Below are 56,085 nucleotides of genomic sequence, written 5' to 3'. Positions count from 1 at the left end.
ACTGGCCGTCCTTGACGTTGCCGGGGATCCAGTTGATCTCCTGGTTCAGTTCGGACATCCGGTCCTTGAACTTGGTGACCTCGACGTACCAGGAGGACACTGCGCGGTAGATCAGGGGGTTGCGGCAGCGCCAGCAGTGCGGGTAGCTGTGCTCGTAGCTGGCCTGCCGAACCAGCCTTCCCTGCGCACGGAGCACCTGGGTGATGGGCTTGTTGGCCTCGAAGACCTGCAGGCCCGCGATGTCGTGGAGGGCGCCGTGCTTGAACAAGGGCAGGAACTTTGCGCCCTCGTCAACGGAGAGCACCACCGGGATGCCTGCCTCTTCGCAAACCTTCTGGTCGTCTTCGCCGTAGGCGGGAGCCTGGTGGACGATGCCGGTTCCGTCCGTGGTGGTCACGTAGTCGGCAACGACGAAACGCCAGGCGTTCTCCATGCCGTACTTCTCGTTGTCGGCGAAGTCGTCCCAGAGCCGCTGGTACTCCAGCCCCTCCAGTTCGGCCCCGGTGTGGGTGGACACGACGGCCGCTTCCGCATCCTCGAAGCTGTCGTAGCCGAGGTCCTTGGCGTAGCTGCCCAGCAGGTCCGCCGCGAGCAGGAAGCTGCCCGTGACCGGTGCGTCCGCGGAAGCCGCCTTGATGCCGTTGGGTCCAGCGGGCAGCACGGCGTAGGTGATGGAAGGCCCGACGGCGAGCGCAGCGTTCGTGGGCAGCGTCCAGGGGGTGGTGGTCCAGGCAAGCGCCTGCACGCCTGCAAGCTCCCTGGACAGCTCCGACTCCCCTGCGAGGATGGGGAACGTGACGGTGACGGTCTGGTCCTGGCGGTTTTTGTAGACGTCGTCGTCCATGCGCAGCTCATGGTTGGACAGCGGCGTCTCGTCCTTCCAGCAGTACGGGAGGACCCGGTAGCCGTTGTACGTCAGGCCCTTGTCGTGCAGCTGTTTGAACGCCCAGAGGACCGACTCCATGTACTCGACGTTGAGCGTCTTGTAGTCGTTGTCGAAGTCCACCCAGCGGGCCTGGCGGGTGACGTAGCTGCGCCATTCGTCGGCGTACTTCATCACGGAGGCGCGGCAGGCGTCATTGAACTTGTCGATGCCCATGGCTTCGATCTGGGTCTTGTCCGTCATCCCCAGCTGCTTCATGGCCTCAAGCTCGGCGGGCAGGCCGTGGGTGTCCCAGCCGAAACGGCGTTCCACGCGCTTGCCGCGCTGGGTCTGGTAGCGGCCCACGAGGTCCTTGGCGTAGCCGGTGAGGAGGTGGCCGTAGTGCGGCAGGCCGTTGGCGAAGGGCGGGCCGTCATAGAACACGAATTCGTTGCTGCCCGGCTCGCCGCCGGGAGCGTCGGCGCTGCGCTGGTCGATGCTGGCCTGGAAGGTGCCGTCCTGGTCCCAGTACTTCAGGATCCGCTCTTCGATCTCCGGAAACTTCACGGAGGCGGATACACCGGCGCTGGCGTTGGGAGAGGTACTGGAGGCTGAGGCCTTGGGGTAAAACGTCATTTTCGACATCCTGGGTTGAGCGCGGTGAAACCCCCGGCGCGGGCCGGACATTCCGTTCAGGATGCGAGGACGGCTGCCGTGCCGTCCCGAAGACTGCACGCCCACCGCGGTACCACCTCACTTACCGGCGCCGCGGGTTCCGTTGGAACGCCCGCTGCCCCGGCCTCTCATTACTGCTATGACGGGCTTACCCGTCCGGTTCTACTGACGCGGCCCGCCTTGCGATGCACAGCCGCGCGTTCTTCCGGAAGCTCACCGGTGATTGCCGGGTCAAAGCCACTGACAAGTCTACTATTGCCGCGGCGTCCATTGCCATTCGCGGCCGGGGCACCGACGGCGGTACTCCACCCTGTATGGCGGTAGACCGGATTAGGGAGTATCCCCGTACCACCCACGACTCCTGGGTCCAATAATGGGCAGATGCACGGGACCCCCGCTTCCGCAGCCCACGGGCGGGTCTGGCGGCTGCGCCGCGCCGGCTCGTGGGCATTCTGGTCCGTTGCTGCACTGCTTTGGCTACCTGGTGCGGCACTTACCGCCGTGCGCCTGTGGGCAGGAGGCTTTGGCACCCCCTGGGTTCAGCTGCTGTCCTTCTTTCCCGCCAGCCTGGTACCCAGCGTGGCAGCGCTGGCGGCGGCAGTGGCCGCCGTCTGCCTGGAACCACGCCCTGCCCGGACCGGCCTCGCGGCCCTCGCAACCGGAGTCCTGCTGGGCCAGCTGGTATTGGTGGCCCCGCGCCTCATCCCGGTATCCGGAACAGCGCGTCCACTCCCCGCAGCACCGGGTGCCGCTGCTGTAGCCGGCACCCATACTGTGGAAAGGCAGGTAACCGTCATGGCACTCAATGTCGGCGCCTCGGGCGTCGACGCCGCCATCCTGCTGGCAAAAACCAAACAGTGGGATGTGGACATCCTGGCCCTTCCTGAGCTGGCACCTGCAGGCCTGGAGGGCCTGGAAGCAGCACGCATAAACGCGGACTTCCCTTACCGGAGCGTCGACGTGGACGGGGCAGGCACGGGTAATGCGATCTTCTCCCGTTACCCCTTACAACCAATGCCACGTGTTCCCGGCACGTCCTTCTATCAGACCAGGGCCATTGCCGTCCTCCCCGGCACAGGTGGAGGTATCCAGCTGACTTCTGCCCACATAGATTCTCCCCGTCCCGGGCGTACGCCTGTCTGGCGCTCCGAAATAAACCAGCTGGCAGGCCTGCAGCATGGGCTTCCCGCCGGGCACGCCGTCCTGCTGGGCGACTTCAATGCCGGCGAGGACCACGCTGAGTTCCGGAACCTCCTCGCGACGGGGCTTTCGGACGCGGCGCAGTCCGTCGGGAAGGGGCTTGAGCCCACGTGGCCGACCAACGCCCCCGTGCCTCCGTTCACCGCAATCGACCACATCCTCGTCAGCCCGGGGATCAGCGTACTCGCCTTCAACACCGTTGGTTTTCCGCAAACGGACCATGCGGCCGTCGTAGCCACCCTGGCCGTCCCCTCCTGATCATCCGCTCCTACCGCCTACGCCAGTCTGGCCCAGGTACTGACGAGGATTGCCCGATTGCCTAGACTCGCCTCATGACAGCTTCCGGTCACCCCGCTTGGCGGAGGCGTGCGGCCGCGGCCTGCAGGTGGTTGTTTATTCCGCTTGCCATCCCGGTCGCAGCGGTGTCAGTCATTCGCGCTGTTCCTGCCAATTGGCCCCTGCTGGGGGTCCAGCTCGTGGCGTTCACACCGTGGGTCGCAGCACCGGCGGCCGCAGCCTTGCTTGTGGCATTCCTGGGCCGGAGGCGGTGGCAGCAGATGGCGGCCGTTTCCTTGCTGGCCTGCCAGGCGTTCTGGCTTTTCCCGGTGGATGTCCGGGAACCTGCTGCCGAGGTTGCCGGCCCGCGGGTGTCCCTGGTTGCCATGAGCATCAACGCGGAGTTGGGCGGCGCGGACGCCGCCGGCATCGTGGCCCTGGTCCGTGAAGAACGGGTGGACCTGCTGGCCGTTGAGGAGTACACGCCCGAACTGGCCCGGAAGCTTACGGCGGCAGGGCTGGACGGACTGTTTCCGCACCGGGTTGCGCACGCCAGGGATGGCGCCGGCGGCACAGCGATCTACTCCTCGTACAACCTGGCGGAGACCGGGGTACTCCCTAACACCCAGTTCACCATGCCTGTGGCCAGGCTCGACCTCGGAGATGGCAGTGGCAGCAGCCTTCGGGTAGTGGCGGTCCATGCCCTGGCACCGGTGGGCGATGGCCTCGATCAATGGCGTAAGGACCTGGCTACCGTGGCCAGGGCCGACAACGGCTCCGGTCCCCTGCTGCTGGCCGGGGACTTCAACGCGACCTACGACCACCGGGAATTCCGGGCGCTGCTGGCCGGAACAGGGGGCAGCCGGACGATGGTGGACGTGGCCGCCTCCCTGGGCAGCAGGCTGGTGCCCACCTGGCCGATGCGGGGCTACCGCCTGCCGGGGATTGCGCTGGACCACTTGGTGACCAGCCCGGACATCACGGGTTCCGGGTATTCGGTCCACCGCGTTGAGCGGACCGACCACGCAGCGGTGGTCGCCACCCTGACCATCCAGGTTCCCTAGCTTTTCCGGGTCGGCTCAGCCCTTCCGGATCAGCTTGTGGGTAGCGGCCTGCGCCACCGGCCGAATAACGATCTGGTCCAGGTTGACGTGGTGCGGGACACTGACGGCGTAGCGGACCACGTCGGCCACGTCCTCAGCGGTCAACGGCTTCTCGACGCCCTGGTATACCTTGCCGGCGGCCTGGGCGTCCCCCAGGCGGTTGAGCGCGAACTCTTCGGTCTGCACCAGTCCCGGCGCCACTTCAATGACGCGGACGTTGTGTTCGGCCTCCTCAAGGCGGAGCGCGTTGGTCAGGGCGTGCTGGCCGAACTTGGCGGCGTTGTAGCCACCGCCGCCCTCGTAGGCGTCAAGGCCCGCGGTGGAGGTCAGGTTCAGCACCGTTCCCTGGCCGGTGGCACGCAGCATCGGCAGGAACGCGCGCGTGAGCTTCATGGTACCCAGGACGTTGACGCGGTACATCCACTCCCAGTCAGCTGTGCTGGCATCACCCACCTTGTCGGCGCCGCGGGCACCACCGGCGATGTTGACCAGCGTGTCGATGCCGCCCGCCTCGGTGACCTTCGCGAGGAGCCGGGACACGTCGTCGTCCTCTGCAATGTCGGCAGGGATCGCGACGGCGCCCGTCTCGCCTTCCAAGGCGGCCAGGCGTTCGGCGCGGCGTGCCACGGCGAAGACCGTCCATCCGTCGGCGCGCAGGGCGCGGACCGCTGCCTCCCCGATTCCGCTGCTCGCGCCGGTCACCAGTGCTGCTTTGTTCTGCAAGTCCTCAGTCATGGCACCACCCTAACGGGCTCAGCCGGCAGGACGTCCGCGGAGGTAATCAAGCAGGACACGCGCGTTATTGGCTTCTGTGTTGCGGGCCGCGTACAGGAGGGTGATCCGCGGGCGTGCGCCGGCCAGTTCCAGCAGCGTCTCCACGGCCGGGTTGGAGTCCAGTTCGAGCCGGTAGCGTTCGCTGAATTCCGCAAACCGCTCGGGACGGTGGTTGAACTCCTTGCGCAGCTCAGCGGAGGGGGCTACGTCCCTGAGCCAGAGGTCGATCCCCGCTTGTTCCTTGGGCATCCCCCGCGGCCAAAGCCGGTCCACCAGCACCCGGCAGCCGTCGTCGTCCGCTGGTGGATCGTAGATGCGCTTCACGCCAAAGGTTCCCTGCAACTGCCCCATAGGCCGCATGCTACCCCTGTTGGCGCCTGACGGGCCTGGACGGGTTGGGTGGGATGGAAGCCGGCATGAAAGAATTGCCCAATGGCTGAAGACACGCAGGGTACAGACACGCCCACCACCGCCCCCATCAACGTTCCGGACAAGCCGGCCCTCGAGGGCCTCGAAACTGCGCTCACCCAGCGCTGGCTGGCCGAAGGAACCTACAAGTTCAACCCCGACACCACCCGGGAGCAGGTCTACTCGATCGACACTCCCCCGCCCACCGCGTCGGGATCCCTGCATGTGGGGCACATGTTCTCCTTCACCCAGACTGACGTCCAGGCGCGCTACATGCGCATGACCGGAAAAAACGTCTTCTACCCCATGGGCTGGGATGACAACGGGTTGCCCACGGAACGCCGCGTCCAGAACTACTACGGCGTCCGCTGCGACCCGGCCATCCCGTACAACGCCGGCTACCGGCCGCCCGCGCAGCCAGCCAAGAACCAGCGCGATTTCGACGTCGTCTCGCGGCAGAACTTCATTGAGCTCTGCGAGGAACTGGCTGTCGAGGACGAGAAGGTCTTCGAGAACCTGTTCCAGACCCTGGGCCTGTCAGTTGACTGGGACCTGACCTACCGCACCATCGACGACACCTCCCGCGCGGTCTCGCAACGCGCCTTCCTGGCCAACCTGGCCGCCGGGGACGCCTACATGGCCGAGGCGCCCACGCTGTGGGACGTCACGTTCCGCACGGCCGTTGCGCAGGCTGAGCTCGAGGACCGCGAAGTTCCGGGCGCCTACTACCGCTACCCCTTCTTCACGGAAGACGGCGACAGGATCTTCATCGAGACCACCCGCCCCGAGCTGCTGGCCGCCTGCGCAGCGCTGGTGGCCAACCCCGACGACGAGCGGTACCAGCCGCTGTTCGGCAAGACCGTCAAGTCCCCGCTGTTCGACGTCGAGCTTGAGGTCAAGGCCCACCCGCTGGCTAAGGCGGACAAGGGCTCGGGCATCGCCATGGTGTGTACTTTCGGTGACCTGACGGACGTCACGTGGTGGCGCGAACTGCAGCTTCCCACGCGTGCCATCATGGGCCGCGACGGCCGCATCATTGCCGAAACCCCGGAGTGGATCACCAGTGAGGCCGGCAAGGAGGCGTACGCCGCGATCGCCGGCAAGACCGCCTTCTCGGCCAAGGAAGCCGTGGTGGAACTGCTTAAGGAAGCCGGGCTGCTCGATGGCGAACCCAAGAAGATCACCCACCCGGTGAACTTCTTCGAAAAGGGCGACAAGCCCCTCGAGGTGGTGACGTCCCGCCAGTGGTACATCCGCAACGGCGGCCGCGACGAGGACCGCCGCGAACGCCTCATCGGACGCGGCAGGGAGATCGACTTCCACCCGTCCTTCATGCGCTCCCGCTACGAGAACTGGATCTCCGGCCTTAACGGTGACTGGCTGGTCTCGCGCCAGCGGTTCTTCGGTGTGCCCATCCCCGTCTGGTACCCGCTCGATGCCCAGGGCAACCCGGATTACGACAACCCCGTCCTGCCCTCCGACGCGATGCTTCCCGTGGACCCCGCGGCGGACGCCGCCCCTGGCTTCGACGAGGCGCAGCGCGACCAGCCCAACGGCTTCACGGGCGACGCCGACGTCCTGGACACGTGGGCCACATCCTCCCTCACCCCGCAGATCGTGGGTGGCTGGAGCCGGGACGAGGACCTGTTCGGCAAGGTGTACCCGTTTGACCTCCGCCCCCAGGGCCACGACATCATCCGCACCTGGCTGTTCTCCTCGGTGGTCCGCGCCGATGCCCTCCAGGATTGCGCTCCGTGGAAGCACGCGGCCATCTCCGGCTGGATCCTGGATCCGGACCGGAAGAAGATGTCCAAGTCCAAGGGCAACGTGGTGGTCCCCACGGACGTCCTGAATGAGTATGGCGCGGACGCCGTCCGCTACTGGGCTGCCTCGGCGCGGCTCGGCGCGGACACCGCCTATGAGATCGCGCAGATGAAGATCGGCCGCCGCCTCGCCATCAAGCTGCTGAATGCCTCCAAGTTCGTGCTGAACCTTGGCGCCACCGAGGACTCCGTCCTCACAGGTGACCTCAGCGTCCTGACAAACCCCTTGGACCGTGCGCTGCTGGCCCAGCTGGCCGACGTCGTGGTGCAGTCCACCAAGGCGTTCGACAACTATGACTACGCCCGCGCGCTGCAGCTCACGGAGTCATTCTTCTGGCAGTTCACGGACAACTATGTGGAACTGATCAAGGACCGCGCCTACGGGGCGGCCGGTGAAGCTGAGCAGGCCTCCGTGCTGGCTGCGCTGGCCACCACCCTGGACACCCTGCTTCGGCTTTTCGCCCCGTTCCTGCCCTTCGCCACGGAGGAAGTCTGGAGCTGGTGGCGCAACGGGTCCGTGCACCGCGCCGAATGGCCGGCCGCGCTGGAGATCCCCGGCGGGGACACCACCATGCTGGCGACCGTCGGCGTGGCCCTCAGCGGCGTCCGGAAGGCCAAGTCCGAGGCGAAGGTCAAGCAACGCACCGAGGTGCTGTCAGCAACGATCACCGCCCCGGAGGCCCTCTCGGCCCAACTGCAGGCAGGACTGGCCGATTTGAAGGCGGCATCCAACGCCCGCGATATCACTTTGGTGGTGGGAGAGGGCGAGCTCGCTGTCACTGACGTTGCCCTCGCGCAGAGCGACGAACCCGCCAAGGCCTAAAAGCCGGCCCGTTTCGGGGCGGCCCTGATTCAGGGCAAAGGGGAAGCCCCATCAGCGTGTTGCCGTTGGTGGGGCTTCGACTTTTTCGGCCATCCGGTGACGTGCGCTGATGGTCTGGCAGAATCCGCTGATATTCAGGTCTTACTACCCCGTCACTGGTAGCTTGCACTCAACTTTGCCAATGGCTGCGTCGACTTGCATATCACTGAATCTTTGGTTCCTGCGTCCCCTTCTTTCGAAGTGGTAAGAACCATTGTTCTCCCGCACCCGTTCACGTGCAAGGGCCCCGGGGAAACTACATATCGGTAGTTTCCCCGGGGCCCTTTGCAGGGTCATTCCGGTGCCGGCGGCCCGGCGCTTAGTCGAATTCCGGGCTCTCCGTGCGGCTGCGCTTCAACTCGAAGAAGTGCGGGTAGGCGGCGATCGCCGTGGTGGCGTCCCAGATCCTGCCAGCCTCCTCGCCGCGCGGAATGCGGGTCAGGACAGGCCCGAAGAATGCGGTCCCATTGAAGGCGACCACTGGCGTTCCGACGTCCTGGCCCACGAGCGAGATGCCTTCCTCGTGGCTGGCCCGGAGCTGCTGGTCGTAGGCGTCGGTGGTGGCGGCCTGGGCCAGGGAGGCGGGGAGGCCGCACTCGGCGAGGGCCTTGCTGATGACCTCAGCCCGGTCTTTTTCACCCTGGTGATGGATCAGCGTGCCCATGGCGTCGTAAAGCGGCTTGATGAACTGGGGGCCGTGCTCTTCCCGGGCCGCGATGATCACGCGGACCATGCCCCAGGCGTTGTCCATGGACTCGCGGTAGCCGGGCTCCAGGTCACGGCCTTCATTCAGGACGGCAAGGCTCATGATGTGCCACTCCGTATCGATGTCCCGGACGGCCTCCACCTCGCCGATCCAACGGGACGTGACCCATGCAAACGGGCACAGGGGGTCGAACCAGAAATCGGCTTTGTTCTTTGCAGCTGCAGTCACAGGGTCCTCTCGGTCAGGCAGATTTACGGCGTTTAGCCACGTGCGGAATCATGGTTGGTTCGGCGCCGCGCAGGACCACGTCCTCGGTGATAACCACGCTGGCAACATCCTCACGGCTTGGAAGATCGAACATCACCGGGAGCAGCACCTCTTCCAGGATGGCGCGGAGGCCACGGGCACCGGTGCCGCGTTCCAGGGCCTGGTCGGCGATGGCGTCCAGGGCGGCGTCATCAAACACCAACTCCACGCCGTCGATCTGGAACATCTTCTGGTACTGCTTCACCAACGCGTTCTTGGGGGTGGAGAGGATCTGGATCAGCGCCTCGCGGTCCAGGTTGGACACAGTGGTGATCACCGGGAGCCTGCCGATGAACTCGGGGATCAGGCCAAACTTCAGCAGGTCTTCCGGCATGACCTCGCCGTAGGAGTCCACCTTCTTGCTGGCTTCGTTGAGCGGGGCGCCGAAGCCGATGCCCTTGCGGCCCGAGCGGGAGCCGATGATTTCCTCCAGGCCTGCGAAGGCGCCGGCCACGATGAACAGGACATTCGTGGTGTCGATCTGGATGAATTCCTGGTGCGGGTGCTTCCGGCCACCCTGAGGCGGGACCGAGGCGACTGTTCCTTCCAGGATCTTCAACAGGGCCTGCTGCACTCCCTCGCCGGATACGTCACGGGTGATGGAGGGGTTCTCGCTCTTGCGGGAGATCTTGTCGATCTCGTCGATGTAGATGATGCCCTGTTCGGCCTTCTTGACGTCGTAGTCCGCGGCCTGGATGAGCTTGAGGAGGATGTTCTCCACGTCCTCGCCCACATACCCGGCCTCTGTCAGGGCCGTGGCGTCCGCGACTGCGAACGGAACGTTCAGGCGCCTGGCCAGCGTCTGGGCGAGGTAGGTCTTGCCGCAACCGGTGGGGCCGATGAGGAGGATGTTCGACTTGGCGATTTCAACGTCGTCGTGATGTCCCCCGTCCCCAAGGTTCCCGGACTTGGGCGCGTGACCCGCCTGGATGCGTTTGTAGTGGTTGTAAACCGCGACGGCGAGCGAACGCTTCGCGGGTTCCTGGCCAATGACATATTCCTGCAGGAAGTCGAAGATCTCACGCGGCTTGGGCAGTTCGAAGCTGCCGAGGTCCGCCACTTCCGCGAGCTCCTCTTCGATGATTTCGTTGCACAACTCGATGCATTCATCGCAGATGTAGACACCGGGCCCGGCAATGAGCTTGCGCACCTGCTTCTGGCTCTTTCCACAGAAAGAGCACTTCAGCAGATCCGTGCTCTCGCCAATCCGAGCCATATGTGAACCCCTTAGTATCCTGCTGCCAGGCAGCCCTGCACCATTGCTGAAATCTTTCCCGGGCCAGCATGGACCGGTTCGTGACACCATCCACTCTAGGTCACATTCGTCCCCAAGGGTGGAAAGAAAAGGCCGGTGCGGCCAAATGAACTGGGCCGCACCGGCTTTCCGTACTGCTACCTCGTGATCGCCTGGGGCTTGATCTTGCGTGAATCAAGCACCTGGTCGATGAGGCCGTATGCCTGGGCCTCGTCGGCGGTGAGGATCTTGTCGCGCTCGATGTCGTTGTTGACCTGCTCGGACGTCCGGCCGGAGTGCTGGGCCAGGGTGTCCTCCAGCCAGGAGCGCATGCGCATGACCTCTGCAGCCTGGATCTCCAGGTCTGAGGCCTGTCCGCCCTGGCCGCCGGACAGTGCAGGCTGGTGGATCAGGACGCGTGCGTTCGGCAGTGCCAGCCGCTTGCCGGGGGTACCGGCCGCCAGCAGGACGGCAGCCGCGCTGGCGGCCTGGCCCAAACAGACTGTCTGGATCTCGGGGCGGATGTACTGCATGGTGTCGTAGATCGCCGTCATGGCCGTGAATGAGCCGCCGGGCGAGTTGATGTAAAGGGTGATGTCGCGGTCCGGATCCGTGGACTCAAGGACCAGCAGCTGGGCCATGATGTCGTCAGCGGAAGCGTCGTCCACCTGAACGCCGAGGAAGATGATGCGGTCCTCGAAGAGCTTGGTGTACGGATCCTGGCGCTTGAAGCCGTAGGGGGTGCGTTCCTCGAACTGCGGCAGGACGTAGCGGCTGGACGGAAGATTGCCGGCTGACCACCCGAAGTTGTAGTTCATTGTGTTTGCTCCTGATCGAAGGGGTTCTGGATGCCGGTTAGCTCTGGGAGGCTGATTCGCCGGAGGAATCGTTGGACGTTCCGCCGCCGCCTGCCACGGAGCCGGCGTGCGCGGCAATCTTGTCGAAGAAGCCGTATTCGAGGGCCTCCGCGGCGGTGAACCACTTGTCGCGGTCGTTGTCCTTGAGGATGGTTTCGACGGTCTGGCCGGTCTGGTCTGCGGTCAGTTCCGCCATGACCTTCTTCATGTGCAGGATCAGTTCGGCCTGGATCTTGATGTCGGACGCGGTGCCGCCGATGCCGCCGGAAGGCTGGTGCATCAGCACACGGGCGTTGGGGGTAGCGTACCGCTTGCCCTTGGTGCCCGACGAGAGCAGGAACTGTCCCATGGACGCTGCGAGCCCGGTGGCGACGGTTACGACGTCGTTGGGGATGAACTGCATGGTGTCGTAGATGGCCATGCCTGCGGTGACGGAGCCGCCGGGTGAGTTGATGTAGAGGTAGATGTCCTTTTCCGGGTTCTCGGCCGAGAGCAGGAGCAGCTGCGAGCAGATCGCGTTGGCGTTGTCATCACGCACCTCCGAGCCCAGCCAGATGATCCGCTCCTTGAGAAGGCGGTTGTAAATGTAGTTGTCCTGGGCTGCAGGATCGACGGTCGCCATCCGGGGGGCCTCTGAGTGCTGTGACATGTTTACTTACCTCTCACTGGTGACGGTGACATCACTGAAAATCACTACTTGGACACTAACCGGTTTCACCGGTGTTTTGTTCGCGCACTGAGGGCTGTTCGCTGACGGCGCACGATCGCCGAATCGGCGGAGTTCTGTTTCGGGTCCAACGCGAACGGCCCCCGGATCGGAAGGATTCAGGGGCCGTTGCTGCGGGTCAGTTGGGACTAGGCCTTGGCGTCTGCCGTGGTGTCCTCAGCGTCGACAACTTCGGCTTCGGGAGCTTCGGTTGCGTCAGCGTCGACTGCCTCCGCGGCGGGTGCTTCCTCACCGGCGGGGCGGACGAAGTCGCTCAGGTCGACAGCGTTGCCCTCGGTGTCGGTCACTGCGGCCTGGCCCAGGACGACGGCCAGTGCCTTGCGGCGGCGGACCTCGGAAACCATCATGGGGACCTGGCCGCTCTGATCGATGATCTGGGCGAACTGGTTGGGGTCCATGCCGTACTGGCTGGCGGTGGTGACGATGTAGTCGATCAGCTCGCTCTGGCTGACGTTGACTTCTTCCTTTTCCGCGATGGCGTCAAGGATGATCTCGTTCTGGAAGGCACGGGCCGTGTTGGCGCGGACCTCTTCGCGGTGCTCCTCGGTGTCGTGCTCGCCCTCGCCGTGGCCGTTGCCCTCCTGGAAGTGGGCTTCGAGCTGCTCTTCGACGACCGAGTCGGGAACGGGAACCTCGACCAGTTCCACCAGCTTGTCCAGGACCTTGTCCCTGGCCTCCACGCCCTGCTCCACGATCTTGGATTCCGAGGCCTGCTTGGCCAGGTCCTCACGGAGTTCGGCGAGGGTGTCGAATTCGGAGGCGAGCTGGGCGAAGTCATCGTTCGCCTCGGGCAGTTCGCGTTCCTTGACGGCCTTCACCACAACCTTGACCTGGGCTGCTTCGCCGGCGTGGTCGCCGCCCACCAGGGTGGTGTCGAAGATCGCGTCTTCGTCGGCGCTGAGGCCGGTCACGGCCTCGTCCATGCCCTCGAGCATGGTGCCGGCGCCAACCTGGTAGGACAGGCCGGCAGCGGAGTCAACTTCTTCGCCGTCGATCGTGGCGGTGATGTCGATGGTGAGGAAGTCGCCGTCGGCTGCGGGACGGTCAACGGACTTCAGCGTGCCGAAGCGGCCGCGCAGTTCGTCCAGTGCCTTGTCCACGTCAGCGTCGGAGGATTCCGCAGCCGCGACCTGGACCTCGATGCCGGAGTAGTCCGGGAGTTCGATTTCGGGGCGGACGTCCACCTCGGCGGCGAACTTCAGGCCGCCGTCGGTTGCGGAGGGATCGGGCACCTCGGTGATTTCCACCTCGGGACGGCTCAGCGGGCGGATGCCGGATTCCTGCACGGCAGCCTGGTACCAGCCGTTGAGGCCGTCGTTGATGGCCGTCTCCAGGACGTAGCCGCGGCCGACGCGCTGGTCGATGAGCTTGGCGGGAACCTTGCCCTTGCGGAAACCTGGGACCTGGATCTGCGAGGCAACAGTCTTGTAGGCCGAGTCGATGCTGGGCTTCAGTTCCTCAAAGGGGACCTCAACATTGAGCTTGACCCGCGTGGGGGTGAGATTCTCGACAGCACTCTTCACGGTCTAAGTACTCCTGGGTTGTGGGATGGGTTTCTGCAAACGCAGTTTGTGTCCAGGCCTACTGGTCCTGGCCGCAGAGTCGGGGTGACAGGATTTGAACCTGCGACTTCCTGCTCCCAAAGCAGGCGCTCTAGCCAAGCTGAGCTACACCCCGTAAGTGCACAGGCAAGTCTACGGTGATACGCGTCGCGATTGCACATTTGACACGTAGGCCATGGATTAGGTTTAGTTGTATCCGGCTTCAACAGCCAGCCCGGAGTTTCCGCGAAAAACGGATCTTCCTTCGGGGACGTAGCTTAATGGTAAAGCCTCAGTCTTCCAAACTGATTACGCGGGTTCGATTCCCGTCGTCCCCTCCACAAAAGATCAGGAACACGAAAAAGCCCCTCAACTTGAGGGGCTTTTTTCGTATTGGGCGGTCCTATGCCTGCGGCTGCTGGCAGTAGGGACACCAGTAAAGGTTCCGGCCTGCCAAGTCCGCGATGAGCACGATGGTGCGGCACACCCGGCAGGGCAGCCCGTGCCGCTTGTAGACGAAATGAACATCATCGCGGTGCGGGAAGTGCGCGCTTTTGGGCGGCACAGGCGTCCCTGCCGCGGCTGCCTTGGCCGCCGTGGTGCCATCGAGGGTCCAGTATTTCGGCGGGGTGGTGATGATCCGTCCGTCAGCGACGCCGTCGGTCATGACGGCGACGATGTCGCGCCACAGCCTGCGGGCATCGCCGTCCACCAGGGCGGTCCCGGGCAACAACGGATCAAGCCGACGGCGGAACAACACTTCCGCGCGGTAGACGTTACCGACGCCGGCAATCACCTTCTGGTCCATGAGCAGCGCGGCCAGCGGGGCCTTGCGCGACCTGACATTGGCGGCGAACCGGCCGGCGTCGCCGCGGAGGTTACGCAGGGGATCCGGCCCCAGCCGGGCCAGTACTGCGTCCGCCTCCGCGGCAGTGATGGTCTCGCAGGTGGTGGCCCCGCGAAGATCGGCCCAGCCATGGCTGCCGGCGAGCCTGACCCGCACGGCCCCCACGGGCGCCGGCGGACCTGCGTAAGGCGCGCCGCCGTCGTCGTCCCCGTCAGCGAAGGCTTCCCGTTCCCCTACCCGCCGCGGGGCCCCGATGCTGGAGGCGCCCGTGAAGGTACTGTCGCCGCCGAAGCTCCAGGCGCCGTAGAGGCCGAGGTGGACGTGGAGCACCAGCGAGTTGCCGAAGTGCAGGAACAGGTGCTTGCCGTGAGCTTCCGCGGCGAGCAGGGTATGCCCGTCGAGCAGGGCCGCTCCCCCGCTGAACCGCCCCTGGGGGCTGGAGACAGCGAGAGCCTGGCCGGCGAAGACATCGCCGAACTGCCGGGCAAGCCTGCGCACGGAATGGCCCTCAGGCACTACTCGATGACCTCGCCGGTTGCCTCGTAGACGGCAATCTTTTCGATCCTGCGGATGTGGCGCTCATCGTTGCTGAACGGCTCCGCCAGGAACGCTTCGACCAGTTCGGTGGCTTCTTCAAACGTGTGCTGGCGGCCGCCCAGGGCCACGACATTCGCGTCATTGTGCTCGCGGGCCAGGGTGGCCGTGGAGATGTTCCACGCGAGGGCCGCGCGGATGCCCCTGACCTTGTTGGCCGCGATCTGCTCACCGTTGCCGGAGCCGCCCAGCACGATGCCCAGGGCGTAGATTCCTGCCTGCCGGTCGGCCACCACGGCAAGGGCGGCGTTGATGCAGAACGACGGGTAGTCGTCCTGGGCGTCATAGACCTTGGGTCCGTGGTCCACCACGTCGTACCCCTTGCCGGTCAGGTGGGACACCAGATGGGCGCTGAGCTCCATGCCTGCGTGGTCGGTGGCGATATGGATCCGCGGGGAGGCAGGGGAAGTGGTCACGTGCAAAGTCCGTTCATTTGTGGGGCTGGCGGGCCGCCGGGTGGAGGCCGGAACGACAGGGATAAGGATACTAGGACACCCCGGCGTCAGGTTGCCCGTCGCCGGACGCGGGCGGAACTCCGCCCCGCCGGGCCCTGGCAGCCACCCGCGTGAGGACGTCGGCAAGGCGCGCGGCGGAGGCCTGGCTCCCGCCGCTGACGGCCAGGCGCTGGCCGTCAGTCTTGCTGACGAAGACGGCCGGGCCGCTGCTGACGAGCATGGCGGCGGTTCCGCGGTGGTGGCGGTAGCCCCACCCGCCGAAGTCCGCCGCCCTGACATCAGCAGCGCTGGCATCCGAGATGGCACCGGCGGGCACGTCCATGACCGGCACCACCCCGGCCAGCAAAACCTTCAGTCCGCGCCGGTCCGCGCTGATGCGGGCGAAGAGGAACGCGGCGCCGATGAGGGCCAGGACCACGAGCAGGATCCCCAGCCACGGGACCACCACGGCAACGAGGGCGGCCGGGAACAGGGAGGCGATGGCGATCATGACGAAGACGGAGCTCCTGGCGTGGACCCAGAGCCTGATGCTGTCGCGGGCAAGGTCGGGGTCCAGTTCCCTGGCGATGGCAACCTGGAGCGCCCGGTCGTCATCGGGTGACCACTGCCGGTCGGCTTTGTACACCATGGCCATGGCGACGCCAAGCGAGACTGCCGCGCCGCTGCCCAGGGCAAGGACGGTCATGTCCACCCGTGACTGCCGGGCGTCGGCCAGTCCGGTCTGGCCGATGAGGCCTGCGGCAAGGGCAGAGGTGATGAAGAGGCTGAGGAAGAGCCCGGCACCCATCATGATCCTGCGCATCAGCACGGGCCTGCCGAGGGGCACGGCCTGCAGCAGGACCAGCCACCCTGCAACGACAATCCCGGCGGCGCCCACCCCCACGTAGGCGCCGAAGGGCGCGAAGGCTGCACCGCCGTCGTCCGTCCAGCGGATGGCGAGCGGCTCCGGAAGGTCCGGGCGCAGCAGCGACGCGCAATAGACGAAGGCGGCGGCCAGGACGACGGGGAACCCGACGGCGAAGCGCAGGGCCCTGGTATCCACCGAATCCAGCAGCTTTCCCATGCAATTAACGCTACCCCTGCGGCGGCCCCGCCAGCCCCCATGCCCGGGACGCAGCAGGCTGTGAGCTGCGCAACTTGCCAAGGACGCCAAGGATGAAAGAATGCATCACAGTGCCGGAACCGGGACCACCGGCCGGCAACCGCAACTTCTCTGGAGGCCCTCTTTTGCCAGGTATGAACCTGACGCGCGCCGAAGCCCGTGAGCGCGCCGAACTGATCACCGTCGAGTCCTACGATGTCAGCCTGGACCTGACCCGCGGCGGAGAGGTCTTTGGCAGCTCCACCACCGTGAAATTCACCGCGGTACCGGGGTCCACCAGCTTCATCGACGCCGTCACCCGCACCGTGCACAGCGTGACCCTGAACGGGCGCAGCCTTGATCCCGCCGCGGTGTCCGACGGCGTGCGGATCCAGCTGCCGGACCTGGCGCAACACAACGAGCTGACCGTCGTGGCTGACATGCCCTACATGAACACCGGTGAAGGCCTGCACCGGTTCGTGGACCCGGTGGACAACGAGGTCTACCTGTATACGCAGTTCGAGGTTCCCGACTCCCGCAGGATGTTCACCGTCTTCGAGCAGCCGGACCTGAAGGCAACCTTCGCCTTCACTGTTACGGCGCCGGCGCACTGGGACGTCATCTCCAACTCCCCCACCCCCGAACCGGCGCAGGCAGGGGACGGTACCGCCAGCTCAGTGTGGACCTTCGCGCCGACGCCCCGGCTGTCCTCCTACGTCACCGCCCTGATCGCCGGTCCCTACGAGTCTGTCCGCAGCGAAGTGACCGGCTCGGACGGTCGCGTCATCCCGCTCGGGGTCTTTGCGCGGAAGTCGCTGATGCAGTACCTGGACGCGGAGAACATCTTCGAACTCACGCGGCAGGGCTTCGGTTTCTTCGAGGCGCAGTTCGGCTGCCCTTACCCGTTCGAGAAATACGACCAGTTGTTCGTTCCGGAGTTCAACGCCGGCGCCATGGAGAACGCGGGTGCGGTGACCATCCTGGAGGGCTACGTCTTCCGCAGCAAGGTCACCGGGGCGCAGATTGAGCGGCGCGCCATAACGGTGCTCCACGAACTGGCGCACATGTGGTTCGGCGACCTTGTAACCATGCGGTGGTGGAACGACCTGTGGCTTAACGAGTCCTTCGCGGAATACATGTCGCACCTGGCGGCGGTGGAGGCAACGTCCTTCACCAGCGCCTGGACGACGTTCGCCTCAGTGGAGAAGTCCTGGGCCTACCGCCAGGACCAGCTGCCCACCACGCACCCCATTTTTGCCGAGATCAACGACCTGCAGGATGTTGAGGTCAACTTCGACGGCATCACCTACGCAAAGGGCGCCTCTGTGCTGCGGCAGCTGGTGGCCTGGGTTGGGCCTGAGCAGTTCATGGCAGGTGTCCGGGAGTATTTCGCCAAGCACTCCTGGCAGAACACGGAGCTGCGCGACCTGCTGGTGGAGCTGGAAAAGGCCAGCGGGCGCGACCTGGACGACTGGGGCCGGCAGTGGCTGGAGACCGCCGGCGTCAACACGCTCAGCCCGGAGCTGGACGTTGACTCCGACGGGACGCTGCGGTCCTTTGCCATCCTGCAGTCCGCGGTTCCCGAGTGGCCCACGATCCGCCCGCACCGCCTTGCCGTGGGCTTCTACGACCTGGACTCCGCCGGAAAACTTGAGCGCGTGCACCGCGAGGAGTTGGATGTAGACGGCGAACGCACCGAGGTGCCGGCACTGGCCGGCCTGGCCCAGCCGGACCTGATCCTCATCAACGACGACGACCTGGCCTATGCCAAGGTACGGCTTGATCCGAAGTCGCTGGCCACCGCCACGGCGCACTTGAAGGATTTCGGCGCCAGCCTGCCGCGGACCCTCGTCTGGAACTCAGCGTGGGACGCTGCCCGGGACGGTGAGACTCCGGCCCGGAAGTACGTGGAGCTGATCCTTGCCAACGTCGCCGCGGAAACTGATTCCTCCGTGATCCTGGTCCAGCTCCGCCAGCTGGCCACTACCCTCAACTTCTATGTGGCCGAGGAGCACCGCGAGGCCACCACGGTTGCAGCCGTTGACCGGCTGTGGGATCTGGCCTCGGATGTTCCGGGCGGCTCCGATGCGCAGCTGCAGTTTGTCAAGTCCTTCGCGCTCCTCGCGCGAAGCGCGTCCCAGCTGGACCGGGTGGCCGGCATGCTGGACGGGTCGGTTGCCCTCGAGGGCCTAAGCGTGGACCAGGACCTCCGCTGGGAACTGCTGGCTTCGCTCGTGGCCGGGGACCGGGTGGGGCAGGACGGCATCGACGCAGAGCTGCAGCGGGACAACACGTCCAGCGGGCAGAACGCCGCGGCGCTGGCCAAGGCAGCCATCCCCACCGTCGAGGCGAAAGCCGCGGCGTGGGAATCCATTGTGGTCAAGGGAGAGCTTTCCAACGCACTGCAGGGATCGGCGGTGGCCGGCTTCACGCGGGTACTGGACCGCTCGCTGTTGGAGCCGTACTCCGAAAAGTACTTCGCGGCGGTGCCGGGCATCGTGGCAACCCGGACCCACGCACTCGCCCAGCAGATCGTCGTCGGCCTCTACCCGGCACTGCTGACCACGCAGGCCACCATCGACCGGACGGACGCGTTCCTGGCATCGCTGCCGGCGGAGAGCGCCGCACTGCGGCGGATGATGCTGGAGAACCGCGACGGCGTTGCCCGCGCCCTGCGTGCCCGTGCCGCCGACGTGCTCCCTGACGGACCGCAGTGAGCATCGGCGAACACAGGTATTCGCTGGCAGTCCAATGGACCGGCAACCTGGGTGGAGGCACCTCGTCCTACCGGAGCTACTCCAGGGACCATGACGTGCTCATTCCGGGCCTGCCGGTACTGAAGGGCTCTGCGGATCCGACATTCCACGGGGACCGGGCAAGGTACAACCCCGAGCAGCTCCTGCTGGCCGCGCTGGCCCAGTGCCACATGCTGTCCTATCTGCATGTGGCCGTGAAGCACGGGGTGGTGGTCACGGACTACCGGGACGAGGCCACCGGCCTGATGCGGCTGAACCGGGACGGCAGCGGCCAGTTCGAACAGGTGACCCTGCACCCCCATGTGACGGTAGCCGACGCCGCGCAGGCAGAACTGGCGGCCGGCCTGCACCACGAGGCGAACGAGGTGTGCTTCATTGCCAGGAGCGTGAATTTCCCGGTGGACCACGAGCCTGTGACGGTGGTGGGCTAGGCTCCACCTCCGGTGGAGAACACGTCCACGAGCCGGCTTTCCACGGAGGGCGGCAGGCCGGCGTTCCCGGGCCGGTCCAGCCCGCGGGCGCGTTCGTCGCCCGGTGTAGGCGGCCGGGCCCGCCCTGACCCAGTGCGCGCCCTGCGGCGGCTCAGCCGCTGCGCCGCGGGCCAGGCACGTTACGTCACGGCCCCGCGGCAAGGGCCTGCCCGGCAATTTCCTTGGAGAGGAAGGCTTGTCCGCCCAGGATGAGGATGCGCATTGCTCCACGCGACGGCGCTAGGGTTGAAGGAGAAAAGAGCAATATCTCAAGGAGCTACTTCCCCCTATGGTCAGCATGTTGTCCATCCTTCCCCCTGCCGCAAGCCAACCCAACGGGATCAGCTTCCCGGGCATCGTTATCAGCCTCGGCGTCGGCGTCGCCGTCTGGCTTGTGGCCACGTTTATCATTTCCCGCATCACCAAGCGGGTGGCGTCAGGCAGCAATTTCTTCAAGAAGCCCACGTTCAAGTGGGCAGCCCCGGCATTTCGCGCACTGGACCATGAACGGCGGGTGCAGCGAGCGGAGACCATCGGTTCGCTGCTTAGCAGCGTGGTCGGAGTGCTCGTGGTAATCATCACCGGCATGTACGTGCTGCAGAACCTGGACATCAACATTGCTCCGCTGCTGACCAGCGTGGGCATCCTGGGTGTGGCGATCGGCTTTGGCGCACAGCAGCTGATCCGCGACTTCCTGGCCGGAATCTTCATTACCATTGAAGACCAGTACGGAATCGGCGACGTGATCGAAACCAGCGAAGTGGTGGGCGTGGTGGAGTCCATGGGGCTGCGGATTACCCGTGTCCGCTCGGACGACGGCGCCATCTGGTACCTGCGCAACGGCGAGATCCTGCGCGTGGGCAACCGGTCGCAGGGACGGTACGTTCCTCTGCACGAATCCGGGGATGGAACCACGGACCAGGGCTCGGCACAGGTTGAGACCAAGAAGACTGACCAGAAAGCCGGGGACTAGCATGTCGCTTCCTATCGAACCGCGCCCTGCCGAAGGTGGACCTGCCCAGCCGCAGCAGCGGCCCCAGCTGATGCAGAACGATCCCTTCAGCAAGCCGGCTTACACCGACAGCTTCTACGACGCAGTGGGCGGCCATGACACCTTCGTGAAGCTCATCGATGTCTTTTATGACGGCGTCGCCACCGATCCCCTGCTGCGCCCTATGTACCCGGAGGAGGACCTGGCCCCCGCGAAGCGCCGGTTCCTGATGTTCCTTGAGCAGTACTGGGGCGGTCCCACAACTTACGGTGAGGAGCGTGGCCACCCACGGCTTCGCATGCGGCACGTGCCCTTCAAGGTCACGCCCGAGGCGAAGGACCGTTGGTTGTTCCATATGCGCGCCGCGGTGGACGCCCTGGAACTGCCTGCCCTCTACGAGGGAACCCTGTGGGACTACATGGACCGGGCGGCGCTGTCCATGGTGAACAGTCCTTCCGAGGGCTGACACCGGCATCCTCGTCTGCCGGATGCCCGCAGGGCCGGCCCGGAGTTTACAGAAGGCCGCTTCCGGTCCGCGCCAGGACGTGGCCGCGAGGACCGGTAAGCCGGAACCAGCGCCCGGCACGGTACAGCTTCTGGTCGCCGTCTGCCAGGAAACCCAGCGCGAGGGCTGCGAAAGCAGCACCGGCGGGCAGGCCGGAGCTGTCCAGTTCCCGCCCCCAAACGGCCGCCCGGGCGTTGTTGACAATGAGGGCGCCCGGCTTGTCGGGCACGATGCCCGCCACTTCGGCGATGCCCGCTTCGGCGGCCGCGCGGAGGTGGGCGTCGCTTACCGCCCCCAGCAGTTCCCATCCGCCCCGTGGGGCGCCTACGCCAGTCCAGGATTCGGTGACCGTTGTGGGCGGGACGGGCAGTTCGACGTCGTGCTCCCCCGCGCGTGCCAGCCGGTCCAGGACAGCCGACAGCGACACCGTGACGTCCGTTCCCGACGGTTCCGCCAGCGCAGTGGTGCGCAAGCCCAGGATGGTGGGCGTCGATTCGCCCAGCAGTCTGGGCCGCAGGACGCACACGTAGGCGGCCAGGACGGAACCAGCGGCCTGCAGGCGGATGGCGCCGTCGTCGATGGCCTTGGCGCGCGTGGCGAACGTCTTCAGGTCGGCGAGATCCCGGGGATCGGCGAAACGGAAGGATGAGGTGAGAAGATCAGACACACCAAGAACACTACCGGCTGCACTCCGGTTGAGTGGTTCCCGCGGCGCCGTCTAGAGTCGGACCATGACTGAAGCCGAAGCCGGACTGCTGGCCCCGCCAAGCGGAGACCCCACCTCATCGCTGATCGAACTGCTGGACCTTGGCGAACTTGAGGGCGCACGGACGGACGAGGATATTTTCCTGGGCCCATCACAGCGGCAGCCGCACCACCGCGTGTTCGGTGGCCAGGTGCTTGCGCAGTCACTTGTCGCGTCCATCAGGACAGTGGATCCGGAACGGTTTGTCCACTCCATGCACGGCTACTTCCTGCGGCCCGGCGATGCCAACAAGCCCATCACCTTCGGTGTGCAGCGGCTCCGCGACGGCCGGTCGTTTTCCGCGCGGCGCGTCCACGCCTACCAGGACGGCGTGCCCATCCTGTCCATGATCGCGTCTTTCCAGGGTGAGGACGAAGGGGTGGACCACTCCTCGATGATGCCGGCCGGAATCCCGGACCCTGAATCCCTGCCCAGCACGGCAGACCTGCTGGGGAAGTTCGACCATCCGGTGGCACGGCATTGGGCCTACGAGCGTCCCTTCGACATCCGCCACATCGACGCGGCGCTGTACGTCTCCGCGGCCGGCCCGCGGGAGGCCCGCAACGCCGTCTGGATGAAGACGTTCGGGCCGATGCCGGACGACCCCAACCTGCACCGCGCCGCCCTGGCCTATGCCAGCGACTACACACTGCTCGAATCCATCCTTCGGCGGCATGGCCTGAGCTGGATCACCCCCGGCATGAATGTTGCCAGCCTGGACCACGCGATGTGGTGGCACCGTCCGGCCCGGGTGGACGAATGGCTGCTGTACGTCCAGGAGTCCCCCAGTGCGCACGGCGCGCGCGGGCTGGCCACCGGCAAGATTTTCAACCGCGAGGGCCAGCACGTGGCATCGGTTGCCCAGGAGGGGATGGTGCGCGTTCCCGCCGGCCAGGCATAGGGAGTATCAGCCCCTGGCATGAAGAAACAATGAGGAAGGCCGGCACCCGAAACTGAACGGGTGCCGGCCTTCCTTGTCATGCAAATACGCGCGTTGTTTCCGTGCGCCCCCAGACTAGTCGCGGGTCAGGCGCCGGTGGGTGACGCGGTGCGGCTTGGCGGCGTCCGGGCCCAGGCGCTCCACCTTGTTCTCCTCGTAGGATTCGAAGTTGCCCTCGAACCAGTACCACTTGGAGGGATTCTCATCGTCACCTTCGTAGGCCAGGATGTGGGTGGCCACCCGGTCCAGGAACCACCGGTCGTGCGAAACCACCACGGCGCAACCGGGGAACTCGAGCAGCGCGTTTTCCAGGCTGCTGAGGGTTTCGACGTCGAGGTCGTTGGTGGGCTCATCGAGGAGCAGCAGGTTTCCGCCCTGCTTCAGGGTCAGCGCCAGGTTCAGGCGGTTGCGTTCACCACCGGAGAGCACTCCTGCCTTCTTCTGCTGGTCCGGGCCCTTGAAACCGAATGCCGCGACGTAAGCGCGGGAAGGCATCTCCACGTTGCCCACCTGGATGAAGTCCAGACCATCGGAGACGACCTCCCACAGCGTCTTGTTCGGGTCGATGCCCCCGCGGCTCTGGTCAGCGTAGGAGATCTTGACCGAGTCACCGATCTTCAGTTCGCCGCCGTCGAGCGGTTCCAGGCCGACGATCGTCTTGAAAAGGGTGGACTTGCCCACACCGTTGGGACCGATAACGCCCACGATGCCGTTGCGGGGCAGGGTGAAGGACAACCCGTCGATCAGGACCCGCTCATCGAAGCCCTTCTGCAGGTTCTTGGCCTCCAGGACCAGGCCACCCAGGCGGGGTCCCGGTGGAATCTGGATCTCCTCGAAGTCAAGCTTGCGGGTGCGGTCCGCTTCCGCTGCCATTTCCTCGTAACGGGCCAGTCGGGCCTTCGATTTGGTCTGGCGGCCCTTGGCGTTGGACCGGACCCATTCGAGTTCCTCGGCGAGCCGCTTGGCCTGCTTGGCGTCCTTCTTGCCCTGGATCTCAAGGCGGGCGCGCTTCTTCTCCAGGTAGGTGGAGTAGTTGCCCTCGTAGGGGTAAAGGTGGCCGCGGTCCACTTCGGCGATCCATTCCGCAACGTGGTCCAGGAAGTACCGGTCGTGGGTGACGGCGAGGACGGCGCCGGGGTAGCTGGAGAGGTGCTGTTCCAGCCACAGCACGCTTTCGGCGTCCAGGTGGTTGGTGGGCTCGTCGAGGAGCAGAAGGTCAGGCTTCTGCAGGAGGAGCTTGCAGAGTGCTACCCGGCGGCGCTCACCGCCGGAAAGGTTGGTGACATCGGCATCCGCCGGTGGGCAGCGGAGGGCGTCCATGGCCTGCTCCAGCTGGGAATCCAGGTCCCAAGCGTCAGCGGCATCGATGGCTTCCTGCAGTTTGCCCATTTCCTCGAGGAGGGTGTCATAGTCGGCATCGGGGCTGGCCATTTCCTCGGAGATCTCATTGAACCGCTGGATCTTGCCGTAGATCTCGCCAACGCCTTCCTGGACGTTGCCCAGGACAGTCTTTTCCTCGTTGAGCGGCGGTTCCTGGAGCAGGATCCCCACGCTGTAGCCGGGGCTGAGCCTGGCTTCACCGTTGGAGGGCGTGTCCAGCCCGGCCATGATCTTGAGGATGGTGGACTTACCGGCACCGTTCGGGCCCACAACACCAATCTTGGCGCCCGGGAAGAAGGACATGCTTACGTCATCAAGAATGAGTTTTTCGCCAACGGCCTTGCGGGCCTTGGTCATTGTGTAGATAAATTCCGCCATGATCTCAAATCTAGTGGGTTGGCGGGCATATCTCACATTTGCGGCCGGGAGGCGGGCGCGTTCAGGAGCCCACGAAACACTTTCCGCTGGCCAGGACCGGGAGGACGGTGACGGTCACGGCACCTTCACGTATCTGGCCGATGACGCAGTCCTTGCCTTGCAGCACCGCCGCCTCGATGGCGTCCGCCTCCAGCCCGGTGGGCGTCCGGCTTTGCGAGACCTGTTGCACTGCCGGCGCGATGCCCGCTCCGGTCAGGGCCTCGCTGACCTGTGCCGTGGCCGGTTTAGGAGTTCCTGCCGCCAATTTGTCCAGCGCATCCGTCACGGTCCGTTTTACCGTTTCCGTGGCTGCGGCATCCGCTGGAGATGCTCCGGCCGATGTGTTGGCCAGCGGTTCCTCAGCGGGGCCGCTACCTTGCGGCGTTGGAGTTGCGGCCGGCTGTCCGTGCCCGGCAGGGGAAGCGGCGGCGGCCGGTGATGATGCCTGCCCGCCGTTGCCCTCAACTGCCGGCCGGCTGGAGGAAGGACCGGCAACGCACCCCGACAGCAATGCGGCCATGACAACGCTCGCCAGCGCTGCACCGGCCCGGTTGTTCTGCCGGTGGTAGGGGGTGTGCCGCATGGTGTCATTCTGCCACGGGTATCGGGGCCATCCGTTCACTATGGCCTCCCGTGAGCATCGGCCGCTCATGGGTTGGCCGGCGGCGGGAACTGGCGGACGGACGGAGGGCGGACGGGGGTGCCGCCGATCCGTCCGCCCGGGACTGGACGGGAACGCTGATACTGATACGTGTTTCCTAGACTTCGGCGAGTTCCCCCGTTTCCAGGTCAAGGGAGGCGAGGGCGCCGTCCCTGTCCTCGATGACGAGGGTGGCAGGGCCGTGGTCTTCGGAGTGTTCGTCCTCGCGGTCCTCGGGCTCGTCCGGAACCTGGTCCATCCCGGACTCGTCATCCGGGGCCGGCGGCTGCTCCACGAGGGAAAGCGCAGGCCTGGCGGCGGTGCGGATGAAGTTGGCCGAGCCAAACGTGAGGTCGTGCCCCACGGCTTCAGCGTCGATGACGGTGGAGTGATACACCCGCCCATCCTTTTCCCAAGAGCGGATCTTCAGCTTGCCCACGACGATGACGGGCTGGCCCTTCCTGATGCTGCAGCCCAGGGTTCCGGCAAGGTTGCGGTAGCCCTGGACGGTGAACCAGTTGGTATGCCCGTCACCCCATGTTTTGGATTCCCGGTCAAAGCGGCGGGAGGTGGAACCGAGCCGGAAGGAAGCTGTTGCAACTCCCCCTGGCGTGGTGGAACTGGTTATCTCGGTGGCCACGAAACCCCGAATGGTGATCGATTCGCTCATGTCTACGTCCTGTCTGGATAGTGGCGCCTTTTGCAGGCACCACCAGCATCGCGCCGGACCGCAGCGGGCAGGAGGCGCGGGTTCCCCTATGTGGATAAAGCCAGGCGGACAGCAGGTGTGGAGGAACAGTGGCCGCTGGCTGACACCGCCGGCACCCCGGGCAATGTAAACTTTTTGAGGCGCCGGCATCCAGGCCGGAAGCCAATGCCTCAGTAGCTCAGGGGATAGAGCAGCGGCCTTCTAATCCGCCGGTCGGGGGTTCGATTCCCTCCTGGGGCACCGTGGTGGATGGCGCCCCGGTCTTCGGACCGGGGCGTTTGCTCTGGCACCTAGGCGTGCAGCCGGTGCGGCGCCTCCACCAGGGACCGGATCACGCTGCCGGCCGCTCCCAACAGAGCACCTGGCTCCCCGACCGCAGACACGGTGACCTGCTCCGACGCATACTTGCCGGGCGCATACTTGTGCAGGCTGGCCATCAGCGGAGCACGCAGCCAGTGTTCCAGGACAGCGAAGTGGCCGCCAAGAACCACGGAGTGGATATTGACCACCCGCGCCGTGGACGCAAGCGCTATCCCCAGGCAGCCGCCCGCGCGTTCGACGGCGGCCATCGCCTTGGGCTCTCCGGCCTCCAGCGCCCGCAGGAGTGCTGACATGGCCTGGGACCGTGAACCGCCGTCCGCCGCAAGCCCGGCAGCAGTGAAGATCGCATCCTGGCCGGCCACCGTCTCCAGGCAACCCGTTCCCCCGCACGAACAGAGGCCGCCGTCGGGGTCCACCACGATGTGTCCCACCTCCCCGGCATGGCCCTCAGGGCCGGTGAAGAGTTCGGAGCCGATGACAATCCCGCCGCCGACGCCCACCTCGCCGGAGACGAAGAGGAAGTTCGATGCCCCGTGCGGCCGGTGCCGGAGTTCGGCCAGGGCCGCCGCATTGGCCTCGTTGAACAGCGCAATCCCCAATGGAACTTCGGGCAACAACGCGTCAAGGTCGAGGTCCACGTTGATCCAGCCCAGGTTGGGGGCGGTAAGCACGCGCACCCGGGCAGGGTCCACGAGTCCGGGAACGGCCAGCCCTCCGCCCAGGACCTGGATCCCCTGCTCCCCTGCCATGCTCCGCACTCTTGCTGCAAGGACCGCGAGTGCCGCCAGCACGGGCCCGTAAGGGCTGTTGCGGTTATCGCGTTCCTGCACCTCCCTGAGGAGTACAACACCGGCCAGGTCAACGACTGCAACAGAGATGTAGTCCACGTTGATTTCCATGCCCATGACCGCACGGCCTGGATTAAGCTCCAGCCCCACTCCCGGCCGGCCGCGCCCCTGCGGGTTCAGGCCGATTTCGCTGATGATCCCGGCATCCAGAAGATCCAGCACCAGGCTGGATACCGATGCTTTCGTCAGTCCGGTAGCGGCCGCCACCTGGGCGCGGCTGGGAAAGGAGCCGGGCGGGAACTCGGCGATTGCGCCCAAGACCAGCGCCAGGTTGCTGCGCCGGACGTCCCCCACGCTGCCTGGCGCCGCGCCTCCGGGTCCCGCCACTGCAGGCGCCGGCATCACCATCACAAAGCTCCTCGGTCAAAAAGGTCCGTCAATTTCCGGCTGTCACCCCGCTGGGCTATTGACCCCACCATACGTCCGCTCATATAGTTCAGGCAATGAACTAAAAGCTCTGCACATCCACGGAGCCCGATCGCAAGGACGCATCATGACTCTTTCCCCCACCCCCGCTGACAAGTTCACCTTTGGCCTCTGGACTGTCGGCTGGACCGGTGCCGATCCGTTCGGCGTGGCCACCCGCGCTGCCCTCGACCCGGTGGAAGCAGTCCACCGCCTGGCAGAGCTTGGCGCCTACGGCATCACCTTCCACGACAACGACCTGGTCCCGTTCGAGGCCTCCGCTTCGGAGCGGGAACTGATCCTGAAGAACTTCCGTGCCGCCCTGGCGGAGACCGGGCTGAAGGTTCCCATGGTCACCACCAACCTGTTCAGCCACCCGGTGTTCAAGGACGGCGGCTTCACCTCCAATGACCGCTCCATCCGCCGCTTCGCCCTGTCCAAGGTCCTGCACAACATCGACCTCGCCGCAGAACTTGGCGCCGAAACCTTCGTCATGTGGGGCGGGCGCGAAGGCAGCGAATATGACGGCTCCAAGGACCTCGCCGCCGCCCTGGACCGGATGAAGGAAGGCGTGGACACCGCCGCCGGCTACATCAAGGACAAGGGCTACAACCTGCGCATCGCGCTCGAACCCAAGCCCAACGAACCCCGTGGCGATATCTTCCTGCCGACCGTCGGCCACGGCCTGGCCTTCATCGCCCAGCTCGAACACGGCGACATCGTGGGCCTGAACCCCGAAACCGGCCACGAGCAGATGGCCGGGCTGAACTTCACCCACGGCATCGCCCAGGCCCTCTGGGCCGGCAAGCTCTTCCACATCGACCTCAACGGCCAACGCAGCATCAAGTACGACCAGGACCTCGTCTTCGGCCACGGCGACCTCACCAGCGCCTTCTTCACCGTGGACCTGCTTGAGAACGGCTTCCCCGGCGGCGGCCCGAAGTACGACGGCCCGCGGCACTTCGACTACAAGCCCTCCCGGACCGACGGCTACGACGGCGTCTGGGAATCCGCCAAAGCCAACATGGCCATGTACCTGCTCCTCAAGGAACGGGCCCTGGCCTTCCGCGCCGACCCGCAGGTGCAGGAAGCCCTCAAGACCTCCGGCGTCCTCGAACTCGGCGAACCCACCCTCAACGCCGGCGAAAGCACCTCCGACCTGCTCGCCGACACCAGCGCGTTCGAGGACTTCAATGCCGATAAGGCCGCAGAACGCTCCTTCGCGTTCGTCCGCCTCAACCAGCTCGCCATCGAACACCTCCTCGGCGCCCGCTAGGCCATGGTGCTCGTCGCAGGCATCGACAGCTCCACGCAGTCCTGCAAGGTGGTGGTCCGCGATGCGGACACCGGAGCCCTGGTCCGCCAGGGCCGGGCGGCGCACCCTGAGGGCACGGAGGTCCACCCGGACCACTGGTGGGCTGCCCTGCAGAAAGCGGTGGCGGACGCCGGCGGACTGGATGACGTCGGCGCCGTCTCCGTCGGCGGCCAGCAGCACGGCATGGTCTGCCTGGACAGCGACGGTGCGGTGGTCCGCCCCGCCCTGCTGTGGAACGACACCCGGAGTGCCGGCGCGGCGGCGGAGCTCATCAACAGTGCCGGCGGCGGCGATCCCGCCACCGGCGCCCAGTACTGGGCCCGCGCCACCGGAACAGTGCCCGTGGCGTCCCTGACCGTGACCAAGCTGCGCTGGCTGGCCGACAACGAACCGGAAAACGCGGCAAGTGTGGCCGCCGTGTGCCTCCCGCATGACTGGCTGACCTGGCGGCTTGCCGGCTTCGGTCCGGGCAGCGGCCGGGAAGGCCTGGAGGCGCTGGCCACAGACCGTTCCGACGCGTCAGGCACGGGATACTACTCGACGGCGGCGGGCCGGTATCTCGCTGACGTCGTGTCCGCGTCACTCGGCCATGTGCCGCTCCTTCCCAAGGTCCTGGGCCCCCTGGAAGCGGCGGGAAGGACTCCGGCGGGCACCCTCCTGGGCGCCGGTGCCGGCGACAACGCGGCCGCTGCACTCGGCGCAGGCGCCGCGCTGGGCGACGTGGTGATGTCGCTGGGAACGTCAGGCACGGTGTTTGCGGTCTCGGATACGCCGGCGGCAGATGCGTCGGGACTCGTGGCCGGGTTCGCGGACGCTGCCGGTCATTACCTGCCGTTGGTGTGCACCTTGAATGCCACGCGCGTCTTCGATGCCACGGCCGCCCTGCTGGACGTGGACCTGCCGGAGTTCAACCGGCTTGCCTTGTCCGCCGGGCCCGGCGCCGGAGGCCTCATCCTGGTCCCCTACTTCGACGGGGAGAGGACGCCCAACCTGCCGGACGCCACCGGTTCCCTGCACGGCATCACCCGGTCCAACTACACGCCGGCCAACCTGGCGCGCGCCGCCGTCGAAGGCGTGGTCTGTTCCCTGGCGGACGGCCTTGCCGCGCTGCAGGACCAGGGAGTGTCTGTCCGCCGGATCCTCCTGGTGGGCGGGGGCGCCCAGTCCCCAGCCGTGCAGGAAGTCGCAGCGGCCCTGCTGGGAACCGGAATCAGGGTTCCGCAGCCGGGTGAGTACGTCGCCGACGGTGCCGCCCGCCAGGCCGCGGCGGCGCTAACCGGACATTTTCCTGAGTGGGCGGCCGACGGCGTCGACCTTCCACAAGGAAAGGACGACGGCGGCGTGCTGGCGAGGTACCGCCGGTTCGCCTCGCTGTACACCTAAGGGAAACGCAGACAGAAGACCCGGACCGCCAGCGGTCCGGGTCTTCTGTAGGTGGGGCGCAGGCTCCTGCCGTGACGTAGCAGGAGCCCGCGGTCTTGAATCAGGAGTACGGCAGCACAAGCTCCGCATAGCGCTCCTGGACCGTGGCCAGGACGGTGTTGCCGTCCGTGTCCCAGATCTCCTGATTGAAAATTTCCACTTCGATGTCGCCGGAATACCCGGCATCGCGCACCCACCTGCCGATGGTGGCGAAGTCCACCACACCGTCGCCCATGTACCCGCGGGACAGCAGGGGGTCGGCGGCGATGGGCATGTTGAAGTCGCATACCTGGTAGGAGGCGATCCGGTTCTCCCGGCCAGCACGTTCAATCTGCCCCTTCAGCTCTGGATCCCACCAGACATGGAAGGTGTCGACGGCGACCCCCACTGTGGAGGCGTCGAACGGCGCCGCGAGGTCCAGGGCCTGCCCGAGGGTGGAGATAAGGGCACGGTCCGCGGCGTACATCGGGTGCAGCGGCTCCAGCACCAGCCGGACGCCGTTTTCCCGGGCAAACGGAACCAGGTCCGCGAGCCTGTCAGCCACGCGTTGCCGGGCTGCCACAATGTCCTTCTCCCCCGGCGCGAGGCCACCGACCACCAGGAACAGCTCCTTGGTGTCCAGCGCAACGGCCTCGAGGATGGCTGCACGGTTGTCGGCGAGCGCGGCAGTCTGCCCCTCGGCGTCGGCCGCGGTGAGGAACCCCCCGCGGCAAAGGGAGGAAACGCGCAGTCCGGCGTCTTTGATCAGGCGGGCTGCCTTGTCCAGGCCGGCCTCCGCCACCCGGTCCAGCCAGGGGCCGATGGCGGGGATGCCCGCGTTGACGCAGCCCTCGACGACCTGGGCCAGCGTCCACTTCTTGGTGGTGGCGCTGTTGATGGACAGCCGCGTGAAGTCGTTCATGCCCCCACCCCGTTGATCCGCAGGTAATCGGACATCCGGAACGCAGCCAGGGCGGGGTCTTTCAGCAGGCCGGCCTTGTCTGCCAGTTCGAAGGTCCTGGCGAGGTGGCAGACGGAGCGGCCGGAGTGCAGGCCGCCCACCATCTGGAATCCGGGCTGCTTGCCGTTGAGCCACGACATGAACGCGATCCCGGTCTTGTAGTAGAACGTGGGGGCATTGAAGATGTGCTCTCCCAGTTCCCGGGTGGTGTCAAGGATTTCGCGCGCCTTGGCGGGGTTGCCGGCGTCGTAGTTCTGCAGGGCCACCGAGGCGGCCGGGTAGATGGCAGCGAAGATGCCCAGCAGGGCATCCGAGTGGTGGCTGCCGTCGCCGTCGATCAGTTCGGGGTAGTTGAAATCGTCCCCGGTGTAGAGGCGGACCCCGTCGGGCAGGGCGGCGCGGAGGGCCACCTCGTGGCTGGCGTCCAGCAGGGAGACCTTGACGCCGTCCACCTTGGCCTCGTTGTCCCTGATGAGGCCAAGGAACGTGGCGGTGGCGGTGGCGACGTCGTCGGATCCCCAGTAGCCGGCGAGGGCGGGATCGAACATGGTGCCCAGCCAGTGCAGGATGACCGGTTGGTCCACTTCCTGCAGCAGGGCGGAGTACACCGTCACGTAGTCCTCGGGGCCACGGGCTACCCTGGCCAGGGCACGGGAGGCCATGATGATGACCTTGGGCCCGGCCTCGGCGATGAAGGCGATCTGCTCACGGTAGGCCTCGAGGACGGCCTTGATGCCCGCTTCGCCGGTGGGTAGTGCGTCGATGTCCAGCTGGTCGGTGCCGGCGCCGCAGGAGACAAGGTCCCGGACAGACTTTCCCGCGGTGGCCGGGGTGCCGGCGGAGACCACCGAGGCAGCTTCCACTCCCGTGCGCTTGATGAGCTGCTGCGTGGCGGCCCAGTCCAGGCCCATGCCGCGCTGGGCGGTGTCCATGGCATCAGCCACGCCCAGGCCGTAGGACCACAGCTCGTGGCGGTACGCCATGGTGGCGTCCCAGTCCAGGCGGGCAACGGCGCCGGGGGTGTTGTCGGCGAGGACTTCGGGGATGACATGTGCGGCGGCGTAGGCGCGCCGTGCCGTCAGCGGGGCTGTGGGACGGGCCCAGGTCGTGGCGCCCTGCAGCTTGTATTCCCGGGTGCCTCCGTCTTCGGAGGGAAGGATGAGCGAAGTCATTAGAGGGTGATCTCCGGGATGTCGATGGTGCGGCGTTCGTCGTTGGACTGCAGGCCCAGCTCGGCGAGTTGGACACCGCGGGCCGCGGAGAGCAGGCCGAAGCGGTGCCCGCGGCCGGCAACGACGTCGCGCAAAAACTCTTCCCACTGCAGCTTGAAGCCGTTGTCCAGCTCGGCGTTGGCCGGGACTTCCTGCCACTGGTCGCGGAAGGATTCCGTGACCGGCAGGTCCGGGTTCCAGACGGGCTTGGGGGTGTGGGCACGCTGCTGGACGACGCACTTGTTCAGGCCCGCCACGGCCGAACCGTGGGTGCCGTCAACCTGGAACTCCACCAGCTCGTCGCGGTAGACGCGGACGGCCCAGGAGGAGTTGATCTGGCCGATGACGTCGTCTCCGCCGGGGGTCTCCACTTCGAAGATGCCGTAGGAGGCGTCATCGGCGGTGGCCTGGTATTCCTTGCCGGCTTCGTCCCAGCGGGCGGGGATGTGGGTGGCGGTCTTGGCGTTGACGCTCTTGACCTTGCCGATGATGCCTTCGAGGACGTAGTTCCAGTGGCAGAACATGTCCGTGGTCATTCCCCCGCCGTCTTCCTTGCGGTAGTTCCAGGACGGGCGCTGCGCCGCCTGGATGTCACCTTCGAAGACCCAGTAGCCGAATTCGCCGCGGATGGAGAGGATGCGGCCGAAGAAGCCCTCGTCCACCAGCCGGCGGAGCTTGACCAGGCCCGGGAGGTACAGCTTGTCGTGGACAACGCCGGCGGTAATTCCGGCTTCCTTGCCGATCCGGGCCAGCTCAATGGCCTCCTCAAGGGTCTCGGCCGTGGGCTTCTCAGTGAAGATGTGCTTGCCGGCCTGCATGGCCTTCTTCAGCGTCGCGGCGCGCAGGCTGGTCATGGAGGCATCGAAGACGACGTCGACAGTGGGGTCGTTGATCACGGCGTCCAGGTCGGTGGTCCACTCGGCGACCTTGTGCTTCTCCGCCAGTTCGCGGATCCTGGCCTCGTTGCGGCCCACCAGGATGGGTTCAACCTGGACCCTGGTGCCGTCCTCGAGGGTGAAGCCGCCGGCGTCGCGGATGGGCAGGATGGAGCGCAGCAGGTGCTGGCGGTAGCCCATCCGGCCGGTGATGCCGTTCATGGCGATACGGATGGTTTTGGTTTCGAAGCCCATGTGTCCTCCACGGTGAGTGAGCAATGTACTCAAACTGGCTGGGAAAGCGCGTTCCCACTTCTTCCATGATGCACGGCGCGCTTGCGCTTGGCAAGCGCTTTCCGCGAGTACTTTTGACTGCCATAATGTCCTTAGCTTTCGAACCCGTCCGACAACCAGGAGATGCCGTGGCTGCAAGTACCCTTACCGAGGTTGCCCGCCTTGCCGGAGTCTCCCCCGCCACGGCCTCCCGCGTGCTGAACGGCTCGGCGCGGAAGCCGGGCAAGGACATTGCTGACCGTGTCCGGCAGGCAGCGGATTCACTGGGCTATGTCCCCAACGCCCAGGCGCAGGGCCTCGCGAAATCCAGCTCCGGCCTGATAGGCCTGATCGTCCACGACATCGCCGACCCCTACTTCGCCGCCATCGCCAGGGGCGTGCAGGAAGCCGCACGGGAGCAGCGCAGGATGGTGCTTCTTGCCACCACCGGTGGCGGGCCGGCGGAGGAGAAGGAAGCGGTGGCCGCCTTCGCGGCACGCCGCGCAGACTCCATCGTGATCGCCGGTTCCCGCTCCTGCCGGGATGAAGACCAGGACGGCAATGCCGAACTGGCCGCCGAACTTGACCGCTACTGCCGCAACGGCGGCCGGGTGGCAGTCGTGGGGCATCCCGTGGTGGGGGCAACGGCGTCGGAGGGATACCACGTGGTGGAAGTGCCCAACCAGGAGCTCGCCGGCCGGCTCGCCACGGAACTTGCGGCCGGCTGGGACGGGGACTTCGTCATTGTCGGCGGGCCAGAGGGGCTCCTAACCTCCGATGACCGTGTCCGCGGCTTCCAGGATGGACTGGAGCGGGTGGGGCGCCGGCCGGCGGAGGTGCTCCGGAGCGCGTTCAACCGCTCAGGAGGATATGAAGCCGGGCTTCAACTTGCCGCCAGGATCAAGGCGGCCCGGTCCGGGGAAACGGCAGCACCGCAGCTGTGTATTTTCGCCGTCAACGATGTGATGGCCATCGGGGCCGCTGCGGCGCTCCGGTCCGAGGGGCTCCGCATTCCCCGGGACGCCGCCATCGCCGGCTTTGACGACATCGAAACCCTCCGCGACTTCCGGCCGGCCCTTTCCACCGTCCGCCTGCCACTGGAGGACATCGGGCGTTTCGCCACCAGGGCCACCGGCCGGCAGCCGGACACCGGGAACGGCGAAGAGGGGGAAAGCGCCTCTCCCGGTGTCATCACCGGCGAGGTCACGCTGCGGCGCAGCACCGAAGCGGCAGCCTGATGACCCCTCGCGGACTTACCGCAGTTCCGGCGCGTTCCGTGGCTGTCGGCTCCCGTCCTGCCATCCTGGTCCTGCCGGGCGGCGGCTATGCCCGCCAGGCAGGCCACGAAGCGGAGCCGGTTGCCGAGTGGCTCGCCTCGCTGGGCATCCACGCTTTCGTGCTCCGGTACAGGGTGGCCCCGGACCGGCACCCGGCCCCTTTGGAGGACGCCAAGGCGGCCATGCTCCACATCCGGAAGGGGCAGCACGGGCTGGCCGTGGACGCGGAGCGCGTTGGCGTCCTGGGGTTCTCCGCCGGCGGCCACCTGGCGGCCATCCTGGGCACGGCAACCGGCACCGGGAACCTCGAGCTGGACATACCCGCCGCCGTCCCGGACCTTGCAGTGCTGTGCTACCCAGTGGCGTCCCTGACCCACGAAACACACCAGGGGTCGGTGGAGAACCTCCTTGGCGACGCGCCGCCGTCGGACCTCCTCACGGCGCTCTCAGCGGAGCTGAACGTCACCCCCCGGACACCGCCCGCGTTCATTTGGCACACAGCCGACGACGAGGCCGTCCCGGTGAGCAATAGCCTGAACTACGCCGCGGCGCTGATGGCCGCCGGCGTTCCGGCGGAGCTGCATGTCTTCCCGGAAGGACGGCACGGGCTGGGACTCGCCCACGGCGAACCCGGGCCCGGGCAATGGACGTCACTGTGTGCGGCGTGGCTGCAGCGTGCCGGATGGGCCGCCTCCCCCGCCTGAGGCCGCGCTTACCCGCCCAAAAACAGCAGGGCCCGCTGGGCTAGCCCAGGGCCCGGATGGTCCAGCTCGCCGAATGGGACCCGCCGGGCTGCAGGTGCACCAGGTCGGCGCCGGAATGCAGGGCGTCCGGCGGGCATGTCATGGGCTCCACGGCCAGGCCCAGCCGGTCCGGGCCAACGGGCTTGTCCCCGGTGTGCACCTGGACCCACGGCCATTCCGGCCCCCACCCCAGCTCCACCCCTGTTCCTGATGGGTCCAGTACCCGCACCCGGGCCAGGCCGGCATCATCCCGGGAGATGCCCGTGAACGCTTGGTCGATCTTCACCTGCCCTAGGCGGCGCGGGGAGCGGAAGTCGAAGGCGTCCCCGTCCACCTGCCGCATCCCCACGGGCAGCAGCCGGTCCGGGGTGACCTCAAGGTAGGCTTCGGCGGGAAGTTCCAGTGACCAGTCGTCCAAGGGGGACGGGCCGGCCACCAAATAGGGATGGGGGCAGACACCGTAAGGTGCGGCAACGGCACCGGCGTTGACCGCCCGGACCGTGCCGCGGAGCCCGTCGTCGGAAAGCCCGTATGTGACCGTGAGCTCCAGGTCCCCGGGGTAATCCGGGCCGGACGGAATGCGGCAGCCCAGAACGGCCCGGTCGGAACCCGCTTCCAGCACCTTCCAAGCCCGGTGGATGGCAAGGCCGTGCAGTGCAGCGCCCCGCTGCGGTTCATTGACCGCGGCGGCATAGGACCTGCCCGCGTAGGTGTAGGTGCCGTCGGCCAGTCGGTTGGGCCACGGCGCGCAGATGACGCCCCGGTAGTCGGGCACGGCACCTTCCGGACCAAAGCCCACCACCAAGTCCCTGTCCCCGTGCCGCAGTTCGCGGAGCGCCCCGCCCCTCAGGGTGACGACGGCGGCGTAGGGTCCGTGGGCGAGGTGGACTTCGGTTCCGGGCATGGTTCCCTTTAGGTCGTAAAGTGTTAGCGCTCACCAGCGTACCGCACCGGCCGTCCCGCCGGCTGGCTAAAGTTGCCCCATGGACACGGCCCCGGATCACGACCTCATCGCCGCCCTCAAGGGCGCGCTGAGGGAGCTCGCCGACCCGGCGCGTGCTGCCGGCGCCCAGGCCTACATGAAGTCCGCGCTGCCCTCACTGGGCGTACGGGTTCCCGGCGTACGGCGGATCTCCGCCTGGGCTGCCCGGGAGTTTCCGCCCGCGTCAGCCGCGCAGCTTCGTGCCACGGTGCTGGAACTGTGGCGTACCTCCACCTTCCGGGAGGAACGTTATGCGGCGATTGACCTGACCGGAAACCGGCTGCTGGCGGGTGACCTGGACATGCTGCCCGTGTACGAGGAAATCATCCGCACCGGCGCCTGGTGGGATTTTGCCGACGCCGTGTCCGGACGGATCAGTGGCCTGCTGCTGGCGCACCCCGGAACGATGTCCCAGGTACTGAGGCTGTGGAGCGGGGACCCGGACCTTTGGCTCCGGAGGGCCGCCATCACGTCGCAGCTTCGGGCGAAGGAGGCCACCAACACGGCACTGCTTGCCGCCGTGATTGAGCCGAACCTGGCGGACCGGGAGTTCTTCATCCGCAAGGCGATCGGCTGGGCCCTGCGGGAGTACGCCAAGACGTCACCGGAGTGGGTCGAAGCGTTCGTCACCCGGCACGGCGACGCCATGAGCCCGCTGTCACGGAAGGAGGCCTTGCGGCGGATTGCCGGTGGGACTGGGCAGCAGTAGCGGCTGCTGGATCACGGAACGCTAGATTACGGGACGCTCGACGACGGGCTCGTGAGTTTTGCGGAACAGCGTGCGGGTGCCGGGGTCCCAGAAGATCAGGTACAGCGCGAACAGGAGCGCGGTCAGCGCCGCCGCCACCCGGGCCAGGGCGAGGGCGAAGCCCAGGTCCTGGGTCTGGAGGTACGGAAAGACTTCCAGCTGGTCCGAAATCGCGTAGATCATGAAGAAGGACACCACGAAATACAACGCCTTGACCTGCCAGTCGTTGCGGATGCCCGTCACGGCGAAGAGCGGAATCAGCCAGACCACGTACCAGGACTGGATGATGGGGGCCAGCAGGACCACGGCGGCCAGGCCGAGCGTCAGGCGGCGCATCAGTCGGTCGTAGTCACCCTTGAAGATCTGCCAGGCGACGATGCCCACGGCAAGCAGCTTCCCGGCGTCGAACACCCAGCCCGCGGGCACCGACCCGTCCAGGCCGAACGCGCTGGCAAGGGATCCAACCACCATGCCGATCAATCCCACGGGGGCATACCAGATGGAGATGCTGCCGGGGGCGGAAAGCCCGTTGATCCATCCGAAACCGAACCCGTTGACCAGGCTCATCACGGCCAGGGCCGCCAGGCTGAGGCCACCCGTCAATGCCCAGAAAGCCACTTTGCGCAGCCATCCCGCATCCTTGCCTGCCCACAAGAGACCGATGAACGGCAGGAAGACAATGGTGATGGGCTTCACGGCGATGGACAGGGTCACCAGCACGATGCCGCGGACCTCGCGCCGGGTTGCAGAGCAGTACAACCCCGCCAGGGCCAGCCCGATCATGAGGGAGTCGTTATGGACGCTGGCGATGAAGTTGGTCAGGAAGAGGGGGTTGGCCACTGTCAGCCAGAGGGCCCGGTGGGGGTTGACGCCGTGCAGTTCGGCCAGCCGGGGCACGTAGATGACACACAGCACCACGCCGGCCGCTGACACCAGCCGGAAGAGCATGACGCAGGCCTCCGGCTGGACATTGGTGGCCCAGACAACGAACTGCTCGATCCACAGGAACAACTGGCCGTAGGGAACCGGGGCCTCGGTCCACATCCTGTCGGCGCCGAGCTGGAAGTAGTTGGACAGGGCAGAGATGCCGTTTTCGTACGGGTTGAAGCCTTCCACCATCAGGCGCCCCTGCCCGATGTAGGCATAAACGTCGCGGCTGAACAGCGGCACGCTGAACATCATCGGCAGTCCCCACGCCGCCACCGCGGCAAGGGTCGCCCTCCGGGCCTGCTCCCCCCACACCCGGACTTTCTGGCCAAGCCGGAGCCAGGCACGCACCAGCAGCATGCCCCCGACCGCCGCCAGGACAATGGACAGCGCCACGCCGGGAGCTTCGGTGCGCATCCAGATGAAAAGGGGCATCCGGCGCAGTTCCGAGACAGGGGCCAGCCAGCCCACACCGATGGAACCTACCAGCATGAACACGGAGCCCACGAAACCGGCAAGCAGGGGTGAGCGCGGATTGTCCACCTCGGCACTGCCCGTTCCGGCAATGCCGGTCGTCGCCATCTCCCCCGTTGCGGGCACAGGCGCCGTCATCTCAGGATCGTCCAATCTTTTTGCGTTTCCGCGGTTCGCCCGGCGGGCCGCGCGGAACACGATTAAGGGCGGAAGGTCCGACCCGCCGCGTACCCGAAATCCTAGCATCGGCAGGGTGCCCGGGAGTGTAACGGTAGGCTGGTCCGGTGCCTATATCTAACGAACGAATCGTCTGGATCGACTGCGAAATGACCGGCCTGGACATCAAGAACGACGCCCTTGTCGAGGTGGCGGCCCTGGTCACCGATTCAGAACTGAACATCCTGGGGGACGGTGTGGACGTGGTCATCAAACCCGACAACGCCGCCGTTGCCCAGATGTCCGATTTCGTCCGGGACATGCACACCAAGTCCGGCCTGCTGGAGGAACTGCCGCACGGCAAGACGATGGCAGAAGCAGAGGCCGCGGTGATGGAGTACATCTCCACCTGGGTTCCGGACCCGCGCAAGGCGCCGCTGGGCGGCAACTCGGTGGGAACCGACCGGGTATTCCTGTCCCGCGACATGCCTGCAATCGTGGAACACCTCCACTACCGCGTCATCGATGTCAGCACCATCAAGGAGCTGTCGCGCCGCTGGTACGCCCGGGCCTACTTCCAGTCACCCGCAAAAAAGGGTGGCCACCGCGCGCTGGGAGACATCAAGGACTCCATCGACGAACTCCGCTACTACCGTGAGGCCGTCTTCGTTCCAGCGCCCGGCCCCGACAGCGCCACGGCCCAGAAGATCGCCCGGAGAATCACCAGCAGTGACGCCGAAGGGCAGCCCCGCGAGTAATCTGCGCCACGTTTGCATGAAATTTCGCGCAAATCGCGGAAAGTGGACAAAGCACCCCTTCCGAGCAGGTAAGCTATTTGAGTTGCGTTTCCAGTGAGCCGCTAGGGCGGACCACTTGAGGCACATGGTGGGCTTAGCTCAGTTGGCAGAGCGCCTGGTTGTGGTCCAGGAGGTCGCGGGTTCAACCCCCGTAGCTCACCCTCACAGTAAGGAGGCCGTACCGGATATCCGGTGCGGCCTCCTTTGTTTTGCATCAATTGCTTCTGCACTGGATACCGCCGGAGGACCGCGAGATGACTGTTCAGCCAATCACCATCTGGGGCGAGCCCGTCCTGCACCGCCGCGCCGCCGAGGTTGAGGTGTTCGACGACGAACTGCGCACCTTGATTGCCGACATGTTCGAAACCAATGACGCCGCGAACGGGGTGGGTCTCGCTGCCCCGCAGATCGGCGTCGGCAAGCGGATATTCGTCTACAAGTACGCCAATGACGACGGCGCTCCCCCAACCGGCGTCGTGGTGAATCCGGTCCTGACCCTGTCCAAGGTCTCCGGCGCTGCCCCTGACCCGGACGAGGAGGAAGAGGGCTGCCTGTCCTTCCCGGGTGAGCAGTATCCGCTCAAGCGGGCAGACTGGGCACGGGTGGAGGGTTTTGACGGTTTCGGTGAACCGGTGAAGTTCGAGGCTACTGGCTGGTTTGCCAGGGTTATCCAGCACGAGTTCGACCACCTGGACGGCAAGCTGTACGTCAACCGGCTCATTGACCGCTATGCGCGCAAGGCCATGAAGCAGGCGAAGAAGAACGGGTGGGGCGTGCCCGGGCTGACATGGATGCCCGGTGTCGACCCTGATCCGTTCGGTCACTGACCCTTTCCGGGCGAGCCCCGGTCAGCGGGCCGTAATGGTCGCCTGATCCGGGCACGAAGCGAGGACGCCTTTCATGGCGTCCTTTTCAGCCGACGTCACCCACAAGCCGTAGGCTGCCTTGACGGAGATCTGGCGTGCCACGTAATGGCAGCGGATCGCGGTGTTTTTCGGCAGCCAGGTGGCGGCGTCGCCCGCGCTTTTTTGCTGGTTCGAGGCGCCGTCGGCAGCGATGAGGTTCAGGGGGTCGTTGGCGAGGCTCTGGCGTTCCTTCGGTCCCAGGCCCTGCGCTCCCTTTTGCCAGGCGTCACCCAGTGCCACTACATGGTCGATCTGGACCGCCCGGCTGCTGTCGGAACCGCGGCGGAAGTCAACGTCCTGGCCGGTGTAGGGTTCCCGGAAGTGCCCGGCCGTTACCTTGCAGGTGGAGCCTTCGGAGAACACAACATCGGCGAGGTCCCTGCGGAGAATGTCGTTGCGGGTATCGCAGCCGTTTCGGTCAACATCCAGCCATGCCTGGCCAAAGGCTTCGCGGCTGTAATCGGTGTTCGGTGCCCGTCCCTTCACGGCCAGGCCGTCGAGGGCTGCAAGGGCCCTGCCTGCCGGCACCGGGTTGGGCTCCTGGACCGGTTTCATCCAGGCGGCGTTAAAGACGGGCGCCTCCGTTGGCCCCTCCATCGCCGGCCCCGCTGCCGCGAACTGTCCGGCGGTGAAGAACCAGAACAGGCCGGCAATGATGGCTGCAGCAGCCGTAAAAAGAAGCACCCAGGCCTGGTGGGAACGGCGGCGTGCGCGGCGGTAGGCAGACCAGCTGATGGTCATGGGGTTGACGCTGGGAGGGGAAAATCAGGCACCCCAAGAGCCTAGGACAGAGGACGCCCCCGGGCGCAGATATCCACACTGTTGAGGAAGAGTGATGGATCACAGGGCCTTGCGGTCGCCGCCGGGCTACTGTTCCCTGGTAACCCTTCGAAGGTCCTCTTCCGCAATGGCCAGCAGGCTCTCGAGTTGGCGCACCCTGTCATCGCTGACATCGCCGTTTTTCTGGGCGGCACGCGCGCGGTCCAGCAGCCGCACTGCTTCCTTATGGTTGGCCTTGGCCACGTCCAGCGCGTGCTCGAGGGTGGTTTCGTGCTGGAGTGTCGATTCGTTGTCCATGCCACCAGTCTGGTCCCGTTTCCCGGCTGATTCCAGAGAACCAGCCGGGAATTCGCAGGACGTGGTGGAATCGGTCAGACGGCGATGGCAGCCAGGGCTGCAGCGCTTTCCTTCGCGGGGAACGACGGCGGGTTCACGCCGGCCATTTCCTCCATGACGCGCACCACCTGGCAGCTGTAGCCGAACTCGTTGTCGTACCAGACATAGAGGACCAGGTTCTTGTCCGTGGACACCGTGGCCAGGCCGTCCACGATGCCGGCGCGGCGGGAACCAACGAAGTCGGTGGAGACGACCTCGGGCGAGTCGATGTAGTCGATCTGCTTGCGCAGGTCCGAGTGCAGCGACATTTCGCGCAGGTAGTCGTTGACCTCGTCCTTGGTGGTGCCGTTTTCGAGGCTGAGGTTCAGGATGGCCAGCGATACGTCCGGGGTGGGGACGCGGATGGAACTGCCGGTCAGCTTGCCCAGGAGTTCGGGCAGGGCCTTGGCCACGGCCTTGGCGGCACCGGTTTCGGTGATGACCATATTCAGGGCCGCGGAGCGGCCGCGGCGGTCGCCCTTGTGGAAGTTGTCGATCAGGTTCTGGTCGTTGGTGAAGGAGTGGACGGTTTCCACATGGCCGTGCACCACGCCGAACTTGTCATTGATGGCCTTCAGGACCGGGGTGATGGCGTTGGTGGTGCAGGACGCAGCGGAGACGATCCGGTCCGCATCGGTGATGTCCTTGTGGTTGATGCCGTGGACGATGTTCTTCAGTTCGCCCTTGCCCGGAGCGGTCAGCAGGACCCGTGCCACGCCCTTGCTCTGCAGGTGCTGGGAGAGTCCTTCGGCGTCGCGCCAGCGGCCCGTGTTGTCCACTACCAGGGCGTCGTTGATCCCATAGTCCGTGTAGTCGATGGTGGCGGGATCGTTCGAGTAGATGACCTGGATCTGCACGCCGTTGGCCGTGATGGTGTTGGCGGCCTCGTCGATCCGGATGGTGCCTTCGAAGGAGCCGTGGACGGAGTCGCGGCGCAGGAGGCTGGCGCGCTTGGAGAGGTCGTTGTCGGAGCCGCGGCGCACCACGATGGCCCGCAGGCGCAGTCCGTGGCCGCCGCCGGCCTTCTCGATGAGGATCCGTGCCAGGAGGCGTCCGATGCGGCCAAAGCCATAGAGGACGACGTCGGTGCTGGTGCGGTCATCGCCGCCGCGCTTGCCCACGATCTCCCCGAGCTCGCTGCGGAGGAATTCCTCCAGGGTGGCGCCGTTGCCTTCTTCCTTGAACTTCTGGTTTAGGCGGGCGATGTCGATCGCGGCCGCACCGAGGTCCAGTCCGGCCAGCGTGTTCAGCAGGGGCGCCGTGTCTTCCAGGAGCAGTTCGTCCTTGCTCATCCGGCGCGCGAAGCGGTGCGCCTTGAGGATGTTCATGGTGGACTTGTTGATCAGGCTCCGGCCGTGGATGCTGGTGACCACGTTGTTTTCGCGGTACAGCCTGCCGATCACCGGGATCATGGCCTCGGCGAGGGCCTCCCGGCCCATCCACGTATCAAGACAAGAATCAGACGTCTGGCTCACAGAAATACCTTCCTCGGTTCAGCCGTGTACGTCGTCGTACACAGATGTAGGCCACCTGATGATGTCCAGGGGCACCGGCACCTGCAGGGATGGCCCCCAGGCGCCCGGATCGCGTGCAAAGAAAAACCGCCGGTTGCGGACGCAACTTTCGGCGGGAGAACTCCTGCGTCCGGGATCCATTCTAATTTGGCCCACCGCAGGGAACACGCTTGTACTGCGTGAAATCACTCACACAGCCGCGGTGCACCTCCCACGGCCAAACGCGGTTTGAAGGATGGGACAGCCGGTACGCCGGGTTCTGTTCCCCCCTGCCGTTACCGGAAAGGGAGCGACGGCCATCCATCTACGAGTACCGTTGCCGGCACCCTCCAGCGGCCTACCCGGACACTCGGGCGGGCAGCCCTCGAACGTGTCCTGTCTGGCCTTGCTCCGGGTGGGGTTTACCTAGCCTTCCCGGTCACCCGGGAAGCTGGTGGTCTCTTACACCACCGTTTCACCCTTACCTGCCCTTCACGGCCAAAACCGGAAATGCAGGCGGTCTGTTTTCTGTGGCACTGGCCTGCGGGTTGCCCCGAGTGGGCGTTACCCACCACCCTGCCCTGCGGAGCCCGGACGTTCCTCGAGCCACCTGCGTGGCGCGCGGCCGTCTGGCTGTCCCATCCGCGTCCAGTCTACCGGCGCTGCCGGCGCTTGTTGTCGCCGGTAGGATCGGACGGTGCTGATTCTGCTTCCCCCTTCCGAAGGCAAGACGCCCGCGCTCCGCGGGCCCGCCGTCGACTGGTCCGCCTTGAGCTTCCCGGAGCTTAATCCGTACCGCGCAAAGGTCCTTGAGGCACTGGGAACGGTCAGCGCGCACCAGGATGCGCTCGCCCTGCTGGGCGTTGGCGCATCGCTGCGTGACGACGTCGAGCGCAATACGCGCCTGCACGCCGAGCCGGCGGCGCCGGCGCACAGCATCTATTCGGGCGTTTTGTATGACGCCCTTGGGTACCGGAGCCTCACGCCGGGCCAGCGGCGCAAGGCAGACGCGTCCGTCCTGGTGGTATCAGCGCTGTGGGGGGCCCTTCGGTTTGGCGACAGCGTCCCGGCCTACCGGCTGTCCATGGGCACGGCGCTGCCCGACGTCGGCAGGCTGGCTCCGTTCTGGAAGGCGCAGCTTGGCGACACCCTTACAGGCGCGGGCCAGGGGCACCTGCTGGTCGACTGCCGGTCCAGCACTTATGCCGCGGCATGGACGCCGCCGCCGGAACAGACCGTCGCCGTCAACGTCTTCACCGAGGCCGGCGGAGTACGCAAGGTGGTGAGCCACTTCGCCAAGCACACCCGCGGCGAACTCGCGCGGCACCTGCTGGCGCGCCGCGGAAAAGCCCCGGCCGCGCCGTCGGACCTTTTGAAGGCTGCCCGCGAAAAGTGGGACGCCGAACTGGTGCCGGGCACCGGCCGCAAGCCGCACGCCCTGAACATCATCCTGCCGGGCTGATCTCCAGGCGGGTCAGGCCCATTCGTCGGAACGGACAAGGATGGCACCGGAGTCCGGGCAGAACACGATGTCGTCGGCGGCAGCCGCCTTGATCTCGGCGAGGTCGCCTGGACTCAGCTTCATGCCCGATGCTTCCGAGGTGCCGTGGAAGAGCCGCGCCGCACCAACACCGCGCTTGGCCAGCGTCTTTTCGTAGACCGCCACCATGGCAGAATCCAGGCCCGCGGCAAATCCGGTGCGCTGGGCACCAAGCCCCGCCGCTTCGGTTTCCACTTCGGCCAGGGCCGCATCAAGCTCAGCCCTGATGGTGCCGAAGGAACCCTGGATGTCATCAACAATCTGCTGCTGCGCCGCCTGCCGTTCCCGCAGCGAGTCCAGCCGTTCCATGACCTCCAGCTCCACGTCCTCAAGGTCGGAGCGCCGCTTGTTGAGCGAGGCGATGTCTTTCTGCAGTGCCACCAGGTCCTTGGAGAGGCCGGTGCCGCTGTTGAGGCGCGCTTCGTCGCGTTCGATGCGTGACGCTACCTGTTCGACGTCGGCCTCCGCCCGCTTCAGCGCGGCCTCGGCGTCGTGGACGGCCACTTTGGCGGCGCCCAGTTCGCCGTTGGCAACGGACAGGGCGGCCTCAAGATCCTTGATGCGGGGATCATTCTCCAGCGTGCGGCGGCGGTTGGTGAGGCCCTTCAGCCTGGCGTCGAGCCCCTGCAGTTCGAGCAACTTCAACTGTTCCGCCGGTGCTGCCTTGGCCACTGTTACCTCCGCTAGATCCCTTCCGGCCGTGGCCGGGCACCGAACCGGCGCTTCCTAGACTCTAGCGCCTGGCCTGTCCGTCCGCCTGTGGCCACGGCTCAGCCGGGAGTAAGGATAAAGTCCCAGGGATCCGTGTTGGTGGTGCTGACCCGGATCTCCACCGCATGGCCCTGGTCACCCAGGACGTTGCCCAAAGCCGCCGCCGCGGCAGGCAGCCAGAGCCACTCACTGGCAAAGTGCGAAACGTCCACCAGGTAGGGGCGTCCGTTCAGCGCGGCTTCCCGGGCTTCGGATGCGGGGTGGTGGCGAAGGTCCGCGGTGACATAGACGTCGGCGTTGCTGGCCCGCACTTCAGCGAACAGCGAGTCGCCGGCGCCGCCGCAGACCGCGATGCGCCGCACCAGTCCGTCCTTGTCTCCGGACACGCGCACTCCCCCGGCAACGGACGGAAGAATCCCGAACACCCGCGCCGCGAAGTCGCCCAGGGTCATGGCATCCGCCAGGTCGCCCACACGCCCGATGCCTTCCTCCGGCAGGCCGTTGGCCGCCACTGTGAGCGGGGCGACGTCCTGGAGCCCCAGGGCATCGGCCAGGACATCAGAGACGCCACCGACGGCGGAGTCCCCGTTGGTGTGCACGGTCAGCAGTGCCGTCCCCGACTCGATAAGCCGGTGGACCGCCCGGCCCTTTGCCGACGTGGCAGCAACGGACGTGACGCCCTTCAACAGCAGGGGGTGGTGGGTGATGAGCAGCTCGGCCCCCCACTCAACGGCTTCCTCGATGACCTCCGATGTGGGGTCCACGGCAAATATCACCTTCGTGACGGAGGCGGACGGATGGCCTGCCACGAGGCCCACCTCGTCCCAGTTCTCCGCCAGGGATTCCGGCCACAGCTCCTCAACGGCAAGGAGCAGTTCCGCCAGGGTGGGGGCGTCAGCGGAAGCGGCCGGTTCCGGCGAGCCGGAGGAGGCTTCGCCCTGGTGATCTGCCTTGCCGGTAACGTCGGTGTCCACAGGTTGCATAGTCTTAGTTTTACCCCATCGGCTTACTGCCGCCGCAGTTTGGGCACCGCGCCCGGGGCGCCGGGGAATCATCCGGCGCTGTCAACCATTGAAGAGGTCATGAAAACTTTTGTTCTTGGCGGAGGCTGCTTCTGGTGCCTTGACGCCGTTTACCGGAAGACCCGGAGCGTGACCTCGGTGGTATCGGGCTACACCGGCGGCCACGACCCCCATCCGGACTACTACTCGGTCTGCAGTGGAACCACCGGCCACGCCGAAGTTGTAGCGGTGACCTTCGATGAGGAGGTCATCCCGGCTGAGGTTGTCCTGGATATGTTCTTCGCCCTGCATGACCCCACCACACTGAACCGACAGGGATACGACGTGGGAACCCAGTACCGTTCCTCGATGTTCTACGAGACCACCGAGGAAAAAATCCTGTTCGAGGAAGCGATCGAACGCAACCAGGCGCTGTGGCCGCATCCCATCGTCACCGAGGTCAGCCGGCTGCCGCGTTTCCACGTGGCGGAGGAATTCCACCAGGACTACTACGCCAAGTACCCGGAGCAGGGGTACTGCCAGGTGATCATCAACCCTAAGCTGGCCAAGGCCCGGAAATATTACTCTGCATGGCTTAACGCTTAGCCACCGTTACGCGGCCTCGTTAGGCTGACCTCAGTATTCACCCCTTAGAGATAGGCGTATGTACATGGCACGGATCTATGACGATGTGACGCAGTTGGTCGGCGGGACCCCGCTGGTCCGGTTGAACCGGCTCAGCGAGGGGCTGGACGCCACCGTTGCCGTGAAGCTGGAGTTCTACAACCCGGCCAACAGCGTCAAGGACCGCATCGGTGTTGCCATTATCGACGCCGCCGAAAAGTCGGGCGCCCTGAAGCCCGGCGGCACGATCGTCGAAGGCACCTCAGGCAACACGGGCATCGCCCTGGCCATGGTGGGTGCAGCCCGCGGGTACAAGGTCATCCTGACCATGCCGGAGACCATGTCCACCGAACGCCGGGTCATGCTGCGCGCCTTCGGTGCCGAGATTGTACTGACCCCCGGTTCTGAGGGCATGCGCGGCGCGGTGGAAAAGGCCCAGGAAATCGTGGCCAACACCGAGAACTCCATCTGGGCGCAGCAGTTCGCCAACGAAGCCAATCCGGAAATCCACCGCAAGACCACCGCTGAAGAAGTCTGGGCCGATACCGACGGCGCCGTGGACATCTTCGTGGCAGGCATCGGCACCGGCGGTACCATCACCGGCGTCGGACAGGTCCTGAAGGAGCGCAAGCCCGGCGTCCAGATCGTGGCCGTCGAGCCCAAGGACTCCGCCATCCTGAACGGCGGCGCCCCCGGCCCGCACAAGATCCAGGGCCTGGGCGCCAACTTCATCCCGGAGCTGCTGGACACCAACGTCTACGACGAGGTCTTGGATGCCACCCTCGAGGATTCGGTCCGCGTGGCCCGCGAACTCGGCATCAAGGAGGGCATCCTGGGCGGAATCTCCTCGGGCGCCATCGTCTGGGGTGCCTTGGAACTGGCCAAGCGCCCGGAAAACGCGGGCAAGCTGATCGTCGCCGTCGTCTGCGACTTTGGCGAGCGTTACATCTCCACCGTCCTCTATGACGACATCCGCGGCTGATCGATCCGCTGTCCGCCCGTTTCCTGTAGAAAGAACTTTGTGGGCTTTTTCGCAAGACTGAAGGAAGACCTCGACGCCGCCCGGTCCCACGACCCGGCGGCTCGAGGTTCTTTTGAGAACTTTTTCGCCTATTCCGGCCTGCATGCCATCTGGATCCACCGGCTGACGCACCGCATGTGGCAGAACCCGGCGCTCCGTTTTCCGGCGCGCCTCCTGTCCCAGCTGGGCCGGTCCTGGACCGGTATTGAGATCCATCCGGGTGCCACGATCGGCCGGCGCTTCTTCATTGACCACGGCATGGGGGTGGTGATTGGCGAGACGGCCGAGATCGGCGAGGACGTGATGATCTACCACGGCGTGACGCTGGGTGGCCGTTCCCTGGCCAGGATCAAGCGGCACCCCACCATCGGGGACCGGGTCACCATCGGTGCGGGGGCGAAGGTCCTGGGCCCGATCACGATCGGCAGGGACAGTGCCGTGGGCGCCAACGCCGTGGTGGTCAAGGATGCGCCGCCCGAGTCGATTGTCACCGGGGTGCCCGCAAAGTGGCGCCACCGGGATGCGCAGCGGGAAACCAAGCCCGCGGTGGATCCGGCCGAATACGACATCGAGTACCGGATCTGACCACTGCCGCAGGCGTGGCCTGGCAGGCGCGGCAGTAAATCAGCAGGTATGGCAAGAGGAGGGCAGTTCCCCGGGTGACCGGGGAACTGCCCTCCTCTTTATCGTGCCGCAGCAGGTGCTAGTGCGTGTCCACCGCTTCAACTTCGGACTTGTCCTCGCCCCACAGCGTGTGGAAAGTACCGTCGGTGTCGATGCGGCCATAGGTGTGTGCGCCGAAGAGGTCGCGCTGGCCCTGGATCAGGGCGGCGGCTACGCGCTTGCGGCGCAGGCCGTCGTAGTAGGCCAGCGATGAAGAGAACACGGGCACCGGGATGCCAAGCTGGACGGCTGTGGCTACAACGCGGCGCCATGCCGGCAGGGCATCGGCGATGGCCTTGGTGAACGCCGGGGCGAACAGCAGGTTTGCCGGCTTCTCGTCAGCGGCGTAGGCCTTGGTGATGTCCTTGAGCAGCTCGGCGCGGATGATGCAGCCTGCGCGCCACAGGGAGGCGATCTCGTCCAGTTTCAGGTCCCAGCCGTATTCCTTGGCAGCGGAGGTCAGCATGTCCAGGCCCTGGGCGTAGGAAACCAGCTTGGAGGCGTAGAGTGCCTGGCGGACGTCCTCAACGAACGTCTCCGGGATTTCGACGGTGGCCTCGTTGCCCGCCAGCAGCTCCTGGCCCAGCTTGCGCTGCGCGGCCTGGGAAGACAGGGCGCGGGCGAACACGGATTCGGCGATGCCGGACACCGGCGAGCCCAGTTCCAGGGCAGAGATGACGGTCCAGCGGCCCGTGCCCTTCTGTCCGGCGGCGTCCACCACGACGTCGACGAACGGCTTGCCGGTCTTGGCGTCAACGTGGCCAAGGACCTCGGCGGAGATCTCGATCAGGAAGGACGACAGGTCGCCCTTGTTCCACTCAGAGAAGATTTTTGCCTGCTCGGCAGGTTCGATGCCGGCGCCGGAACGGAGCAGGTCGAAAGCCTCGCCGATGACCTGCATGTCGGCGTATTCAATGCCGTTGTGGACCATCTTGACGAAGTGCCCCGCACCGTCGGTGCCGATCCAGGCGCAGCAGGGCTCGCCGTCGACCTTTGCGGAGATCTTTTCCAGCAGCGGGCCGAGGGCCTTGTAGGACTCCTTGGAACCGCCCGGCATGATGGACGGTCCGTTCAGCGCGCCTTCCTCGCCGCCGGACACGCCGACGCCCACGAAGTGCAGGTCCTTCTTGGCCAGCGCGGCTTCCCGGCGGCGGGTGTCCTCGTAGTGGGAGTTGCCGGCGTCGATGATGATGTCGCCAGGCTCCAGCAGCGGCTCCAGCTGCTCGATGACCGAGTCCACGGGCTTGCCGGCCTTGACCATGATGAGCACGCGGCGCGGCTTCTCCAGGGAGTCAACCAGTTCCTGCAGGGTTTCGGTCCGGATGAAGTCTCCCTCCGAGCCGTGCTTTTCCAGCAGTGCGTCCGTCTTCTCCACGGACCTGTTGTGCAGGGCAACGGTGAACCCGTTGCGGGCCAGGTTGCGGGCCAGGTTGGCGCCCATGACGGCGAGGCCGGTGACACCGATGTGTGCAGACATCAATAACTCCAATTCATTGTTTGCCTCGGATGCCTGCTTCCGCGGGCGGGAAGACACCGAGGCATATCAGGGGGTCGGAATAAAGCATATATATTCTGGCGGTGACGCGAAAGTAACGGCCGCGCAGTGGAACGGACTGTGTCGGTGCCAGTCTAGGACCGTGGCGTCCCGACGCCTTGGCGCACCGGGCCGCTGACAACCGGCCGCTTCCCAACAACTAGGCTTAGCAGCATGACCAGCAGCCTCCACCATCGTGCCATTGAGAACCTCGGCACCCGGATCATTACCGGAGATCTCCCGGCCGGCCACGTCATGCTCGCGGAGCAGCTGGAGGATGAGCTGAAGGTTTCCCGTTCGGTGATCCGGGAAGCCGTGCGGGTCCTGCAGTCCCTGGGGCTGGTCGAGACCACCAAGCGCGTAGGCATCCGGGTATTGCCGGCAAGCCGGTGGAATCCCTTCGATCCGCTGGTGATCCGGTGGCGGCTGGCCAGCGACGCCCGCGGCGCCCAGCTGCGCTCCCTTGCCGAACTGCGCGCTGCGGTGGAGCCGGCGGCAGCGGAACTGGCAGCGCAAAACGCTCCGGCCTCGCTGCGGATGGAACTTGTGGACGTTGCCCGTGCCATGCGCGAGGCCGGAAACAATGGTGAAGTAGCCCGCTTCCTGGAACTGGACATCCGCTTCCACTCGCTGCTGCTTTCCGGTTCCGGCAACGAGATGTTCGCAAACCTCATGGGCCAGGTGGCCGAAACCCTGACGGGCCGGACCGTTCATGGCCTGATGCCTGACCACCCGCACCAGGCGGCCCTGCAGTGGCACGAGGATGTGGCGGAGGCGATCGCAAGGGGCGACGCCGCGTCTGCGCGTGCGGCCTCGGACCGGATCATGCGGCGCACCATGTCCCAGATGGCCGATACGTGGACCGAGCAGCCGCGGGTCTTCATCCCCGTTCGGCAGTGACTGTTACCTGGCGCGCCTGGATAAGGCCAGGTGCGCTTCCGATGCCTTCAGATACCGCGTGACTTTTTGTTTCCTGCAGTTCACGGTATATTCATCACAGGCCCTCCACCGCGGCATCCCCCAATAGTCGCGGTGGAGGGTTTTCCAATGCCCGAATAGATGGCCGAAGCCACCCTCTCAGGCTGCGCCCGCCGCCGTCTCCCTTAGCCGCCAGCCACCGCCCAGCCCGTCCCGCTGGAGGTACATTGTGGTGAGGGCCGACCTGTCGTTACGTCCCAGCCTGACCTGCAGCTGCAGGACTTCGACGTCCACCCCACTGTTCCCTTTCGGCATCCGGCGGTTGGTTTCCCACCAGTTGATGCGCTCGAACCATCTCACCGGCTCGGCACCCACCGCCCATTCCCTGCCCTTGCTCAGCACCGCCGTCGGCATTCCGTCGTTGTCTGTCTGCACTATGACGTGTTCCATTCCTGCAAGGTATGGCAAGGCACCGACAATCATGCCGGGAAATCCGAGGAGCCAAAAAACCCCGCTGCCACCGCCGGGAGGCGGGGTAACGGGGTTTTCCTGGTGGGTCCTACCGGGATCGAACCGATGACATCCACGGTGTAAACGTGGCGCTCTACCAGCTGAGCTAAAGACCCAAAATCTCGCTGTTTCCGGCCGTTCCGCCGTAACCAACGAACATAGACTCTACCCGACTGTGGACTGGAAACGCGAATCCAGGAAAGTAGCGGCCTTCCCTACAGCGACGGAAGTTCCGCTGCCAGGTAACCCAGGGCTTGGCTGACACCGGCGTCGAGCTTGATTGTCGCTTTGTCATCACCGCGGGTTGCACCCCGGTTGATGATGATGACGGGCTTTGACTCCTTGGCAGCGTGCCTCACGAACCGCAGGCCGCTCATGACCGTCAGGGACGACCCCGCAACCACCAACGCCGCCGCCTGGTCCACCATTGCGTAGGATCGTTCCACCCGGTCCTTGGGCACGTTTTCCCCGAAATACACGAAGTCCGGCTTCAGGGTGCCGCCGCAGGCAGGACACACTGCCACTACGAAGTTACTGATGAGGGCCTGGTCGTCCACGGTGGCGTCAGCGTCCGGGGCCATCTCCACCAGCCCGTCGGCAGCTGCCCGCTCCAGGAACCCGGGGTTGAGTTCCTCAAAGACACCGGCCAGCAGGCGCCGGGTATAGGTCCGTCCGCAGTCCAGGCAAATCACCTGGTCATACCTGCCGTGGAGATCGACGACGTTGGAGCTGCCCGCGTCCTGGTGCAGGCGGTCAACGTTCTGGGTAATCAGGCCGGTGAGGTAACCGCGCCGCTCCAGTTCAGCGGCTGAATAGTGGCCCTGGTTCGGGTCCGCGTGCCGCATGTGGGACCAGCCGATATGGTTTCTTGCCCAGTAACGCTGGCGGTTCGCTGCGTCCCTGACAAACTCCTGGTAGGTCATGGGCCGCCGGGGCGGCGAGTCCGGACCACGGTAATCCGGAATGCCCGAGTCGGTGCTGAGGCCGGCGCCCGTCAGCAGGGCGAAGGGGACGCCGGCGAGCAGGTCCCGGATCCGGTCAAGCACTTCAAGGTCATCCCCGGAGGGCGGGGCCGGGGCGACCGGCGGCATGCTGGCAAAGCCGGTAAGGCCCGTCCCCCGCCGCTGGCCGGCCATGATTCCTCAGGCCTGCTTCAGGTCCGCCAGGGCGGTGCAGTATTCACCGAAGTCGCGCGCCTGCCCGCGGGGGTTCACCACGCTGTACCGGATCCGGCCGTCGCCGTCGATGATGAAGGTGGCTCTCTGGGCCATGCCGCTTCCGGAATCGAACACGCCATACGCGCGGGCTACTGCCCCGTGCGGCCAGAAATCGGCCAGGAGGTCAAAGTTGTAGCCTTCCTGCGCCGCATAGGCGCGGAGGCTGAACTTGCTGTCCACGGACAGTGCCAGGACAACCGCGTTCGAATCCTCGAACATGCCCAGGTTGTCCCGAATCTCACACAGCTCGCCTGTGCAGATTCCGGAGAATGCAAAGGGGTAGAAGACCAGCGCCACATTTTGCCCACGGAAGGACGACAGCCCTACCGGTTCGCCATATTGGTTTGCAAGCTCAAAATCAGGCGCGAATGCGCCCACCGCAGGAACAGCTGCAGAAGCGGGTTCAACCGCTGCCGTCATTTGTTCTTCCTGCTGACCAGGCGGGCGGCGCTCCAGTCCTTCGAGACTCCGGCTGAGGTGGTGACGTGCAGGCCGGCTGTAGGGGCCGCTTCCTGGATGTCCGCGGACGAAACGTAGCCGTCCCTGCCGGATTTGGGGGTGAGGACCCAGACAACGCCGGTCTCGCTCAGCGTGGTGAGGGAATCCATCAGGCTGTCCACCAGGTCTCCATCGCCGTCGCGCCACCAGAGGATGACGGCGTCCGCTACCTCGTGATCGTCCTCGTCCAGCAATTCGGATCCGGTGAGGTCCTCAATATCGTCACGCAAGTCGAAATCGACATCGTCGTCGTAACCGAACTCCTGAATCAGATCCCCGTTCTTGAAACCCAATTTTTCCGCCACATTTACCGAAGTGGCGGCGTCGGCCTCGCTCACGTGTTCCTCCAATACCTCATATATGCGGTTCGCATAGTGATTTCCATTACTCCCAAGCCAACACCCTTTGCGCCTGCGCTTCAAGCTGCCGCCCCCGGGATTGCGCATATTCTGCGTCACATCCGGTTCCGGCAGCCCGTGCCCAGCGGCTTTTCGTCACACATCCAGTATGACGAACGAAATACAACCGCAGCACCCGGGCCACAGCTACGCATCGTGTTGCCGTCAGGGCTAGAGTGGCTGATGACAACTATGCCTGCGGGACGACAACCTTGTGACTCCATGCAGACATAGGAGCGCTAGGAAGCTGCCCGGCACACATGACCGGGCTGTTGTAACCGATACGTCGCACACGGCGTATGTACGCCGGGCAGTCACCCTGCCTGGCCTGAGTGCGCCGATTCATGCGCGCAAAGAGAGGTTGGACGTGGCTGCAGGAGAAGAGACCTCCCATATCCTCAGCGGGTTGACTAACCAGCTGCCTGATCGTGATCCGGAAGAGACTGCCGAGTGGGTTGAGTCCCTGGATGCGTTGATCAGGGAACAGGGCACTGAGCGTGCCCAATACATCATGCGCAGCCTGCTGCAGCGTGCGGGCGCGCAGAGCGTCGGGGTGCCGATGGTGACCACTACCGATTACGTGAACACGATCCCGGTGGACCAGGAAGCGCAGTTCCCGGGTAACGAGGAGTACGAGCGCCGGTACCGGGCGTACATGCGGTGGAACGCCGCGGTCATGGTGCACCGGGCGCAGCGGCCCGATATCGGGGTCGGCGGCCACATCTCGACCTACGCCGGTGCCGCGACGCTGTACGAGGTCGGGTTCAACCACTTCTTCCGTGGCAAGGATGCCCCCGGCGGCGGGGACCAGGTCTTCTTCCAGGGCCACGCCTCCCCGGGCATGTACGCCAGGGCGTTCATGGAAGGACGGCTCTCCGAGGAAGACCTGGACGGGTTCCGGCAGGAAAAGTCCCGCGCCGGGCATGCCCTGTCCTCCTACCCGCACCCGCGCCTGATGCCGGAGTTCTGGGAATTCCCCACCGTGTCCATGGGTATCGGGCCGATGAACGCGATCTACCAGGCGCAGAACAACCGGTACCTGCACAACCGGGGCCTGAAAGACACCAGTGACCAGCAGGTCTGGGCGTTCCTGGGCGACGGGGAAATGGACGAGCCCGAGTCCCGCGGCCTGCTCCAGCTCGCCGCGAACGAGAACCTGGACAACCTGAACTTCGTGATCAACTGCAACCTCCAGCGCCTCGACGGGCCGGTGCGCGGCAACGGGAAGATCATGCAGGAACTCGAAGCGTTCTTCCGCGGCGCGGGCTGGAACGTCATCAAGGTCGTCTGGGGCCGGGAATGGGATGACCTGCTCACCCGCGACACCGACGGCTCGCTCGTGAAAATCATGAACGAAACCGTCGACGGGGACTACCAGACCTACAAAGCCGAATCCGGCGGGTTCGTCCGCGAACACTTCTTCGGCAAGACCCCGCAGACCAAGGACCTCGTCGCGGACCTGACCGATGATCAGATCTGGAACCTCAAACGCGGCGGCCACGACTACCGCAAGGTCTACGCCGCGTACAAGGCAGCGACCGAATTCAAGGGCAAACCCACCGTCATCCTCGCCCACACCGTCAAGGGCTACGGCCTCGGACCACACTTCGAGGGCCGCAACGCGACCCACCAGATGAAGAAACTCACCCTCGATGACCTGAAGAAGTTCCGCGACCACCTCCGGATCCCCGTCACCGACGAACAGCTGGAGAAAGACACCTACCAGCCCCCGTACTACCACCCCGGCACCGACGCCCCGGAAATCAAATACATGATGGAACGCCGCGCCGCCCTGGGCGGGTCCGTCCCCGAACGCCGGAACACCCACACCGACATCACCNAGACCTGATGCGGGACAAGGGCTTCGGCAAACACATCGCCCCGATCATCCCCGACGAAGCCCGGACCTTCGGGATGGACGCGTTCTTCCCCACCGCGAAGATCTACAACCCCAAAGGCCAGAACTACCTCTCCGTGGACCGCGACCTCGTCCTGGCCTACAAGGAATCCCCCGCCGGGCAACTGATCCACCCCGGCATCAACGAAGCCGGCGCCGTGGCAGCATTCACCGCCGCCGGGACCTCCTACGCCACCCACGGCATCCCCCTGGTCCCGGTCTACGTGTTCTACTCCATGTTCGGCTTCCAACGCACCGGCGACGCGTTCTGGGCCGCAGCAGACCAAATGACCCGCGGGTTCATCATCGGCGCCACCGCAGGCCGGACCACCCTCACCGGCGAAGGCCTCCAACACGCCGACGGCCACTCCCCCCTGCTGGCCTCCACCAACCCCGCCGTCC

General features: G+C 65.8%; 51 protein-coding genes, 5 tRNA genes, 1 other RNA gene and 2 pseudogenes (1 of these 59 only partly in view). 24 read left to right on the top strand and 35 right to left on the bottom strand.

The genetic code is table 11. The annotated features are described in order from the left end of the window. A protein-coding gene (gene ileS / locus IEW19_RS15845; RefSeq protein WP_188572567.1) for an isoleucine--tRNA ligase crosses the window boundary here: on the bottom strand, positions 1 to 1,498 show its start. 1,820 nt of this gene lie to the left of the window's left edge; the window shows 1,498 of its 3,318 coding nt (coding positions 1-1,498); it begins with the start codon at positions 1,496 to 1,498; its stop codon lies beyond the left edge, outside the window. Between the two features lie 420 nt (positions 1,499 to 1,918). On the opposite strand from ileS, the gene IEW19_RS15840 reads away from it, so the two are divergent. Both IEW19_RS15840 and IEW19_RS15835 read left to right on the top strand, forming a co-directional pair. Then, positions 1,919 to 2,995: an endonuclease/exonuclease/phosphatase family protein gene (locus IEW19_RS15840; RefSeq protein ID WP_188572566.1), complete on the top strand. Its 1,077-nt coding sequence runs from the start codon at positions 1,919 to 1,921 to the stop codon at positions 2,993 to 2,995. 74 nt (positions 2,996 to 3,069) lie between these two features. Then, positions 3,070 to 4,077: an endonuclease/exonuclease/phosphatase family protein gene (locus IEW19_RS15835; RefSeq protein WP_188572565.1), complete on the top strand. Its 1,008-nt coding sequence runs from the start codon at positions 3,070 to 3,072 to the stop codon at positions 4,075 to 4,077. Between the two features lie 15 nt (positions 4,078 to 4,092). Here the strand turns inward: IEW19_RS15835 and IEW19_RS15830 are convergent, their stop codons facing one another. Both IEW19_RS15830 and IEW19_RS15825 read right to left on the bottom strand, forming a co-directional pair. Next, the gene (locus IEW19_RS15830) at positions 4,093 to 4,851 is read right to left on the bottom strand and encodes an SDR family oxidoreductase (RefSeq protein ID WP_188572564.1); all 759 of its coding nucleotides are present in this window, start codon (positions 4,849 to 4,851) and stop codon (positions 4,093 to 4,095) included. Positions 4,852 to 4,869: 18 nt separating this feature from the next. Further along, positions 4,870 to 5,250 (bottom strand): DUF488 domain-containing protein, encoded by a 381-nt coding sequence (locus IEW19_RS15825; RefSeq protein ID WP_229748507.1) that lies wholly within the window; start codon positions 5,248 to 5,250, stop codon positions 4,870 to 4,872. A 72-nt stretch (positions 5,251 to 5,322) separates the two neighbouring features. Between IEW19_RS15825 and valS the strand changes: the two genes are divergently transcribed. After that, positions 5,323 to 7,944 (top strand): valine--tRNA ligase, encoded by a 2,622-nt coding sequence (gene valS / locus IEW19_RS15820; RefSeq protein WP_188572562.1) that lies wholly within the window; start codon positions 5,323 to 5,325, stop codon positions 7,942 to 7,944. Between the two features lie 358 nt (positions 7,945 to 8,302). Here the strand turns inward: valS and IEW19_RS15815 are convergent, their stop codons facing one another. The 6 genes from IEW19_RS15815 to IEW19_RS15790 form a co-directional block, all read right to left on the bottom strand. Next, a complete protein-coding gene (locus IEW19_RS15815) occupies positions 8,303 to 8,917 on the bottom strand; it encodes a mycothiol-dependent nitroreductase Rv2466c family protein (protein ID WP_188572561.1) in 615 nt (204 codons plus the stop codon). Positions 8,918 to 8,930: 13 nt separating this feature from the next. Continuing rightward, positions 8,931 to 10,211 (bottom strand): ATP-dependent Clp protease ATP-binding subunit ClpX, encoded by a 1,281-nt coding sequence (clpX, locus tag IEW19_RS15810; protein WP_188572560.1) that lies wholly within the window; start codon positions 10,209 to 10,211, stop codon positions 8,931 to 8,933. 176 nt (positions 10,212 to 10,387) lie between these two features. After that, on the bottom strand, positions 10,388 to 11,047 hold the full coding sequence (locus IEW19_RS15805) for an ATP-dependent Clp protease proteolytic subunit (protein WP_138606612.1): 660 nt from the start codon (positions 11,045 to 11,047) through the stop codon (positions 10,388 to 10,390). A gap of 37 nt (positions 11,048 to 11,084) precedes the next feature. After that, positions 11,085 to 11,708, bottom strand: a complete 624-nt coding sequence (locus IEW19_RS15800; protein WP_308420008.1) for an ATP-dependent Clp protease proteolytic subunit — start codon at positions 11,706 to 11,708, stop codon at positions 11,085 to 11,087. 233 nt (positions 11,709 to 11,941) lie between these two features. After that, positions 11,942 to 13,336, bottom strand: a complete 1,395-nt coding sequence (tig, locus tag IEW19_RS15795) for a trigger factor (RefSeq protein ID WP_188572558.1) — start codon at positions 13,334 to 13,336, stop codon at positions 11,942 to 11,944. A gap of 79 nt (positions 13,337 to 13,415) precedes the next feature. After that, positions 13,416 to 13,490, bottom strand: a tRNA-Pro gene (locus IEW19_RS15790). A gap of 131 nt (positions 13,491 to 13,621) precedes the next feature. Between IEW19_RS15790 and IEW19_RS15785 the strand changes: the two genes are divergently transcribed. Continuing rightward, positions 13,622 to 13,695, top strand: a tRNA-Gly gene (locus IEW19_RS15785). Between the two features lie 62 nt (positions 13,696 to 13,757). On the opposite strand, the gene IEW19_RS15780 is transcribed toward IEW19_RS15785, so the two are convergent. From IEW19_RS15780 to IEW19_RS15770, 3 genes are all read right to left on the bottom strand, one after another. Beyond that, complete coding sequence (locus IEW19_RS15780) at positions 13,758 to 14,717, bottom strand: Fpg/Nei family DNA glycosylase (protein WP_188572557.1); 960 nt, start codon at positions 14,715 to 14,717, stop codon at positions 13,758 to 13,760. Continuing rightward, positions 14,717 to 15,211, bottom strand: coding sequence for a ribose-5-phosphate isomerase (locus IEW19_RS15775; protein WP_188572556.1), 495 nt, complete (start codon positions 15,209 to 15,211; stop codon positions 14,717 to 14,719). Before IEW19_RS15775 ends, IEW19_RS15780 begins: the two co-directional genes overlap by 1 nt. A 70-nt stretch (positions 15,212 to 15,281) precedes the next feature. Then, positions 15,282 to 16,313 (bottom strand): hypothetical protein, encoded by a 1,032-nt coding sequence (locus tag IEW19_RS15770; RefSeq protein ID WP_188572555.1) that lies wholly within the window; start codon positions 16,311 to 16,313, stop codon positions 15,282 to 15,284. A 173-nt stretch (positions 16,314 to 16,486) separates the two neighbouring features. Here IEW19_RS15770 and pepN point away from each other — a divergent pair, with 173 nt between their 5' ends. Next, positions 16,487 to 19,048 (top strand): aminopeptidase N, encoded by a 2,562-nt coding sequence (gene pepN, locus IEW19_RS15765; protein WP_188572554.1) that lies wholly within the window; start codon positions 16,487 to 16,489, stop codon positions 19,046 to 19,048. Next, positions 19,045 to 19,518, top strand: coding sequence for an OsmC family protein (locus IEW19_RS15760; RefSeq protein WP_188572553.1), 474 nt, complete (start codon positions 19,045 to 19,047; stop codon positions 19,516 to 19,518). Before pepN ends, IEW19_RS15760 begins: the two co-directional genes overlap by 4 nt. 108 nt (positions 19,519 to 19,626) lie before the next feature. On the opposite strand, the pseudogene IEW19_RS23595 reads toward IEW19_RS15760, so the two are convergent. Then, positions 19,627 to 19,780, bottom strand: a pseudogene (locus IEW19_RS23595) (epimerase); the annotation flags it as partial. Positions 19,781 to 19,846: 66 nt separating this feature from the next. Here IEW19_RS23595 and IEW19_RS15755 point away from each other — a divergent pair. Both IEW19_RS15755 and IEW19_RS15750 read left to right on the top strand, forming a co-directional pair. Further along, positions 19,847 to 20,530 carry a mechanosensitive ion channel family protein gene (locus IEW19_RS15755; protein ID WP_188572552.1) on the top strand — a complete coding sequence of 228 codons (684 nt, stop codon included), beginning with the start codon at positions 19,847 to 19,849 and terminating at the stop codon, positions 20,528 to 20,530. Between the two features lies 1 nt (position 20,531). Further along, the gene (locus tag IEW19_RS15750; protein WP_308420005.1) at positions 20,532 to 21,014 is read left to right on the top strand and encodes a globin; all 483 of its coding nucleotides are present in this window, start codon (positions 20,532 to 20,534) and stop codon (positions 21,012 to 21,014) included. Between the two features lie 46 nt (positions 21,015 to 21,060). Here the strand turns inward: IEW19_RS15750 and IEW19_RS15745 are convergent, their stop codons facing one another. Continuing rightward, positions 21,061 to 21,720: a DUF8185 domain-containing protein gene (locus IEW19_RS15745; RefSeq protein WP_188572551.1), complete on the bottom strand. Its 660-nt coding sequence runs from the start codon at positions 21,718 to 21,720 to the stop codon at positions 21,061 to 21,063. Positions 21,721 to 21,784: 64 nt separating this feature from the next. Here IEW19_RS15745 and IEW19_RS15740 point away from each other — a divergent pair, with 64 nt between their 5' ends. Then, positions 21,785 to 22,699: an acyl-CoA thioesterase gene (locus IEW19_RS15740; RefSeq protein ID WP_188572550.1), complete on the top strand. Its 915-nt coding sequence runs from the start codon at positions 21,785 to 21,787 to the stop codon at positions 22,697 to 22,699. 114 nt (positions 22,700 to 22,813) lie between these two features. Here the strand turns inward: IEW19_RS15740 and ettA are convergent, their stop codons facing one another. The 3 genes from ettA to IEW19_RS15725 all read right to left on the bottom strand — a co-directional run bounded on the left by ettA (position 22,814) and on the right by IEW19_RS15725 (position 25,845). Next, the gene (ettA, locus tag IEW19_RS15735) at positions 22,814 to 24,496 is read right to left on the bottom strand and encodes an energy-dependent translational throttle protein EttA (RefSeq protein WP_188572549.1); all 1,683 of its coding nucleotides are present in this window, start codon (positions 24,494 to 24,496) and stop codon (positions 22,814 to 22,816) included. Between the two features lie 61 nt (positions 24,497 to 24,557). Next, entirely contained in the window at positions 24,558 to 25,118 is a 561-nt protein-coding gene (locus IEW19_RS15730) for a DUF6993 domain-containing protein (protein WP_188572548.1), read from the bottom strand. Positions 25,119 to 25,293: 175 nt separating this feature from the next. Next, complete coding sequence (locus IEW19_RS15725; RefSeq protein WP_188572547.1) at positions 25,294 to 25,845, bottom strand: single-stranded DNA-binding protein; 552 nt, start codon at positions 25,843 to 25,845, stop codon at positions 25,294 to 25,296. A gap of 206 nt (positions 25,846 to 26,051) precedes the next feature. On the opposite strand from IEW19_RS15725, the gene IEW19_RS15720 reads away from it, so the two are divergent. After that, a tRNA-Arg gene (locus IEW19_RS15720) sits at positions 26,052 to 26,124 on the top strand. A gap of 50 nt (positions 26,125 to 26,174) precedes the next feature. Here IEW19_RS15720 and IEW19_RS15715 read toward each other — a convergent pair. Further along, positions 26,175 to 27,401, bottom strand: a complete 1,227-nt coding sequence (locus tag IEW19_RS15715) for an ROK family protein (protein WP_188572546.1) — start codon at positions 27,399 to 27,401, stop codon at positions 26,175 to 26,177. 145 nt (positions 27,402 to 27,546) lie between these two features. Between IEW19_RS15715 and xylA the strand changes: the two genes are divergently transcribed. Further along, positions 27,547 to 28,734, top strand: a complete 1,188-nt coding sequence (gene xylA, locus IEW19_RS15710; RefSeq protein WP_188572545.1) for a xylose isomerase — start codon at positions 27,547 to 27,549, stop codon at positions 28,732 to 28,734. A 3-nt stretch (positions 28,735 to 28,737) separates the two neighbouring features. Continuing rightward, entirely contained in the window at positions 28,738 to 30,156 is a 1,419-nt protein-coding gene (xylB, locus tag IEW19_RS15705) for a xylulokinase (protein WP_188572544.1), read from the top strand. Positions 30,157 to 30,256: 100 nt separating this feature from the next. Here xylB and IEW19_RS15700 read toward each other — a convergent pair whose 3' ends face one another. The 3 genes from IEW19_RS15700 to IEW19_RS15690 are packed head-to-tail and all read right to left on the bottom strand — an operon-like array spanning position 30,257 to position 33,476. Further along, the gene (locus IEW19_RS15700) at positions 30,257 to 31,096 is read right to left on the bottom strand and encodes a sugar phosphate isomerase/epimerase family protein (protein ID WP_188572543.1); all 840 of its coding nucleotides are present in this window, start codon (positions 31,094 to 31,096) and stop codon (positions 30,257 to 30,259) included. Continuing rightward, positions 31,093 to 32,307: a dihydrodipicolinate synthase family protein gene (locus IEW19_RS15695; RefSeq protein WP_188572542.1), complete on the bottom strand. Its 1,215-nt coding sequence runs from the start codon at positions 32,305 to 32,307 to the stop codon at positions 31,093 to 31,095. Before IEW19_RS15695 ends, IEW19_RS15700 begins: the two co-directional genes overlap by 4 nt. Further along, positions 32,307 to 33,476 (bottom strand): Gfo/Idh/MocA family protein, encoded by a 1,170-nt coding sequence (locus tag IEW19_RS15690; RefSeq protein ID WP_188572541.1) that lies wholly within the window; start codon positions 33,474 to 33,476, stop codon positions 32,307 to 32,309. The genes IEW19_RS15695 and IEW19_RS15690 overlap by 1 nt, the downstream gene beginning before the upstream one ends. Before the next feature lie 167 nt (positions 33,477 to 33,643). Between IEW19_RS15690 and IEW19_RS15685 the strand changes: the two genes are divergently transcribed. Continuing rightward, positions 33,644 to 34,732, top strand: a complete 1,089-nt coding sequence (locus tag IEW19_RS15685) for a LacI family DNA-binding transcriptional regulator (RefSeq protein ID WP_188572540.1) — start codon at positions 33,644 to 33,646, stop codon at positions 34,730 to 34,732. After that, positions 34,732 to 35,475, top strand: a complete 744-nt coding sequence (locus IEW19_RS15680; protein ID WP_188572539.1) for an alpha/beta hydrolase — start codon at positions 34,732 to 34,734, stop codon at positions 35,473 to 35,475. The genes IEW19_RS15685 and IEW19_RS15680 overlap by 1 nt, the downstream gene beginning before the upstream one ends. Before the next feature lie 40 nt (positions 35,476 to 35,515). Here the strand turns inward: IEW19_RS15680 and IEW19_RS15675 are convergent, their stop codons facing one another. Then, entirely contained in the window at positions 35,516 to 36,418 is a 903-nt protein-coding gene (locus tag IEW19_RS15675; RefSeq protein WP_188572538.1) for an aldose 1-epimerase family protein, read from the bottom strand. A gap of 79 nt (positions 36,419 to 36,497) precedes the next feature. Between IEW19_RS15675 and IEW19_RS15670 the strand changes: the two genes are divergently transcribed. Continuing rightward, entirely contained in the window at positions 36,498 to 37,205 is a 708-nt protein-coding gene (locus IEW19_RS15670) for a DNA alkylation repair protein (RefSeq protein ID WP_188572537.1), read from the top strand. Between the two features lie 21 nt (positions 37,206 to 37,226). On the opposite strand, the gene mptB is transcribed toward IEW19_RS15670, so the two are convergent. Continuing rightward, complete coding sequence (gene mptB, locus IEW19_RS15665; RefSeq protein WP_188572536.1) at positions 37,227 to 38,783, bottom strand: polyprenol phosphomannose-dependent alpha 1,6 mannosyltransferase MptB; 1,557 nt, start codon at positions 38,781 to 38,783, stop codon at positions 37,227 to 37,229. Between the two features lie 146 nt (positions 38,784 to 38,929). Between mptB and orn the strand changes: the two genes are divergently transcribed. The 3 genes from orn to def all read left to right on the top strand — a co-directional run bounded on the left by orn (position 38,930) and on the right by def (position 40,425). Beyond that, on the top strand, positions 38,930 to 39,559 hold the full coding sequence (gene orn, locus IEW19_RS15660; RefSeq protein WP_188572535.1) for an oligoribonuclease: 630 nt from the start codon (positions 38,930 to 38,932) through the stop codon (positions 39,557 to 39,559). Between the two features lie 127 nt (positions 39,560 to 39,686). Beyond that, positions 39,687 to 39,759 (top strand) — tRNA-His (locus IEW19_RS15655). A 93-nt stretch (positions 39,760 to 39,852) separates the two neighbouring features. Beyond that, a complete protein-coding gene (def, locus tag IEW19_RS15650; protein WP_188572534.1) occupies positions 39,853 to 40,425 on the top strand; it encodes a peptide deformylase in 573 nt (190 codons plus the stop codon). A gap of 21 nt (positions 40,426 to 40,446) precedes the next feature. Here def and IEW19_RS15645 read toward each other — a convergent pair whose 3' ends face one another. From IEW19_RS15645 to rnpB, 4 genes are all read right to left on the bottom strand, one after another. Then, positions 40,447 to 41,244, bottom strand: coding sequence for an HNH endonuclease family protein (locus IEW19_RS15645; protein WP_188572533.1), 798 nt, complete (start codon positions 41,242 to 41,244; stop codon positions 40,447 to 40,449). Between the two features lie 126 nt (positions 41,245 to 41,370). After that, positions 41,371 to 41,580 (bottom strand): hypothetical protein, encoded by a 210-nt coding sequence (locus tag IEW19_RS15640; RefSeq protein WP_188572532.1) that lies wholly within the window; start codon positions 41,578 to 41,580, stop codon positions 41,371 to 41,373. A 74-nt stretch (positions 41,581 to 41,654) separates the two neighbouring features. Then, a complete protein-coding gene (locus IEW19_RS15635) occupies positions 41,655 to 43,133 on the bottom strand; it encodes a glyceraldehyde-3-phosphate dehydrogenase (RefSeq protein WP_188572531.1) in 1,479 nt (492 codons plus the stop codon). A gap of 271 nt (positions 43,134 to 43,404) precedes the next feature. Further along, an RNA gene (gene rnpB, locus IEW19_RS15630) (RNase P RNA component class A) lies at positions 43,405 to 43,792 on the bottom strand. A gap of 56 nt (positions 43,793 to 43,848) precedes the next feature. On the opposite strand from rnpB, the gene IEW19_RS15625 reads away from it, so the two are divergent. Further along, positions 43,849 to 44,613 carry a YaaA family protein gene (locus IEW19_RS15625; protein WP_188572530.1) on the top strand — a complete coding sequence of 255 codons (765 nt, stop codon included), beginning with the start codon at positions 43,849 to 43,851 and terminating at the stop codon, positions 44,611 to 44,613. Positions 44,614 to 44,625: 12 nt separating this feature from the next. Here IEW19_RS15625 and IEW19_RS15620 read toward each other — a convergent pair whose 3' ends face one another. Both IEW19_RS15620 and IEW19_RS15615 read right to left on the bottom strand, forming a co-directional pair. Then, positions 44,626 to 45,363 (bottom strand): zinc ribbon domain-containing protein, encoded by a 738-nt coding sequence (locus IEW19_RS15620; RefSeq protein ID WP_188572529.1) that lies wholly within the window; start codon positions 45,361 to 45,363, stop codon positions 44,626 to 44,628. 98 nt (positions 45,364 to 45,461) lie between these two features. Next, complete coding sequence (locus tag IEW19_RS15615) at positions 45,462 to 46,385, bottom strand: Nif3-like dinuclear metal center hexameric protein (RefSeq protein WP_188572528.1); 924 nt, start codon at positions 46,383 to 46,385, stop codon at positions 45,462 to 45,464. Positions 46,386 to 46,484: 99 nt separating this feature from the next. Between IEW19_RS15615 and msrA the strand changes: the two genes are divergently transcribed. The 3 genes from msrA to epsC all read left to right on the top strand — a co-directional run bounded on the left by msrA (position 46,485) and on the right by epsC (position 48,633). Further along, positions 46,485 to 47,009 carry a peptide-methionine (S)-S-oxide reductase MsrA gene (msrA, locus tag IEW19_RS15610; protein ID WP_188572527.1) on the top strand — a complete coding sequence of 175 codons (525 nt, stop codon included), beginning with the start codon at positions 46,485 to 46,487 and terminating at the stop codon, positions 47,007 to 47,009. A 64-nt stretch (positions 47,010 to 47,073) separates the two neighbouring features. Further along, entirely contained in the window at positions 47,074 to 48,009 is a 936-nt protein-coding gene (gene cysK, locus IEW19_RS15605) for a cysteine synthase A (protein WP_188572526.1), read from the top strand. 39 nt (positions 48,010 to 48,048) lie between these two features. Continuing rightward, the gene (epsC, locus tag IEW19_RS15600; RefSeq protein ID WP_188572525.1) at positions 48,049 to 48,633 is read left to right on the top strand and encodes a serine O-acetyltransferase EpsC; all 585 of its coding nucleotides are present in this window, start codon (positions 48,049 to 48,051) and stop codon (positions 48,631 to 48,633) included. Positions 48,634 to 48,751: 118 nt separating this feature from the next. Here epsC and gnd read toward each other — a convergent pair whose 3' ends face one another. After that, on the bottom strand, positions 48,752 to 50,188 hold the full coding sequence (gnd, locus tag IEW19_RS15595) for an NADP-dependent phosphogluconate dehydrogenase (protein WP_188572524.1): 1,437 nt from the start codon (positions 50,186 to 50,188) through the stop codon (positions 48,752 to 48,754). Between the two features lie 231 nt (positions 50,189 to 50,419). On the opposite strand from gnd, the gene IEW19_RS15590 reads away from it, so the two are divergent. Then, the gene (locus IEW19_RS15590) at positions 50,420 to 51,145 is read left to right on the top strand and encodes a FadR/GntR family transcriptional regulator (protein WP_188572523.1); all 726 of its coding nucleotides are present in this window, start codon (positions 50,420 to 50,422) and stop codon (positions 51,143 to 51,145) included. Positions 51,146 to 51,322: 177 nt separating this feature from the next. Here IEW19_RS15590 and IEW19_RS15585 read toward each other — a convergent pair whose 3' ends face one another. From IEW19_RS15585 to IEW19_RS15565, 5 genes are all read right to left on the bottom strand, one after another. Next, positions 51,323 to 51,613, bottom strand: a complete 291-nt coding sequence (locus IEW19_RS15585) for a hypothetical protein (protein ID WP_188572522.1) — start codon at positions 51,611 to 51,613, stop codon at positions 51,323 to 51,325. 100 nt (positions 51,614 to 51,713) lie between these two features. Beyond that, positions 51,714 to 51,789: transfer RNA gene (locus tag IEW19_RS15580), tRNA-Val, on the bottom strand. 99 nt (positions 51,790 to 51,888) lie between these two features. Then, entirely contained in the window at positions 51,889 to 52,809 is a 921-nt protein-coding gene (locus tag IEW19_RS15575; RefSeq protein WP_188572521.1) for an NAD-dependent protein deacetylase, read from the bottom strand. Positions 52,810 to 52,815: 6 nt separating this feature from the next. Next, positions 52,816 to 53,310, bottom strand: coding sequence for a peroxiredoxin (locus IEW19_RS15570; RefSeq protein ID WP_188572520.1), 495 nt, complete (start codon positions 53,308 to 53,310; stop codon positions 52,816 to 52,818). Next, complete coding sequence (locus tag IEW19_RS15565; protein WP_188572519.1) at positions 53,307 to 53,726, bottom strand: DUF3052 domain-containing protein; 420 nt, start codon at positions 53,724 to 53,726, stop codon at positions 53,307 to 53,309. Before IEW19_RS15565 ends, IEW19_RS15570 begins: the two co-directional genes overlap by 4 nt. 427 nt (positions 53,727 to 54,153) lie before the next feature. Here IEW19_RS15565 and IEW19_RS15560 point away from each other — a divergent pair. Further along, a pseudogene (locus IEW19_RS15560) lies at positions 54,154 to 56,085 on the top strand (pyruvate dehydrogenase E1 component-related protein); the annotation flags it as partial.

Source organism: Arthrobacter liuii, assembly GCF_014639275.1.
Taxonomy (GTDB): domain Bacteria; phylum Actinomycetota; class Actinomycetes; order Actinomycetales; family Micrococcaceae; genus Arthrobacter; species Arthrobacter liuii.
Note: the sequence above shows the minus strand (reverse complement) of the source record. Positions and strands in the feature narration are given on the sequence as shown.

Coding starts and splice junctions, on each gene's coding strand:
- IEW19_RS15840 (WP_188572566.1), top strand. CDS start 1,919: ATGCACGGGACCCCCGCTTCCGCAGCCCACGGGCGGGTCTGGCGGCTG.
- IEW19_RS15835 (WP_188572565.1), top strand. CDS start 3,070: ATGACAGCTTCCGGTCACCCCGCTTGGCGGAGGCGTGCGGCCGCGGCC.
- IEW19_RS15830 (WP_188572564.1), bottom strand. CDS start 4,851: ATGACTGAGGACTTGCAGAACAAAGCAGCACTGGTGACCGGCGCGAGC.
- IEW19_RS15825 (WP_229748507.1), bottom strand. CDS start 5,250: ATGCGGCCTATGGGGCAGTTGCAGGGAACCTTTGGCGTGAAGCGCATC.
- valS (WP_188572562.1), top strand. CDS start 5,323: ATGGCTGAAGACACGCAGGGTACAGACACGCCCACCACCGCCCCCATC.
- clpX (WP_188572560.1), bottom strand. CDS start 10,211: ATGGCTCGGATTGGCGAGAGCACGGATCTGCTGAAGTGCTCTTTCTGT.
- IEW19_RS15805 (WP_138606612.1), bottom strand. CDS start 11,047: ATGAACTACAACTTCGGGTGGTCAGCCGGCAATCTTCCGTCCAGCCGC.
- IEW19_RS15800 (WP_308420008.1), bottom strand. CDS start 11,708: ATGGCGACCGTCGATCCTGCAGCCCAGGACAACTACATTTACAACCGC.
- IEW19_RS15770 (WP_188572555.1), bottom strand. CDS start 16,313: ATGGGAAAGCTGCTGGATTCGGTGGATACCAGGGCCCTGCGCTTCGCC.
- pepN (WP_188572554.1), top strand. CDS start 16,487: ATGAACCTGACGCGCGCCGAAGCCCGTGAGCGCGCCGAACTGATCACC.
- IEW19_RS15755 (WP_188572552.1), top strand. CDS start 19,847: ATGGTCAGCATGTTGTCCATCCTTCCCCCTGCCGCAAGCCAACCCAAC.
- IEW19_RS15750 (WP_308420005.1), top strand. CDS start 20,532: ATGTCGCTTCCTATCGAACCGCGCCCTGCCGAAGGTGGACCTGCCCAG.
- IEW19_RS15740 (WP_188572550.1), top strand. CDS start 21,785: ATGACTGAAGCCGAAGCCGGACTGCTGGCCCCGCCAAGCGGAGACCCC.
- ettA (WP_188572549.1), bottom strand. CDS start 24,496: ATGGCGGAATTTATCTACACAATGACCAAGGCCCGCAAGGCCGTTGGC.
- IEW19_RS15730 (WP_188572548.1), bottom strand. CDS start 25,118: ATGCGGCACACCCCCTACCACCGGCAGAACAACCGGGCCGGTGCAGCG.
- IEW19_RS15725 (WP_188572547.1), bottom strand. CDS start 25,845: ATGAGCGAATCGATCACCATTCGGGGTTTCGTGGCCACCGAGATAACC.
- IEW19_RS15715 (WP_188572546.1), bottom strand. CDS start 27,401: ATGGTGATGCCGGCGCCTGCAGTGGCGGGACCCGGAGGCGCGGCGCCA.
- xylA (WP_188572545.1), top strand. CDS start 27,547: ATGACTCTTTCCCCCACCCCCGCTGACAAGTTCACCTTTGGCCTCTGG.
- xylB (WP_188572544.1), top strand. CDS start 28,738: ATGGTGCTCGTCGCAGGCATCGACAGCTCCACGCAGTCCTGCAAGGTG.
- IEW19_RS15700 (WP_188572543.1), bottom strand. CDS start 31,096: ATGAACGACTTCACGCGGCTGTCCATCAACAGCGCCACCACCAAGAAG.
- IEW19_RS15695 (WP_188572542.1), bottom strand. CDS start 32,307: ATGACTTCGCTCATCCTTCCCTCCGAAGACGGAGGCACCCGGGAATAC.
- IEW19_RS15690 (WP_188572541.1), bottom strand. CDS start 33,476: ATGGGCTTCGAAACCAAAACCATCCGTATCGCCATGAACGGCATCACC.
- IEW19_RS15680 (WP_188572539.1), top strand. CDS start 34,732: ATGACCCCTCGCGGACTTACCGCAGTTCCGGCGCGTTCCGTGGCTGTC.
- IEW19_RS15675 (WP_188572538.1), bottom strand. CDS start 36,418: ATGCCCGGAACCGAAGTCCACCTCGCCCACGGACCCTACGCCGCCGTC.
- IEW19_RS15670 (WP_188572537.1), top strand. CDS start 36,498: ATGGACACGGCCCCGGATCACGACCTCATCGCCGCCCTCAAGGGCGCG.
- mptB (WP_188572536.1), bottom strand. CDS start 38,783: ATGACGGCGCCTGTGCCCGCAACGGGGGAGATGGCGACGACCGGCATT.
- def (WP_188572534.1), top strand. CDS start 39,853: ATGACTGTTCAGCCAATCACCATCTGGGGCGAGCCCGTCCTGCACCGC.
- IEW19_RS15645 (WP_188572533.1), bottom strand. CDS start 41,244: ATGACCATCAGCTGGTCTGCCTACCGCCGCGCACGCCGCCGTTCCCAC.
- IEW19_RS15640 (WP_188572532.1), bottom strand. CDS start 41,580: ATGGACAACGAATCGACACTCCAGCACGAAACCACCCTCGAGCACGCG.
- IEW19_RS15615 (WP_188572528.1), bottom strand. CDS start 46,385: ATGCAACCTGTGGACACCGACGTTACCGGCAAGGCAGATCACCAGGGC.
- msrA (WP_188572527.1), top strand. CDS start 46,485: ATGAAAACTTTTGTTCTTGGCGGAGGCTGCTTCTGGTGCCTTGACGCC.
- cysK (WP_188572526.1), top strand. CDS start 47,074: ATGGCACGGATCTATGACGATGTGACGCAGTTGGTCGGCGGGACCCCG.
- gnd (WP_188572524.1), bottom strand. CDS start 50,188: ATGTCTGCACACATCGGTGTCACCGGCCTCGCCGTCATGGGCGCCAAC.
- IEW19_RS15590 (WP_188572523.1), top strand. CDS start 50,420: ATGACCAGCAGCCTCCACCATCGTGCCATTGAGAACCTCGGCACCCGG.
- IEW19_RS15585 (WP_188572522.1), bottom strand. CDS start 51,613: ATGGAACACGTCATAGTGCAGACAGACAACGACGGAATGCCGACGGCG.
- IEW19_RS15575 (WP_188572521.1), bottom strand. CDS start 52,809: ATGGCCGGCCAGCGGCGGGGGACGGGCCTTACCGGCTTTGCCAGCATG.
- IEW19_RS15570 (WP_188572520.1), bottom strand. CDS start 53,310: ATGACGGCAGCGGTTGAACCCGCTTCTGCAGCTGTTCCTGCGGTGGGC.